This window comes from Pseudomonas sp. HMSC08G10 (genome assembly GCF_001808425.1).
GTDB classification, from domain to species: Bacteria; Pseudomonadota; Gammaproteobacteria; order Pseudomonadales; family Pseudomonadaceae; genus Aquipseudomonas; species Aquipseudomonas guariconensis.
The window spans coordinates 14,107-69,981 of the sequence record NZ_KV793331.1; the positions used below are offsets into that span (position 1 = coordinate 14,107).

53 protein-coding genes and 2 pseudogenes (1 of these 55 only partly in view) are annotated in these 55,875 nt (G+C 63.4%); 28 read left to right on the forward strand and 27 right to left on the reverse strand.

Annotated elements, in window-relative coordinates:
* The 5 genes and pseudogenes from HMPREF3173_RS25155 to HMPREF3173_RS20050 all read left to right on the forward strand — a co-directional run.
* The coding region (locus HMPREF3173_RS25155; RefSeq protein WP_256544540.1) for an efflux RND transporter permease subunit at window positions 1-231 on the forward strand (231 nt) is incomplete at its 5' end.
* Complete coding sequence (locus HMPREF3173_RS20035; protein ID WP_070576017.1) at window positions 228-1,682, forward strand: AdeC/AdeK/OprM family multidrug efflux complex outer membrane factor; 1,455 nt, start codon at window positions 228-230, stop codon at window positions 1,680-1,682. The genes HMPREF3173_RS25155 and HMPREF3173_RS20035, both read left to right, overlap by 4 nt.
* 260 nt (window positions 1,683-1,942) lie before the next feature.
* The gene (locus HMPREF3173_RS20040) at window positions 1,943-3,196 is read left to right on the forward strand and encodes an OprD family porin (RefSeq protein ID WP_070576019.1); all 1,254 of its coding nucleotides are present in this window, start codon (window positions 1,943-1,945) and stop codon (window positions 3,194-3,196) included.
* A 190-nt stretch (window positions 3,197-3,386) separates the two neighbouring features.
* Window positions 3,387-4,316, forward strand: coding sequence for a LysR family transcriptional regulator (locus HMPREF3173_RS20045; RefSeq protein ID WP_070576022.1), 930 nt, complete (start codon window positions 3,387-3,389; stop codon window positions 4,314-4,316).
* A gap of 151 nt (window positions 4,317-4,467) precedes the next feature.
* Window positions 4,468-4,991 (forward strand): annotated as a pseudogene (locus HMPREF3173_RS20050) (DUF962 domain-containing protein).
* A 43-nt stretch (window positions 4,992-5,034) separates the two neighbouring features.
* Here HMPREF3173_RS20050 and pcaC read toward each other — a convergent pair.
* The 9 genes from pcaC to pcaR form a co-directional block, all read right to left on the reverse strand.
* Window positions 5,035-5,427, reverse strand: coding sequence for a 4-carboxymuconolactone decarboxylase (pcaC, locus tag HMPREF3173_RS20055; RefSeq protein WP_043206417.1), 393 nt, complete (start codon window positions 5,425-5,427; stop codon window positions 5,035-5,037).
* Between the two features lie 10 nt (window positions 5,428-5,437).
* Window positions 5,438-6,229: a 3-oxoadipate enol-lactonase gene (pcaD, locus tag HMPREF3173_RS20060; protein ID WP_070576024.1), complete on the reverse strand. Its 792-nt coding sequence runs from the start codon at window positions 6,227-6,229 to the stop codon at window positions 5,438-5,440.
* A gap of 11 nt (window positions 6,230-6,240) precedes the next feature.
* Entirely contained in the window at window positions 6,241-7,593 is a 1,353-nt protein-coding gene (locus tag HMPREF3173_RS20065) for a 3-carboxy-cis,cis-muconate cycloisomerase (RefSeq protein WP_070576027.1), read from the reverse strand.
* A gap of 9 nt (window positions 7,594-7,602) precedes the next feature.
* Complete coding sequence (locus HMPREF3173_RS20070) at window positions 7,603-8,892, reverse strand: MFS family transporter (RefSeq protein WP_043206413.1); 1,290 nt, start codon at window positions 8,890-8,892, stop codon at window positions 7,603-7,605.
* Window positions 8,893-9,065: 173 nt separating this feature from the next.
* Window positions 9,066-10,271, reverse strand: coding sequence for a 3-oxoadipyl-CoA thiolase (pcaF, locus tag HMPREF3173_RS20075; RefSeq protein ID WP_177343704.1), 1,206 nt, complete (start codon window positions 10,269-10,271; stop codon window positions 9,066-9,068).
* Window positions 10,268-11,047: a CoA-transferase subunit beta gene (locus tag HMPREF3173_RS20080; protein WP_043206411.1), complete on the reverse strand. Its 780-nt coding sequence runs from the start codon at window positions 11,045-11,047 to the stop codon at window positions 10,268-10,270. Before HMPREF3173_RS20080 ends, pcaF begins: the two co-directional genes overlap by 4 nt.
* Window positions 11,044-11,904 (reverse strand): CoA transferase subunit A, encoded by an 861-nt coding sequence (locus HMPREF3173_RS20085; protein WP_070576033.1) that lies wholly within the window; start codon window positions 11,902-11,904, stop codon window positions 11,044-11,046. The genes HMPREF3173_RS20080 and HMPREF3173_RS20085 overlap by 4 nt, the downstream gene beginning before the upstream one ends.
* A 262-nt stretch (window positions 11,905-12,166) precedes the next feature.
* Window positions 12,167-13,513, reverse strand: coding sequence for a 4-hydroxybenzoate transporter PcaK (locus tag HMPREF3173_RS20090; RefSeq protein ID WP_070576036.1), 1,347 nt, complete (start codon window positions 13,511-13,513; stop codon window positions 12,167-12,169).
* Window positions 13,514-13,852: 339 nt separating this feature from the next.
* Window positions 13,853-14,728 carry a pca regulon transcriptional regulator PcaR gene (gene pcaR / locus HMPREF3173_RS20095; RefSeq protein ID WP_070576040.1) on the reverse strand — a complete coding sequence of 292 codons (876 nt, stop codon included), beginning with the start codon at window positions 14,726-14,728 and terminating at the stop codon, window positions 13,853-13,855.
* Between the two features lie 561 nt (window positions 14,729-15,289).
* Here pcaR and HMPREF3173_RS20100 point away from each other — a divergent pair.
* Complete coding sequence (locus HMPREF3173_RS20100) at window positions 15,290-15,490, forward strand: hypothetical protein (protein ID WP_070576414.1); 201 nt, start codon at window positions 15,290-15,292, stop codon at window positions 15,488-15,490.
* Window positions 15,491-15,809: 319 nt separating this feature from the next.
* On the forward strand, window positions 15,810-17,282 hold the full coding sequence (locus HMPREF3173_RS20105; RefSeq protein WP_043206408.1) for an inorganic phosphate transporter: 1,473 nt from the start codon (window positions 15,810-15,812) through the stop codon (window positions 17,280-17,282).
* 91 nt (window positions 17,283-17,373) lie between these two features.
* Here the strand turns inward: HMPREF3173_RS20105 and HMPREF3173_RS20110 are convergent, their stop codons facing one another.
* On the reverse strand, window positions 17,374-18,849 hold the full coding sequence (locus HMPREF3173_RS20110; protein ID WP_070576043.1) for a helicase HerA-like domain-containing protein: 1,476 nt from the start codon (window positions 18,847-18,849) through the stop codon (window positions 17,374-17,376).
* A gap of 166 nt (window positions 18,850-19,015) precedes the next feature.
* Between HMPREF3173_RS20110 and HMPREF3173_RS25375 the strand changes: the two are divergent.
* From HMPREF3173_RS25375 to HMPREF3173_RS20130, 5 genes and pseudogenes are all read left to right on the forward strand, one after another.
* Window positions 19,016-20,035: pseudogene (locus HMPREF3173_RS25375) on the forward strand (cache domain-containing protein); the annotation flags it as partial.
* A 90-nt stretch (window positions 20,036-20,125) separates the two neighbouring features.
* Window positions 20,126-20,890 carry a methyl-accepting chemotaxis protein gene (locus HMPREF3173_RS25380; RefSeq protein ID WP_371906703.1) on the forward strand — a complete coding sequence of 255 codons (765 nt, stop codon included), beginning with the start codon at window positions 20,126-20,128 and terminating at the stop codon, window positions 20,888-20,890.
* Between the two features lie 228 nt (window positions 20,891-21,118).
* Window positions 21,119-22,231 (forward strand): N-acetylglucosaminyl phosphatidylglycerol synthase, encoded by a 1,113-nt coding sequence (locus HMPREF3173_RS20120; RefSeq protein ID WP_371906704.1) that lies wholly within the window; start codon window positions 21,119-21,121, stop codon window positions 22,229-22,231.
* Entirely contained in the window at window positions 22,224-22,988 is a 765-nt protein-coding gene (locus HMPREF3173_RS20125) for an N-acetylglucosaminyl phosphatidylglycerol deacetylase (protein ID WP_070576051.1), read from the forward strand. The genes HMPREF3173_RS20120 and HMPREF3173_RS20125 overlap by 8 nt, the downstream gene beginning before the upstream one ends.
* Window positions 22,985-23,977: a glucosaminyl phosphatidylglycerol flippase gene (locus HMPREF3173_RS20130; protein WP_070576054.1), complete on the forward strand. Its 993-nt coding sequence runs from the start codon at window positions 22,985-22,987 to the stop codon at window positions 23,975-23,977. The genes HMPREF3173_RS20125 and HMPREF3173_RS20130 overlap by 4 nt, the downstream gene beginning before the upstream one ends.
* 145 nt (window positions 23,978-24,122) lie before the next feature.
* On the opposite strand, the gene purU is transcribed toward HMPREF3173_RS20130, so the two are convergent.
* The gene (gene purU, locus HMPREF3173_RS20135; RefSeq protein WP_043206402.1) at window positions 24,123-24,974 is read right to left on the reverse strand and encodes a formyltetrahydrofolate deformylase; all 852 of its coding nucleotides are present in this window, start codon (window positions 24,972-24,974) and stop codon (window positions 24,123-24,125) included.
* A 302-nt stretch (window positions 24,975-25,276) separates the two neighbouring features.
* Here purU and mvaT point away from each other — a divergent pair, with 302 nt between their 5' ends.
* Window positions 25,277-25,654, forward strand: a complete 378-nt coding sequence (gene mvaT / locus HMPREF3173_RS20140) for a histone-like nucleoid-structuring protein MvaT (RefSeq protein ID WP_043206401.1) — start codon at window positions 25,277-25,279, stop codon at window positions 25,652-25,654.
* A gap of 70 nt (window positions 25,655-25,724) precedes the next feature.
* On the opposite strand, the gene sbcB is transcribed toward mvaT, so the two are convergent.
* From sbcB to HMPREF3173_RS20155, 3 genes are all read right to left on the reverse strand, one after another.
* A complete protein-coding gene (gene sbcB / locus HMPREF3173_RS20145) occupies window positions 25,725-27,155 on the reverse strand; it encodes an exodeoxyribonuclease I (protein ID WP_070576057.1) in 1,431 nt (476 codons plus the stop codon).
* A 90-nt stretch (window positions 27,156-27,245) separates the two neighbouring features.
* Complete coding sequence (locus HMPREF3173_RS20150; protein ID WP_070576060.1) at window positions 27,246-27,605, reverse strand: PilZ domain-containing protein; 360 nt, start codon at window positions 27,603-27,605, stop codon at window positions 27,246-27,248.
* A gap of 121 nt (window positions 27,606-27,726) precedes the next feature.
* Window positions 27,727-28,110: a hypothetical protein gene (locus HMPREF3173_RS20155; protein WP_070576065.1), complete on the reverse strand. Its 384-nt coding sequence runs from the start codon at window positions 28,108-28,110 to the stop codon at window positions 27,727-27,729.
* 181 nt (window positions 28,111-28,291) lie between these two features.
* Here HMPREF3173_RS20155 and pyk point away from each other — a divergent pair, with 181 nt between their 5' ends.
* On the forward strand, window positions 28,292-29,743 hold the full coding sequence (pyk, locus tag HMPREF3173_RS20160) for a pyruvate kinase (RefSeq protein ID WP_043214932.1): 1,452 nt from the start codon (window positions 28,292-28,294) through the stop codon (window positions 29,741-29,743).
* A gap of 117 nt (window positions 29,744-29,860) precedes the next feature.
* Here pyk and HMPREF3173_RS20165 read toward each other — a convergent pair whose 3' ends face one another.
* Window positions 29,861-30,793, reverse strand: coding sequence for an iron-sulfur-binding ferredoxin reductase (locus tag HMPREF3173_RS20165; protein ID WP_070576068.1), 933 nt, complete (start codon window positions 30,791-30,793; stop codon window positions 29,861-29,863).
* Between the two features lie 255 nt (window positions 30,794-31,048).
* Here HMPREF3173_RS20165 and HMPREF3173_RS20170 point away from each other — a divergent pair, with 255 nt between their 5' ends.
* Window positions 31,049-32,572 carry a fumarate hydratase gene (locus HMPREF3173_RS20170; protein ID WP_043214937.1) on the forward strand — a complete coding sequence of 508 codons (1,524 nt, stop codon included), beginning with the start codon at window positions 31,049-31,051 and terminating at the stop codon, window positions 32,570-32,572.
* A 119-nt stretch (window positions 32,573-32,691) separates the two neighbouring features.
* Here HMPREF3173_RS20170 and HMPREF3173_RS20175 read toward each other — a convergent pair whose 3' ends face one another.
* Window positions 32,692-33,564: a carbon-nitrogen hydrolase family protein gene (locus HMPREF3173_RS20175; RefSeq protein ID WP_070576071.1), complete on the reverse strand. Its 873-nt coding sequence runs from the start codon at window positions 33,562-33,564 to the stop codon at window positions 32,692-32,694.
* Window positions 33,561-34,151: a GNAT family acetyltransferase gene (locus HMPREF3173_RS20180; protein WP_043214941.1), complete on the reverse strand. Its 591-nt coding sequence runs from the start codon at window positions 34,149-34,151 to the stop codon at window positions 33,561-33,563. The genes HMPREF3173_RS20175 and HMPREF3173_RS20180 overlap by 4 nt, the downstream gene beginning before the upstream one ends.
* Before the next feature lie 115 nt (window positions 34,152-34,266).
* On the opposite strand from HMPREF3173_RS20180, the gene HMPREF3173_RS20185 reads away from it, so the two are divergent.
* A complete protein-coding gene (locus HMPREF3173_RS20185; protein WP_070576075.1) occupies window positions 34,267-34,665 on the forward strand; it encodes a nuclear transport factor 2 family protein in 399 nt (132 codons plus the stop codon).
* Window positions 34,666-34,844: 179 nt separating this feature from the next.
* Here the strand turns inward: HMPREF3173_RS20185 and HMPREF3173_RS20190 are convergent, their stop codons facing one another.
* From HMPREF3173_RS20190 to HMPREF3173_RS20215, 6 genes are all read right to left on the reverse strand, one after another.
* Complete coding sequence (locus HMPREF3173_RS20190) at window positions 34,845-35,411, reverse strand: DJ-1/PfpI family protein (protein ID WP_070576079.1); 567 nt, start codon at window positions 35,409-35,411, stop codon at window positions 34,845-34,847.
* Window positions 35,412-35,490: 79 nt separating this feature from the next.
* On the reverse strand, window positions 35,491-36,648 hold the full coding sequence (locus HMPREF3173_RS20195) for a phospholipase D-like domain-containing protein (protein ID WP_070576082.1): 1,158 nt from the start codon (window positions 36,646-36,648) through the stop codon (window positions 35,491-35,493).
* A 1-nt stretch (window position 36,649) separates the two neighbouring features.
* Window positions 36,650-37,231, reverse strand: a complete 582-nt coding sequence (locus HMPREF3173_RS20200; RefSeq protein WP_070576085.1) for a YceI family protein — start codon at window positions 37,229-37,231, stop codon at window positions 36,650-36,652.
* 44 nt (window positions 37,232-37,275) lie between these two features.
* Window positions 37,276-37,572: an amidase gene (locus tag HMPREF3173_RS20205; RefSeq protein ID WP_070576089.1), complete on the reverse strand. Its 297-nt coding sequence runs from the start codon at window positions 37,570-37,572 to the stop codon at window positions 37,276-37,278.
* Window positions 37,569-38,657 (reverse strand): serine hydrolase domain-containing protein, encoded by a 1,089-nt coding sequence (locus HMPREF3173_RS20210; RefSeq protein ID WP_070576092.1) that lies wholly within the window; start codon window positions 38,655-38,657, stop codon window positions 37,569-37,571. Before HMPREF3173_RS20210 ends, HMPREF3173_RS20205 begins: the two co-directional genes overlap by 4 nt.
* A 42-nt stretch (window positions 38,658-38,699) precedes the next feature.
* Complete coding sequence (locus HMPREF3173_RS20215) at window positions 38,700-39,587, reverse strand: acyl-CoA dehydrogenase middle domain-containing protein (protein ID WP_070576095.1); 888 nt, start codon at window positions 39,585-39,587, stop codon at window positions 38,700-38,702.
* Between the two features lie 134 nt (window positions 39,588-39,721).
* Here HMPREF3173_RS20215 and olsB point away from each other — a divergent pair, with 134 nt between their 5' ends.
* Window positions 39,722-40,477 carry an L-ornithine N(alpha)-acyltransferase gene (gene olsB, locus HMPREF3173_RS20220; RefSeq protein WP_070576097.1) on the forward strand — a complete coding sequence of 252 codons (756 nt, stop codon included), beginning with the start codon at window positions 39,722-39,724 and terminating at the stop codon, window positions 40,475-40,477.
* Window positions 40,477-41,265, forward strand: a complete 789-nt coding sequence (locus HMPREF3173_RS20225) for a lysophospholipid acyltransferase family protein (protein ID WP_070576100.1) — start codon at window positions 40,477-40,479, stop codon at window positions 41,263-41,265. Before olsB ends, HMPREF3173_RS20225 begins: the two co-directional genes overlap by 1 nt.
* Before the next feature lie 109 nt (window positions 41,266-41,374).
* Here HMPREF3173_RS20225 and HMPREF3173_RS20230 read toward each other — a convergent pair whose 3' ends face one another.
* Window positions 41,375-41,947, reverse strand: a complete 573-nt coding sequence (locus HMPREF3173_RS20230) for an acyl carrier protein phosphodiesterase (RefSeq protein ID WP_043213585.1) — start codon at window positions 41,945-41,947, stop codon at window positions 41,375-41,377.
* 153 nt (window positions 41,948-42,100) lie between these two features.
* Between HMPREF3173_RS20230 and HMPREF3173_RS20235 the strand changes: the two genes are divergently transcribed.
* The 3 genes from HMPREF3173_RS20235 to HMPREF3173_RS20245 are packed head-to-tail and all read left to right on the forward strand — an operon-like array spanning window position 42,101 to window position 44,655.
* Window positions 42,101-42,403, forward strand: coding sequence for an ArsR/SmtB family transcription factor (locus HMPREF3173_RS20235; protein ID WP_043213583.1), 303 nt, complete (start codon window positions 42,101-42,103; stop codon window positions 42,401-42,403).
* A 13-nt stretch (window positions 42,404-42,416) separates the two neighbouring features.
* Window positions 42,417-43,586, forward strand: coding sequence for an MFS transporter (locus HMPREF3173_RS20240; protein WP_070576101.1), 1,170 nt, complete (start codon window positions 42,417-42,419; stop codon window positions 43,584-43,586).
* Window positions 43,587-43,605: 19 nt separating this feature from the next.
* The gene (locus HMPREF3173_RS20245) at window positions 43,606-44,655 is read left to right on the forward strand and encodes an alkene reductase (protein ID WP_070576104.1); all 1,050 of its coding nucleotides are present in this window, start codon (window positions 43,606-43,608) and stop codon (window positions 44,653-44,655) included.
* 63 nt (window positions 44,656-44,718) lie between these two features.
* Here the strand turns inward: HMPREF3173_RS20245 and HMPREF3173_RS20250 are convergent, their stop codons facing one another.
* From HMPREF3173_RS20250 to HMPREF3173_RS20260, 3 genes are all read right to left on the reverse strand, one after another.
* Complete coding sequence (locus tag HMPREF3173_RS20250) at window positions 44,719-45,543, reverse strand: ATPase (protein ID WP_070576108.1); 825 nt, start codon at window positions 45,541-45,543, stop codon at window positions 44,719-44,721.
* An 87-nt stretch (window positions 45,544-45,630) separates the two neighbouring features.
* The gene (locus HMPREF3173_RS20255; RefSeq protein WP_070576112.1) at window positions 45,631-46,626 is read right to left on the reverse strand and encodes an NAD-dependent epimerase/dehydratase family protein; all 996 of its coding nucleotides are present in this window, start codon (window positions 46,624-46,626) and stop codon (window positions 45,631-45,633) included.
* A gap of 49 nt (window positions 46,627-46,675) precedes the next feature.
* Window positions 46,676-47,566 (reverse strand): LysR family transcriptional regulator ArgP, encoded by an 891-nt coding sequence (locus tag HMPREF3173_RS20260; RefSeq protein WP_070576115.1) that lies wholly within the window; start codon window positions 47,564-47,566, stop codon window positions 46,676-46,678.
* Between the two features lie 125 nt (window positions 47,567-47,691).
* On the opposite strand from HMPREF3173_RS20260, the gene HMPREF3173_RS20265 reads away from it, so the two are divergent.
* From HMPREF3173_RS20265 to HMPREF3173_RS20295, 7 genes are all read left to right on the forward strand, one after another.
* Complete coding sequence (locus tag HMPREF3173_RS20265) at window positions 47,692-48,291, forward strand: LysE/ArgO family amino acid transporter (RefSeq protein ID WP_043213572.1); 600 nt, start codon at window positions 47,692-47,694, stop codon at window positions 48,289-48,291.
* A gap of 257 nt (window positions 48,292-48,548) precedes the next feature.
* Entirely contained in the window at window positions 48,549-49,145 is a 597-nt protein-coding gene (locus tag HMPREF3173_RS20270; protein ID WP_043213571.1) for a superoxide dismutase, read from the forward strand.
* 305 nt (window positions 49,146-49,450) lie between these two features.
* A complete protein-coding gene (locus tag HMPREF3173_RS20275; RefSeq protein WP_070576118.1) occupies window positions 49,451-51,502 on the forward strand; it encodes a putative bifunctional diguanylate cyclase/phosphodiesterase in 2,052 nt (683 codons plus the stop codon).
* 140 nt (window positions 51,503-51,642) lie between these two features.
* Entirely contained in the window at window positions 51,643-52,977 is a 1,335-nt protein-coding gene (locus tag HMPREF3173_RS20280; protein ID WP_070576122.1) for an imelysin family protein, read from the forward strand.
* Between the two features lie 193 nt (window positions 52,978-53,170).
* Window positions 53,171-54,598: a di-heme oxidoreductase family protein gene (locus HMPREF3173_RS20285; RefSeq protein WP_070576125.1), complete on the forward strand. Its 1,428-nt coding sequence runs from the start codon at window positions 53,171-53,173 to the stop codon at window positions 54,596-54,598.
* A gap of 18 nt (window positions 54,599-54,616) precedes the next feature.
* Window positions 54,617-55,681 (forward strand): imelysin family protein, encoded by a 1,065-nt coding sequence (locus HMPREF3173_RS20290; RefSeq protein ID WP_043213561.1) that lies wholly within the window; start codon window positions 54,617-54,619, stop codon window positions 55,679-55,681.
* Between the two features lie 2 nt (window positions 55,682-55,683).
* Window positions 55,684-55,875 carry the beginning of a DUF1513 domain-containing protein gene (locus tag HMPREF3173_RS20295; RefSeq protein WP_070576128.1) on the forward strand. Its footprint extends 906 nt past the window's final position, so only the first 192 of its 1,098 coding nucleotides appear in the window; it begins with the start codon at window positions 55,684-55,686; its stop codon lies beyond the right edge, outside the window.

Consider the following 55,875-nt stretch of genomic DNA (forward strand, 5'->3'; position numbering starts at 1 on the left):
ACCTCGCTGGCGTTCATCCTCGGCGTGGTACCGTTGACCATCGCCAGCGGCGCAGGCTCGGGCAGCCAGCACGCCATCGGCACCGGGGTGATCGGCGGTATGATCAGTGCGACCGTGCTGGCCATCTTCTGGGTACCGCTGTTCTTCGTTGCAGTGTCGTCGCTGTTCGGCAGCAAGAAGCCTGAATCCGACGCCACCCCTGAAACTACTCGTTATGAGGCTGGGCAATGACCAAGTCTTTGTTATCCCTGGCGGTAACCGCTTTCATCCTTGGCGGCTGCTCGCTGATCCCTGACTACCAGACCCCTGAATCGCCAGTGGCGGCGCAGTGGCCGCAAGGCCCTGCGTACTCGCCGACCCAGTCGGCCGACGTAGCCGCGGCCGAGCAGGGCTGGCGTCAGTTCTTCCATGATCCTGCGCTGCAGCAGCTGATCCAGACCGCGCTGGTCAACAACCGCGACCTGCGCGTCGCCGCCCTGAACATCGATGCCTACCGGGCCCAGTACCGCATTCAGCGGGCCGACCTGTTCCCGGCGGTATCGGCCAATGGCAGCGGCAGCCGCCAGCGGGTACCGGCGAACATGTCGCAAACAGGCGAAGCGGGCATCACCAGCCAGTACTCGGCCACCCTGGGTGTCAGCGCCTATGAGCTGGACTTGTTCGGCCGTGTGCGCAGCCTCACCGAGCAGGCCCTGGAGACCTACCTCTCCAGCGAGCAGGCCCGCCGCTCCACGCAGATCAGCCTGGTCGCCAGCGTGGCCAATGCCTACTACACCTGGCAGGCCGACCAAGCGCAGCTCAAGCTGACCGAAGAGACCCTCAAGACCTACGTCGAAAGCTACAACCTCACCCGCCGCAGCAATGAGGTGGGTGTGGCGTCAGCGCTCGATGTGAGCCAGGCCCGCACCGCCGTTGAAGGCGCGCGGGTCAAGCTGGCGCAGTACCAGCGCCTGGTCGCCCAGGACCTGAACAGCCTGACCGTGCTGCTGGGCACCGGCGTGCCGGCCGACCTGCCGGCACCGCTTCAGCTCGACGCCGATCAACTGGCCGAAGTCCCGGCCGGCCTGCCATCGGATCTGCTGCAACGTCGCCCGGACATCCAGGAAGCCGAGCACCTGCTCAAAGCCGCCAACGCCAATATCGGCGCGGCCCGCGCCGCGTTCTTCCCGAGCATCAGCCTGACCGCCAACGCCGGTACCCTGAGCCCGGACATGGGCGGGCTGTTCAAAGGCGGGTCCGGTACCTGGCTGTTCCAGCCGCAGATCAACCTGCCGATCTTCAACGCCGGCAGCCTGAAAGCGAGCCTGGACTACTCGAAGATCCAGAAGGACATCAACGTCGCCAAGTACGAAAAGACCATCCAGACCGCCTTCCAGGAAGTCTCCGATGGCCTGGCCGCACGCAAGACCTTCGAGGAGCAGCTGCAGGCCCAGCGCGACCTGGTGGCCGCCAACCAGGATTACTACCGCCTGGCCGAGCGCCGCTACCGCATCGGGATCGACAGCAACCTGACCTTCCTCGATGCCCAGCGCAACCTGTTCAGTTCGCAGCAGTCGCTGATCAACGACCGGCTCTCGCAGCTGGTCAGCGAGGTCAACCTGTACAAGGCCCTCGGTGGCGGCTGGTACGAGCAGACCGGGCAGGCCAACCAGCAGGCTTCGGTGGAAACACCAAAAGGCTGAGCGACCCGCTAGCAGCATCAAGCCCACCCTCGCGGTGGGCTTTTTTATGGGACAGCCCCACCGCGCCCCCGAATTAACCACGACGAACATTCCGTTCGATAATCGCCCCGTTCCGCATTGGGCGAATTGCCTCGCCCTCACCTTGCACCGCACCATCGCCCACGCAACGTTGCACACGCTCTCACAAAAGACGCCACACCCTGCGGCCCGCACCCGCAGCGCACCGGCTCGCCCGAATAAAAACAAGAGATCCGCAAACGATGAGCACTTTGCAACCCGCACGCCAACTGCTGCCCGGCCTGTTGGCCCTGTCCTGCGCCCTGCCCTCCCTGGCCGCTGAAAGCGGTTTCGTGGAAGGCGCCAAGGCCACCCTCAACCTGCGCAACTTCTACATCAACCGCAACTTCGTCGACCCGGCCAATCGCCAGAGCAAAGCCGAGGAATGGACCCAGAGCTTCATCCTCGATGCCCGCTCCGGCTTCACCCAGGGCACCGTCGGTTTCGGCGTGGACGTGCTCGGGCTGTATTCGATCAAGCTCGATGGCGGCAAAGGCACAGCCGGCACTCATCTGCTGCCCGTGCACGACGACGGCCGCCCCGCCGATGATTTCGGCCGCCTTGGCATCGCGCTCAAAGCCAAGGCGTCGCAGACCGAACTGAAGGTCGGTGAATGGATGCCCGTGCTACCGATCCTGCGCTCGGACGATGGCCGCTCACTGCCACAAACCTTCCGCGGCGGCCAGCTCACCTCCCAGGAGATCGCCGGGCTGACCCTGTATGCCGGCCAGTTCCGTGGCAACAGCCCGCGCAACGACGCCAGCATGGAAGACATGTCGCTCAATGGCCGCGCCGCCTTCACCTCCGACCGGTTCAACTTCGCCGGCGGCGAATACACCTTCAACGACAAGCGCACGCTGGTTGGCCTGTGGAATGCCCAGCTCAAGGACATCTACCGCCAACAGTACGTCAACCTGGTGCACAGCCAGCCTCTGGGCGACTGGACCCTGGGCGCCAACCTCGGTTATTTCGTCGGCGGCGAGGACGGTGCCGAGCGCGCTGGCAAATTGGACAACCGCACCGCCTCGGCCATGCTCTCGGCACGCTACCAGGGTCATACGTTCTACCTGGGCTTGCAGAAGGTCAGCGGTGACGACGCCTGGATGCGGGTCAACGGGACCAGCGGTGGCACCCTGGCCAACGACAGCTACAACTCAAGCTTCGACAACGCCAAGGAACGCTCCTGGCAGGTGCGTCACGACTTCAACTTCGTCGCCCTCGGCGTGCCCGGGCTAACCCTGATGAACCGCTACATCAAAGGCGACAATGTGCAGGCCGGCGGCGTCACCGACGGCAAGGAGTGGGCGCGGGAAACCGAGCTTGCCTACGTGATCCAGGCCGGTACCTTCAAGGACCTGTCGCTTAAATGGCGCAACTCCACCATGCGCCGGGATTTCAGCACCAACGCGTTCGACGAGAATCGACTGATCATCAGCTACCCGCTGAACCTGCTCTAGCCAGGCCACTTCGCGGGTAAACCCGCTCCAACAAAGATCACCGTCGACTTTGTGGGAGCGGGTTCACACCGCGCATCGTCTGATCACCGGCAAATAGCCAAAAAGAATAATAAAATCAAATAAAATTCTTTGACGCTATATGTAACAACCCGCTAAAACCGAGCCCTGATCCCCGCACCAGAGCCCGAACATGGACCTTCGCCAACTGCGCTACTTCATTGCCCTGACCGAATATCGCAGTTTCGTTCGCGCCGCCGAAGCCATGGGCATTACCCAGCCGGCCTTCAGCCGCGCCATCCAGGGCCTGGAGCAGACCTTGGGTTGCCCGCTTGTCGACCGCGCCAGCAAGGCGCTGCAGCCCACCCCTGAAGGGCAGGTGGTACTGCAACATGCCAGGCGACTCGTCCAGGGTGCCGCGCAGCTGAGCAACGATGTGCTCCAGATGACCAAGCTCGACGCCGGCGAGCTGCATTTCGGCAGCGGGCCGGCCCTGGCTGCGCGTCTGGTGCCCGAGGCTCTGCGCCATTTCATCCAGACCCACCCAGGGATCCTCACCCGCTTGCAAGTGAACAACGCAGAGCAACTGGGCCAGGCACTGCGCCGTGAACAAATCGAATTCTTCGTCGATGACATCCGCCCCTTCGAGGCCGACCCGTACTTTCATACCGAACCGCTGACGCCACGCCCTGGCCTGTTCTTCTGCCGCCCCGGGCACCCCTTGCTGGCCAAGGACAGCCTGTCGACCAACGACCTGTTCGCCTATCCACTGGCCAGCGCCCTGCTCGTTTCCGGTGTGCGCAAACGACTGGCCAACTTGAGCGGGCGCAGCGACTTCACGCCTCACCTGCAAACCGAACACTTGGCCGTGCTGCGCAGTGTCGTGCTGGCCAGCGACGCCATCGGCAACGCCAGCGAAGAGGCGATCGCCGAGGACCTGGCAGCCGGCCGCCTGGTTCGGCTGCACTGGCGCAACCTGCCGCCAGGGCTGGAGATACTGAGCGTGCGTTGTGGGGTAATCAGCCGCAGTGGCTACCGGCTGTCGCCTGCGGCGCGGGCCATGATCGAGACCCTGGTGAGGCTCGACACGCCCGCACAGCCCTCCGCCCGCAGCCTGGGGTAACGCCATTCGCTGCGGTGATAACAGGCCATGACCTGCACCAGGTTCCGGCCATGATGTCCGGGCGCTATGCTCAGACAAACCCTTTCGCAGGGAAACCTGCGAAAACGCCGGGACAGGCATCAGCCAATCAGGCCCCCAGGGAGAAACAACAATGAAAACCCTCGTCGACCACCTGAGCCAGTACGCCAGCTACCACCGTGACCCACGCAATATCGCCACCCATTTCGTCGGGATTCCGCTGATCGTGCTGGCAGTGACCATCCTGCTGTCACGCCCCGGCGGCTCAATGCTGGGGGTGTGGCTTTCCCCGGCGCTGCTGGTCGCCGCCGCCTCGGTGTGGTTCTACCTGCGTCTGGATGTGCGCTTCGGGCTGGTGATGGGCGCGTTACTGGGCGGGTGCCTGTGGGTTGGCCAGACACTTGCGGTACAGGCCACCGGGTTGTGGCTGAGCGCCGGGCTCGGCGCCTCGTGGTGGGCTGGGTCATCCAGTTCGTCGGCCATTATTACGAAGGCCGCAAGCCGGCGTTCGTGGACGATATCAGCGGGCTGATCATCGGGCCGCTGTTCGTGGTGGCGGAGCTGGCGTTCATGCTGGGGCTGTGTCCGGCGCTCAAGCGCGCCGTGGAAGCCAAGGCAGGTCCGGTGGCGCTGCGCCAGAAGAAAGCGGCAGCCTGACGTCACACACCTGCGAGGGGCCGCAATGCGACCCCGCCAGGTTTCACTGCCGCGACTCGACCCCCAGCTCATCCCACACCGACTCGGCCAGGTGGAAGGTGGCATTGGCCGCCGGGATTCCGCAATAGATAGCACTCTGCATGATCACTTCCTTGATCTGCTCTCGCGTCACGCCGTTATTGGCGGCCGCGCGCAGGTGCAGCTTGAGCTCCTCGTTGCGGTTCATGCCGATCAGCATGGCGATGGTGATCAGGCTGCGGGTATGCCGGGGCAAACCCGGGCGCGTCCAGATATCGCCCCAGGCATGCCGGGTGATCATCTCCTGGAACTCGCCATTGAAGTCGTTGAGCTTTTCCAGGCTGCGGTCCACATGGGCATCGCCAAGTACGGCGCGGCGCACCTGCATGCCTGCCTCGTAGCGTTGTTTCTCATCCATCGCCAATTCCTCAGCAGGTCAGCAGGAAATCGAGCACCCGGCGGGTGAACGGTGCGCCGATCTCGACATTGGACAGGTGCGCCGCAGCAAACTCCACATAGGCTGCCCCCGGGATCTGCGCCTGCATGAAGCGACCGTGTTCCGGGGTGGTCACCACATCCTCGGTACCCGCGACGATCAGGGTCGGCACCTTGACGCTGACCAGTTGCTCACGAAAATCCGCATCACGCACCGCGGCGCAATTGGCCGCGTACCCCTGGGGGGAAGTCTGCGCGAGCATCTGGCAGATACGTTGAGCCTGATCGGGTTGGGCCTGGGCAAATCCTGGGGTGAACCAGCGCGCGATAGAGGCATCGCGCAAATCGACCATCGCCTGCTGACCGCCCTTGAGCACCATGTCGATACGGGTGTTCCACACTTCGTCGTTGGCGATCTTGGCCGCAGTGTTGCACAGGGTCAGGCTGAGTAGGCGGTGGCCGGCATTGATGCCCAGCCACTGGCCGATCAGGCCGCCCATGGACAGGCCGACGAAGTGGGCCTGCGGGATATCCAGCGCATCGAGCAGCGCCAGCACATCGCGGCCTAGCTGTTCGATGCGGTAAGGGCCTTCGGTGACCTGCGAGCCGCCATGACCACGGGTGTCGTAGCGCAACACGCGAAAATGCTCGGCCCACGCTGGAATCTGGGTGTCCCACATGTGCAGGTCGGTACCCAGCGAGTTGGACAACACCAGCACCGGGGCGTGCTCTGGGCCGTCGAGTTGGTAGTTCAATACGCCATCGGCCAGTTGCAGTTGCGCCACAGCGGTCTCCTTCAGGCAGTGAAACGTTGATGTTCGGCCACGGCCCGCGCCACCCAGACGCGGGCCTGGCCCAGGTAGTGGGCAGGGTCGAGCAGACGGTCGAGTTCTTCGGCGCTCAGCTCGGCGCTGACTTGCGCGTCCTCGCCCAGCACCGCGCGCAGATGGCGCTGCTCGGCCACCGCACGTTGGCAACAGTCCTCTAGCAGATGGTGGGCGCGATCACGCCCCAGGCGCTGGGCCAGGACGATGCTCACCGCCTCGGCCAGCACCAGGCCCTGGGTCAAATCCAGATTGCGGCGCATGCGCGTAGCATCGACCTCCATGCCCTCGGCGATCACCTGAGCCTGGCGCAGGGCGCCGGACACCAGGCAGCAGATTTCCGGCAGGGTTTCCCATTCGGCGTGCCACAGGCCCAGGCTACGCTCGTGTTCCTGAGGCATGGCGGCGTACATCGTCGATACCAAGCCCGGCACCCGCGTGGCGGCGCCGATCAGCACCGCGGCGCCTACCGGGTTGCGTTTGTGCGGCATGGTCGAAGAGCCGCCCTTGCCCGGCGCGGAGGGCTCGAACACCTCCCCCGCCTCGGTCTGCATCAGCAAGCTCACATCGCGCCCGAATTTGCCCAACGTGCCGGCCACCAGCCCCAGTACCGAGGCGAACTCCACCAGCCTATCGCGCTGGGTATGCCAGGGTTGCTCGGGCAGGCTCAGGCCCAGGTCCGCAGCGAGCCCTTCAGCGACCGGCAGAGCCTTGCTGCCCAAGGCCGCAAGACTGCCGGAAGCACCGCCGAACTGCAGGCACAGCAGCCGTGGACGCAGTTCTGCAAGGCGCTGGCGATGGCGGGTCAACGCTCCCAGCACACCGGCCAGCTTCATGCCCAGGGTGACGGGTGTGGCGTGTTGCAACCAGGTGCGCCCTACCAAAGGGGTATCGGCATGCAGCAGGGCCTGGCGCGCCAGGGTCTCGGCCAGCTTGGCAAGATCGGCCTCGATCAGCGCCAGGGCATCGCGTAGTTGCAGCACCAGACCGGTATCCATGGCGTCCTGGCTGGTCGCGCCCAGATGAACGTAACGCTCGGCCTCCGGTACACCGCTGGCGATCACTTTGCCCAAGGCCTTCACCAAGGGGATTGCCGAGTTGCCCGCCGTGGCGATGGCCTCGGCTAGGGCGCGGATGTCATAGCGCTCGGCATGGCAGGCGGTCTCGATGGCCGCCACGGCACTGTGCGGTACCAGCCCGACGGCCGCTTCGGCGCGCGCCAGGGCAGCCTCGAAATCGAGCATGCCCTGCAGGCGACCGCGATCGCAGAAGATCTCGCGCATGGCGGGCGCTGTGAAGTAAGCGTCGAAGAGCTGGCGGGTCATGCAATGTCCTTAATGATCATGGTGCAAGTACGCAGCCTGTTTCGGCAGGCGCAGACTGAACAGGAAGGCCACCGCCATCATGGCGGTCACGTACCAATAGAAGGTGTTCTCCATTCCCAGGGTTTTCAAGCCCAGGGCCACGTATTCGGCTGAACCGCCGAATACCGCGTTGGCCACCGCATAAGCTAGGCCGACGCCCAGGGCACGCACTTGCGTGGGGAACATCTCGGCCTTCACCAAGCCGCTGATCGAGGTGTAGAAACTGACGATGCACAGCGCCAGCGTCACCAGGACGAAGGCCAGCAATGGGCTGGTCACGGTCTTGAGCGCCATCAGCAGTGGCACGGTGAACAGCGTCCCCAAGGCGCCGAACAACATCATCGAGTTACGCCGGCCAATGCGGTCGGACAACATGCCGAACAGCGGCTGCAGGATCATGAACAGGAACAGCGCCCCGGTCATCACGAAACTGGCGCTCTTGGCGTTCATCCCGGCGGTGTTGACCAGGAACTTCTGCATGTAGGTAGTGAAGGTGTAGAAGATCAGCGAACCGCCGGCGGTGTAGCCCAGCACGGTGATGAACGCCGCGGCGTGGTTACGGAACAGCCCGCTGATGGTGCCGGCCTCTTTGTCCTGGCGGGTTTCGGCGCTGCTGGTCTCTTTCAGCGAACGGCGCAGCATCAGCGAGATCAGCGCGGCGATGGCGCCCACCACGAACGGGATACGCCAGCCATAGGCACGCAGCTCATCCTCGGTCAGCAACTGCTGCAGGATCACCACCACCAGCACCGCCAGCAACTGCCCACCGATCAGCGTGACGTACTGGAACGAGGCAAAGAAGCCGCGCTGCCCGCGCAAGGCCACTTCGCTCATGTAGGTCGCGGTAGTGCCGTACTCACCGCCCACCGACAGGCCCTGGATCAGCCGCGCCAGCAACAGCAGGGCCGGCGCCCAGGTGCCGATGCTCGCATAGGTAGGCAGACAGGCGATGATCAGCGAGCCGCCGCACATCATCAGCACCGAAATCATCAGGGAATTCTTGCGCCCATGGCGGTCAGCCAGACGGCCGAAGATCCAACCTCCGATCGGACGCATCAGGAAGCCTGCAGCGAACACCCCAGCAGTATTGAGCAACTGCACAGTGGGATCGTCCGAAGGGAAGAACGCCGGCGCGAAGTAGATCGCGCAGAAGGCATAGACGTAGAAGTCGAACCATTCCACCAGGTTGCCCGAGGAGGCTCCGACGATGGCGAAGATGCGCTTACTGCGTTCTTCGCCTGTGTAATAGCTAGAGGTCATGACGTGCTTACTCCTGGAAGGCCACTGCCAAGTCTAGACACACCCAGTAACAGTCTCGTTCCGCAGCCCGGCCTGCAACTTACGTGGAGCGAGGTTCCGGCAGTCCCATGCGCGGGTAAATCGAAGCGGCGATTAGGCGCTCCGATTTACCCGCGCATGGCCCAAACACCCGATCAAACGCGCTCGATCGCCAACGCCAGCCCCTGCCCCACGCCCACGCACATGGTCGCCAGGCCCTTGCGCCCGCCGCGCTTCTCCAACTGATGCAGTGCGGTCAGCACCAGGCGTGCCCCGCTCATGCCCAGCGGATGACCCAAGGCAATGGCTCCGCCGTTGGGGTTGACCTGAGGGGCGTCATCGGCGACACCCAGCTCGCGCAGTACGGCCAGGCCCTGGCTGGCGAAGGCTTCGTTCAGCTCGATGACATCGAAATCCGCCACCGCAATGCCCAGCCGCTCCGTCAGCTTGCGCACCGCAGGCACCGGGCCGATTCCCATCACCCGAGGCGCCACACCGGCGCTGGCCATGCCCAGCACCCGTGCACGCGGGGTGAGGCCGTGCTTTTTCACCGCTTCAGCCGACGCCAGGATCAACGCGGCCGCGCCGTCGTTGACGCCCGAAGCGTTGCCGGCAGTGACCGTCTTGTCCGGGCCATTGACCGGTTTGAGCTTGGCCAGAGCCTCCAGGGTGGTCTCCGGGCGCAGATGCTCGTCCTGCTCGACCAGGGTCTCGCCCTTCTTGTGAACGATACGCACCGGCACGATTTCTTCGGCGAAGAACCCAGCCGCCTGGGCTGCCGCAGCCTTCTGCTGGCTGCGCAGGGCGAAGGCGTCCTGGTCGGCGCGCGAAACCTGATAGTCGTCGGCCACGTTGTCGGCCGTCTCGGGCATGGCATCCACGCCGTACTGGGCCTTCATCAGCGGGTTGATGAAGCGCCAGCCGATGGTGGTGTCCTCAAGCTTCATGTTGCGCGAGTAGCCGCTCTCGGCCTTGCCCATGACGAAAGGAGCACGGGACATGGACTCCACCCCGCCAGCGATGGCCAGCTCCATCTCGCCGCTGGCGATGGCGCGGAACGCGGTGCCGACAGCATCCATTCCCGAGGCACACAGGCGGTTGAGGGTCACGCCCGGAACGCTTTGTGGCAGGCCGGCCAGCAGCAGCGCCATGCGCGCCACGTTACGGTTATCCTCGCCGGCCTGGTTGGCACAGCCCAAGAACACTTCGTCGAGCTGCGTCCAGTCGACCTGCGGGTTGCGCTCGATCAATGCCTTGAGCGGCACCGCCGCCAGGTCATCGGCACGCACGCCGGCCAAGGCGCCGCCGAAGCGGCCGATGGGGGTGCGGATGGCGTCGCAGATGAATACGTCACGCATCAGGCTTCTCCTGCCGTCTGGCCATGGGCGGCGGCGGTACGGGCCTCAAGGTCGCGCAGCGCGCCCAGCTCGACCTCGGTGGGGGCATCGGTAGTCTGCACGCTGTCGGCAAAGCGGATCGGCCAACCGGTGGCGGCAATGATCTGCTCGCGGGTCACGCCTGGATGAATCGAGGTGACCACGAACTCATGGGTGCCGGCTTCCGGTTCCATGATGCACAGGTCGGTGATGATCCCGACCGGGCCCTCGCCCGGCAGGCCCAGGCGTTTGCGCGAATCGCCGCCCTCGCCGTGACCGACCGACGTGATGAAGTCCAGCTTCTCGACGAACGCACGTGGCGACTGCTTGAGGATGATCAGCACCTGCTTGGCGGAACCGGCGATCTCCGGTGCGCCGCCAGCACCCGGCAGGCGCGTCTTGGGCGCGTGGTAGTCACCGACAACGGTGGTGTTGATGTTGCCGAAGCGGTCGACCTGGGCTGCGCCAAGGAAGCCCACGTCAATGCGCCCACCTTGCAGCCAATAGCGGAAGATCTCGGCGGTTGGCACCACGGTATCGGCGGTTTCGGCCAGCTCGCCGTCGCCGATCGACAGCGGCAACACGCTGGGCTTGGCACCGATCGGGCCGGATTCGTAGATCAGCACCACGTCCGGGGAGGACGTCAGGCGTGCCAGGTTGGCGGCCTTGGACGGCAGGCCGATCCCCACGAAGCAGACCGCGCCGTTACGCAGGCGACGGGCTGCGGCGACAGTCATCATCTCGGAAGTGGAATAGTTCATTGCGCAGCCTCCGCGGTGCTGGCCAGCTTGGCCTTGAATTCATTGAAGTCAGCGGTGCCACGGATGTAGGTGTCGATCCAGGCAGTGAACGACTCACGGTTGCGCGCAATCGGGTCCCAGGCTTGGTAGAAGCGGTTATCGCGCTCGTAGTAACCATGGGCGTAGGACGGATGGGCGCCGCCGGGCACCAGACATACGGCGCTGAGCGCCCAAGTCGGCAGTACACAGGCGTTCATCGGGGCCTGCAGGTCATCGACGATTTCCTCGACCGTGACGATGCAGCGCTTGGCCGCCAGGGCCGCTTCCTTCTGCACGCCCAGGATGCCCCAGAGCAGTACGTTGCCCTTGCGGTCGGCTTTTTGTGCGTGGATCACGGTGACATCCGGGCGCACCGAAGGCACGGCGGCGAGGACTTCGCCGGTGAACGGGCAGGTCACACTCTTGATCAGCGGGTTGACCTTCGGCAGGTCGGAACCTGCGTAGGCGCGCAGCACGGCAAAGGGCAAGCCCGAAGCACCGGCGACGTAGGCATTGGCCAGGTCGGCGTGGCTGTGCTCTTCGATTTCGATGGCGTGAGGCCAGTGTTTTTCCACCGCATCGCGCAGGCGGTGCAGCGAGCCCACACCGGGGTTCCCGCCCCAGGAGAAGATCAACTTGCGCGCGCAACCGGCACCGATCAATTGGTCGTAGATCAGGTCCGGGGTCATGCGCACCAAGGTCAGGTCCTGCTTGTTCTGACGGATGATCTCATGGCCGGCGGCGGTCGGGATCAGGTGGGTGAAACCTTCGAGGGCGACGGTGTCGCCATCCTGGATGAATTGCTTCACGGCATCATGAAGCGAGAGGATTGCTGCCATTGGAGACTCCTGGTCAGGACGAGTCGGGTCAGGGAGCAGCGGGCCGATGCATCGCTGCGATGGGCTCAGATTAAGGAGGACGCCGGGGTGCTTACAATCCGATAATCGCACTTTTGTGCGATTATCGAACCATTTGTTGTTCTGCTATCCATTCGTCCCAGACCGCAGGGCACACCTGTGTGGAGCCGGGTTTAACCGCGAAACATCGGTGATGTGCACCCTCGCATTTGTGGGTAATTCCGCTCCTTCACTCCTTGAGCAGTCAGGTCGCGTCGGCGTGGCTCACCAGCCCCTTCACCACCACACCCACGGTGGCCAGCGCCGCCGGCACCAACAGCGCGGTCAGCACCTGCTCGAAGTTCCAGCCCAGCCCCAGCAACGTCGCGCCGCTCCAGGCACCGAGGATTGCGCCGAACCGGCCGATGCCGAGCATCCACGACACCCCGGTGGCACGCCCTTGAGTAGGGTAGAACCGCGCTGCCAACGAGGGCATGGCCGATTGCGCACCGTTGATGCACATGCCCGCCACCAGCACCAGGGTGGCCAGCAGAGTCATGTTGCCCAGGCTCTGCCCGACTGCGTAGGCGAATACACCCGCCAATAGATAGAACAGACCAATGACCTTGTGCGGGTTGAAGCGGTCCATCGCCCAGCCCACGCCAACCGCGCTGAGTACGCCACCGAACTGGAACAAGGCGCCAATGAACGCGGCCTGCTCCATGCTGGCACCACTGTCACGCATCAGGGTCGGCAGCCAGCTGGTCAGCAGGTAGACGATGACCAGCCCCATGAAGTAGGTCAGCCAGAGCAAAACGGTGCCCAGACCATAGGTGCCGGAGAAGATCACCGTGAACACGTTGCCGGCGGCTACCGCCTTCTGTTCCGGCACACTGAAGCTCGCCGCCTCAGCGACTTTGGCAGGTGCGATTGGAGCCAAGGCCTTGCGGACCTTGTCGATCCCGCGATTGCGCACCACCAGAAACCGCGCGGACTCCGGCAACCACACCAGCAGCACCACCGCCAACAGCAGCGGCAGCACGCCACCGAGCACCAGCAGGCTATGCCAGCCGTAGGCGGGGATCAGCTTGGCGGAAATGAAACCACCGCCTGCCATGCCCAGATTGAAGCCACAGAACATGCTGGTCACCAGCAACGACTTGAGCCGCTCGGGGGTGTACTCGGAGAGCAGCGTGGTGGCATTGGGCATACCAGCGCCCAGCCCCAGGCCAGTGAGAAAACGCAGCACCAGCAGTTGATCGACGTCGGTGGCATAGGCCGAGGCCAGGCTGAAGCCGCCGAACACCAGCACCGCCCCGACCAGCACGCCCTTGCGCCCGAAGCGGTCAGCCAAAGGCCCCGACCCCAGGGCACCGAACACCATGCCAATCAGCGCAGCGCTCATCACCGGGCCAAGGCTTGCGCGATCGATGCCCCACTCCTGGGACAGGGCCGGCGCGATGAAACCCATGGCCGCGGTATCCAGGCCATCGAGGAAGACGATCAGAAAACACAGGATCACCACCCGCCACTGATAGCGGGACAGTGGCTGGTCGTTGATGAAGGACTGGACGTCGAGGCAGTTTCCGACAGCGATTTGCGGTTTATTCATTGTTGTTGTCCGGAAAATGAGGCGCAGGCAGGCCACTGCACACGGAGGATGTGCAGGGAGCAGGATAAGCGAATGCGTCGGTGGATCAGCCGGAAAGCGGCGACGCTGCAGGCGGGTGCGGCCGCGACAGCGAAAGGACAATGCTCATGGGGTGCGTCTCGAATGTTGTTATTGTCCGGTCGGCGAACCGACCGTTGCGCAAGACATTAATCAGCGCATCCCAGGTGCGCAATTCATGGAAAACGAGACTGTGCGTTAATCGAACAGGAAACGCGTGGCGCCGTTCGGCCTGTGGATAAATGCAGACCGTGAATGGGCCGCGAAGCGGCCCTGGGCTTGCTATCCAAATAGCTGGTGGCAGAGGTCGCGGCTGGCCGCCAGCAGGATCGGCAGGAAGCGCTGCTCCAACTCGCTGCGCGTCACCCGGCCCACGTGAGTACTGACGTTGAGCGCGGCCAGTACCTGCCCCGAGGCGTCGTAGATCGGCACCGCGATCGAGCGCAGGCCCTGTTCCAGCTCCTGGTCCACCACGCACCAGCCTTGGGCGCGCACCTGCTGTATGCAGGCGAACAGTGAGTCCGGATCGTGCAGGGTTCGACTGGTGCGGGCTTTGAGGTCGGCGCGTTCGAGGTATTCCCAGAGACTGGCATCGTCCAGTGCTGCCAGCAGGATACGCCCCATCGAGGTGCAGTAGGCCGGCAAGCGGCCGCCCACCGAAAGGTCGACCGAGATCAACCGCTCCACCGTTGCCGAACGGGCGATATACAAAATGTCGTCACCTTCGAGCGTCGCCATGTTGGCCGCTTCGTGCAACTGATCGCTGATCCGGTCCAGGTAAGGCTGCGCGGAGACCGCAAGAGGTGTCGAGGACAGGTACGCATGGCCCAGGGTCAGGACCTTGGGCAACAACGAATAGGTGCGCCCATCGGTGGTCGCGTAACCCAGTTTGATCAGGGTATGCAGACAGCGGCGCACCGCCGCCCGGGGAATCTCGGTGCGATGGCTGATCTGTGCGATGGTCAGGTGGCGCTTGCGCTCCTGGAAGGCCTGGATAACCGCCAGCCCACGGGCCAGGGAAGTCATGAAATCCGGATCGCCGGTAAAGGCCTGGATACGCTTGGCGGGCGAGGCCACGATCGGTGGGGCCAGTGCAGGCGCTGCGGTACGTCCCGGCTCCGGATTGGCGGAAGCCTTGTCCTGGGTTTCTTCGCTCATGGTGAACCTCAAAAAAAACGGTCGCTTGTGCGATTATCGAACCAACGGCCGATAATCGCAATTGACCGCTGACACTTTTACTTATACCTTTCTCCTGCCACATGTGGCTTCTTTGGAGAGACTGGTCAGGTACCCACCGTAGAAGTCCCAGGCAACGGCCTCGTTTCCCACGAGGCCGTTTTTGTTTTTCTTGTTGTTCGCCCGAACTTTCATGGACGAGCACACCTCAAACTTTCACGGCCAGTCTGATTATCGCCATTGTGCCCACTACATAACTTTGAATGTTTGGCACGTGCCGCTAAAGAATGATGGCCATTGACTTATCGATTGCTATAATTGAATGCGCTGGCCGGATCGTTCATTCAGAACGATATTCGTCGACGTTCCCACGGAGACGCCGCCAGTCAGGTGCAGGGCTCAGGGCCTACCCCGTTAATCCAAGTGCCATGTACCTCATGGATCCTGTCGCTGCGACAGCATGTTCGCCTTGGCGACGTAGCCGTCTGCATAACTTTGCATGATGAAGGCCAAGGCAAAATTTCAACCTATTCGGGTATGACTGTGACGAAAGAAGAACTGCGCGTGGAACTCGAGCGCCAGGCTGAACGTTACAAGGAAGTATACGGTGGTGAAGTGACCACTTACGCCGCGCAATTGGAACCGGAGCGCAAACCTTGGCGCAAGCGCGCCACTGTCCAGGACCAGGTCTTTGCCCAAGAGCTGGAAAAAATGGAAAAGGAACTGCGCAGCGAGAACACCTGACCCGGTGTGCCTTGCGAAGCTGCGCACCACCGCGTTCAACGCGGTGGTGCGCAGCGGACCTTTTATCGATGCGCCATGATGAAATGGAATTACACAAATTTCATACGATTGTTTGAAATACCCACCTTATTCATGATTGCGGGTTTTACCTGCTTTTTTGTGTTTTTTTAGCGATTTTACTCGTGAAAAACCCCACCCATCTTGCATCGAATCGCCGCTTCCCTGGGATGCTTCCCGTCTCGTCGATCGGTTGCAGGGGCATCGATTGCCAAGGTTTTCTGGCATAATCGCGCCCCCCTATGACCGCCAGACAACCTTCATGATCGATTTATTCAGCGGACTGGATGCGTGGGTGCTGGTGAGCTTGCTGCTCGCTCTGACCTTCGTGCTCGCATTCGAGTTCATCAATGGCTTTCATGACACCGCCAACGCGGTAGCCACCGTCATCTATACCAAAGCCATGCCACCGCACCTGGCCGTGTTCTTCTCCGGTGTGTTCAACTTCCTCGGGGTTCTGCTCGGCGGCGTCGGGGTGGCCTATGCCATCGTCCACCTGCTGCCAGTCGAACTGCTGATCAATGTGAACACCGGACACGGGCTGGCCATGGTCTTCTCGCTGCTGGCCGCGGCCATCACCTGGAACCTCGGCACCTGGTACTTCGGCATCCCCGCATCCAGCTCTCATACCCTGATCGGCTCGATCCTGGGCGTGGGCCTGGCCAATGCCCTGCTCAACGACATCCCCCTCGGCGATGGCGTCAACTGGCAGAAAGCGATCGACATCGCCATGTCGCTGGTGATCTCGCCCATGGCCGGCTTCGCCGTCGCGGCCCTGGTATTGATCGGCCTCAAATGGTGGCGCCCGCTGTCGAAGATGCACAAGACACCGGAACAACGCCGCAAGCTGGACGACAAGAAGCATCCACCATTCTGGAATCGCTTGGTGCTGGTGATTTCCGCGATGGGCGTCAGCTTCGTGCACGGCTCCAACGACGGCCAGAAAGGCATCGGCCTGATCATGCTGGTCCTGATCGGTATCGTTCCTGCCAAGTTCGTCCTCGACCTGAACAGCACCACCTACCAGATCGAGCGTACCCGCGACGCCACCCTGCACATGAGCCAGTTCTACCAGCGCAACGCCGCCACCCTGGGCGAGTTCCTGGCACTGGGGAAGGCCAAGTCGACCGACCTGCCGGAGCAGTTCAGCTGCAATCCGCAGCAGACCGAACCGACCATCGCCGCCCTGCAATCGTCGCTGCACGGTGTCACCGACTACCGCGACCTGAGCGCGGAGAAGCGCGTCGAAGTCCGTCGCTACCTGCTCTGCCTGGATGACACCGCCAAGAAGGTCGGCAAGCTCCCAGGACTGGAAAGCCGTGAAAAAGCCGACCTCGAGAAGCTGCGCAAAGACCTGACCGCCACCACCGAATACGCACCGTTCTGGGTGATCGTAGCTGTCGCCCTGGCCCTGGGCCTGGGCACCATGGTCGGCTGGAAGCGCGTGGTGCTGACCGTCGGCGAGAAGATCGGCAAGCAAGGCATGACCTACGCCCAGGGCATGTCTGCGCAGATCACCGCGGCCTGCGCCATCGGCTTGGCCAACGTTTTCAGCCTGCCGGTCTCGACCACCCACGTGTTGTCGTCGGGTGTCGCCGGCACCATGGTCGCCAACAAGAGCGGCCTGCAAGGCGGCACCGTGAAGACCATCCTGCTGGCCTGGGTCCTGACCCTGCCGGCTTCGATGGGCCTGGCCGCCGGCCTGTTCTGGCTGGCCTCCAAGGCGATCGGCTGATCGATACCGCTGTCATGAAAAAGGCGCCTTCGGGCGCCTTTTTCATGGGTTCACGATGCCTGGCACCTGTGAGTGCTGGCGCCACTGGCCACTACCGCCGTTTGCCGCCCAGCAGCGAGCCCATCAGGCCACGCACCAATTGGCGCCCCAACTGATTGGCCGCCTGGCGCACTGCCGACTTGATCGCCTGCCCTGCAGCACTCTGCAAAAACTCTCCAGCCTTGTCGGCGAAGCTCTCCTCATCGGCCTTGGGCTGCGGCACGGGCTCCACCGGCTCGCCCTTGCGAGCGGTCAACATCTCATAAGCCGATTCACGGTCAACTGGTTTGTCATAACGTCCCGCCAGTGGCGAGGCTGCAACCAGCGCTTTGCGCTCGGTCTCGGTCAACGGCCCGATACGCGACTGCGGTGGCGCTACCAGTACCCGCTGGACCATTTCCGGCGTGCCTTTTTCCTGCAGGGTCCCTACCAATGCCTCACCGATACCCAGTTCGGTCAACACGGCGAGTGCATCGAATGCCGGGTTAGGACGGAATCCGTCGGCCACGGCCCTGAGCGACTTCTGCTCCTTGGCGGTGAACGCACGCAGCCCATGCTGGATACGCAGCCCCAACTGCGCCAGCACCGCATCGGGCAAGTCCCCTGGCGACTGGGTCACGAAATAAACCCCTACGCCTTTGGAGCGGATCAGTCGAACCACTTGCTCGAGGCGATCCTGCAGGGCCTTGGGGGTGCCGTTGAACAGCAGATGCGCCTCGTCGAAGAACAACGCCAACACCGGTTTGTCGGCATCACCGCGCTCGGGCAACTGTTCGAACAGCTCGGCCAACAACCATAAAAGGAAGGTGGCGTAGACCTTCGGCGCCTCATGCACCAACCGGCTGGCATCGAGCAAGTGGATAGGCCCTCGCCCATCGCGGTCCGGGCGCAGCAGATCCTCCAGTTGCAGGGCCGGCTCTCCGAACAGGGCCTCGGCCCCCTGTTGCTCCAGAGTCGCCAGGCGACGTAGCAGGGCCTGGGTGGAGCCCGTGGTCATCAATGCGCTGTCCTCACCCAGCAATTGCGGGTTGTCCTTCAGGTGCCCGAGCAGCGCCTTGAGGTCCTTGAGGTCCAGGAGCAATAGCCCTTCGCGGTCGGCCACCTTGAAGGCTGCGTATAGTGCTGCCTGCTGGCTGTCGGTCAGTTCCAGCAAGTTGCCCAACAACAGAGGCCCCATTTCACTGAGTGTCGTTCGCAAGGGATGACCCGACTCCCCTGCAATATCCCACAAGGTCACGGGATAGGCCTGAGGGCGGTGGCCCAACCACGGCATTGCGGCGATACGCTCGGCCACTTTGCCCTGGGGGGCTCCGGCTGCCCCCAGGCCGCACAGGTCGCCCTTCACATCGGCGGCGAACACCGCAACTCCCGCATCGCTGAAGACCTCGGCCAGGCGTTGCAGGGTCACGGTCTTGCCCGTCCCTGTGGCACCGGCAACCAGCCCATGACGGTTGGCCAGGCGCATGGCTTGGCTCACTGGCTGGCCGTCAGGCCCCGCCCCCACAACTATTTGCGAAGTATCCGACATCTTCTTTCATCCTCTATTCAAGCTTTGCCGCATAACGGCCGATACCCCGTGGTGCTACTCATTCTGAAAGACAGGAACATCCCGAAAAGGACCTCCGGTGATTGTTGCACTGTTTTCAAGCTGCCTTCGTGCGAACGACCCGATAAAAACCTTAGCGGACCACGCCATGAACAAAAGCCTACGTTTCAGCCACAAGATTCTCTTGGCGGCGTCTTTGATCGTGATACTCGCCTTCAGCCTGTTCACCCTCTACAACGATTATCTCCAGCGTAATGCCATTCGCGCCGATCTGGAGAGTTATCTGGCTGAAATGGGCGAATCCACCTCGACCAACATTCGCAACCTGTTCGATGGCCGAATCAAGTTAGTGGAAAACCTATCGCAGAACATCGCACAGAATCCGGCCAATGCCGAAACCTTCATGAGTCAGCAAGCGCTACTGTCGAGTTTCCTCACCGTCTACCTGGGCAAGGTGGACGGCGGCTTCAGCGTGCGTCCCGATTCCAAGATGCCCGACGGCTACGACCCTCGCGTGCGTCCCTGGTACAAGGACGGCATGAACGCCAGTGGCGCCATGCTGACCGAACCCTACATCGACTTGACCACCAACAAGATGGTCATCGGTATCCTCAGCAAGGTCTCGAGCACTGTCGGTGTGGTCGGTGGTGACCTGGCCCTCGACGGCCTTGTGGACATCATCAATTCGCTGGACTTCGGCGGCATGGGCTACGCCTTCCTGGTCAACGACCAAGGCAAGATCCTGGTACACCCGAACAAAGACTTGGTGATGAAGTCGCTGTCGGACCTGTTCCCACAGCAAACACTCAAGCTGTCCGGCGAGCTGACCGAAGTCGAGTCCGACGGCCAGGCTCGCTTGCTGACCTTCACCCCGATCAAGGGGCTGCCTTCGGCCAACTGGTACATCGGCCTGTCGGTAGATAAAGACAAAGCCTTCTCCATGCTCAGCACCTTCCGTACCTCGGCGGTGATCGCGACGATCGTGGCGGTGGTCATCATCATTGCCCTGCTGGGTTTGCTGATCCGCGTGCTGATGCAGCCCTTGCACACCATGACCCGTGCCATGGAAGACATCGCCGAGGGTGAAGGCGACCTGACCAAGCGCCTGCAGATCCATCAACACGATGAGTTCGGCATCCTCGGCACGGCGTTCAACCGCTTCGTCGAGCGTATCCACGCCTCGATCCGCGAAGTATCCTCGGCCACCGAACAAGTCAACGAAGTGGCCTTGCGGGTGATCAGTGCCTCCAACTCGTCGATGGCAAACTCCGACGAGCAGGCCAACCGCACCAACAGCGTCGCCGCCGCCATCAACGAGCTCGGCGCCGCGGCCCAGGAAATCGCCGGCAACGCGGCCCAGGCCTCCCAGCACGCTACCTCGGCGCGCCTGCTGGCCGAAGAAGGCCAGCAGGTGGTGGAGCGCAACATCGAGGCGATGAATCGCCTGTCCGACCTGATCGTCACCTCCAGCGCCCACATCGAGACGCTCAACAACAAGACCGTCAACATCGGCCAGATTCTCGAGGTGATCACCAGCATTTCCCAACAGACCAACCTGCTGGCGCTCAACGCGGCGATCGAGGCCGCCCGTGCAGGCGAGGCTGGCCGCGGTTTCGCCGTGGTCGCCGACGAAGTACGCAACCTCGCCCACCGCACCCAGGAATCGGCACAGCAAGTGCAGAACATGATCGAGGAGCTGCAGGTCGGTGCCCGTGAGTCGGTCGAAACCATGGGGCAGAGCCAGCGCCACAGCCAGGACAGCGTGGAGATCGCCAACCAGGCCGGCGAGCGCCTGGACAGCGTGACCGTGCGTATCGGCGAAATCGACGGCATGAACCAGTCGGTGGCTACAGCCACCGAGGAGCAAACCGCCGTGGTCGACTCGATCAACATGGACATTAACGAAATCAACATGCTCAACCAGGAAGGCGTCGAGAACCTGCAGGCTACCCTGCGCGCCTGCACGGACCTGGAACAGCAAGCCACCCGCCTCAAGCATCTGGTCGGCAGTTTCCGGATCTAGAGCTTCAAGCCGCAAGCTTCGAGCTTCAAGCCGCAAGAACAGCAGGCGGGGCGCCGCTGACTCTTGCAGCTTGAAGCTTGCAGCTCGCAACCTGCAGCTTGACGCTTACCGCTGCCTCCCTCCGATCGAACAAACTATCCTTCAGTAAGGTCAACCTTTAGGCGCGTCATCGCCTGCTCATCGCAGCCCGATGACAGACCCGAAGACGATCCCGGAGGGATGCTGATCGTGCACATCGCTGACATCACCATGTTCTACGCCCCGGCCAGTGGCGGCGTACGTACCTATCTTGATGCCAAACATCGCCGACTCGACGCCAGGCCCGGCGTGCGTCACAGCCTTTTGATTCCCGGCGCCAGCGCCACCGATGCCGATGGCATCTACCAAGTGCCGGCGCCGCCCCTACCCTTTGGCAACGGCTACCGCTTTCCCGTTCGCCTGGCCCCTTGGTGCAACGTGTTGCGGCGCCTGCAGCCTGACCTGATCGAAGTCGGCGACCCCTACCTCACGGCCTGGGCCGCCCTGGAAGCGCGGCGCAAGCTCGACGTACCGGTAATCGGCTTCTACCACTCCGACTTGCCGCTGCTGGTGAGCAACCGCATGGGCAACTGGTTCACCCCCAACGTCGAGGCCTATGTCAGCAAACTGTACGGCAACTTCGACCGCGTGCTGGCGCCCAGCCAGGTGATGGCTGACAAGCTGTGTCGGCTAGGCGTCAAGGATGTGCATGTGCAACACCTGGGCGTCGACCTGTGCACCTTCAACCCCGAACACCGCGATCCGGGCCTTCGGGCCGAACTGGGGATCCCCGACACCACACGCCTGCTGGTGTTCGCCGGGCGCGGCTCGCGGGAGAAAAACCTGCCAGTGCTGCTCGACTGCATGAGGCGATTGGGCCGCCACTATCATTTATTGTTGGTCGGCTCGAACATGCCCGCCAATGTGCCGGACAATGTCAGTGTCATCGACCATTTCTGCCCACCTCAAGAGGTCGCCCGGCTGTTCGCCAGTGCGGACCTGCTGGTACATGCAGGCGATCAGGAAACCTTCGGCCTGGTTATCCTCGAGGCCATGGCCAGTGCCCTGCCCGTGGTCGCGGTACGTGCCGGCGCCTTCAGTGAAATCGTCGATGAACGCTGCGGACGCCTGTGCACACCCAACGACGCCCAGGCCATGGCTAACGCTGTGCGCGAGACCTTCGAGGCCGGTGTCCGTCGGCTGGGAGCCCAGGCCCGTCGTCATGTCGAACTGCACTACGCCTGGGACCATGTGGTCGATGGCCTGCTGGAGCACTACCAGGCCGTGCTCGGTCACCAGCCGCAGGTACGCGCCCATGGTTGAGACAGACGCCGCAACGCGTAGCCTGATGCTGGTGCTGCACGATGTCGCGCCCGAAACCTGGCCGGACTACCAGCCGTTCGTCCAGGCCGTGGAACGCTTGGGCAACGTGCCCATGACTTGGCTGGTGGTGCCGGACTTCCATCATCGCAATCCCCTGTCCCGCTCGCCGACCTTCTGCCGGTTGCTCGAGCGACGCTTGGCGCAGGGCGACGAGCTGGCCCTGCACGGCTATTTCCATGCTGACGATGGGCCCCCGCCGCGCAGCGCCCGCGAGTTCTTCATGCGTCGAATCTACACCCATGAAGGCGAATTCTATGGGCTAGATGAGGCCGAGGCCCTGCTGCGCCTGGAAGCCGGCTTGGAAGTGTTCGACCGCCACGGCTGGCCGGTGGCCGGTTTCGTCGCCCCGGCCTGGTTGATGAGCGAAGGCACACGCCAGGCCCTGCGTCGGTTGCCGCTGCGCTACACCAGCACGCCCCAGCACCTCTATCGCCTCCCGGAGTTCACCGCCATCCAGGCCCCTGGCCTAGTGTGGAGCGCCCGGAGTGCTTGGCGACGGGGGCTTTCGCGGATGATCTGCGACTGGCAAGGGCGACGCTGGCGCAATGCAGCCACGCTGCGCCTTGGCCTGCATCCCGTGGATATGCGTCATCCGGCCTCTCGCGACTACTGGTTGCAGACATTGCAAACGTTGCTAGCGCAGGGACGTCAACCCCTGACCAAATCCGCCTGGCTGGCGCGTCAGGTCCAGGCATGAACCGCCTGGGCTGGCTGGGCATGGCACTGCTGCTGGCGTTGCTGGTACCCACCTTGCTCGGTGGCAGCGATTTGCTGGCGCGCCTACGCGCCTTCGCCCCGAGCCTGATGGCTGTGCTGCTGGGCATGATCCTGCTGTGCTGGGTGATCAATGCCGTGCGCCTGCGGCTGCTGCTCGGCCAGCAAGGGGCACGCCTCGGCCGGGTACGCAGCCTGGGTGTGGTCATGGCCACCGAATTCGCCATCTGTACCACCCCTGGCGGCAGCGGCGGACCATTGACCCTCATGGCCCTGCTGGCGCGCGAGCGTATCGGCCCGGCGCGCAGCGGCGCGGTGTTCGCCATGGATCAGTTGAACGATCTGGTGTTCTTCTTCTGCGCGATGCTGGCGATTGCAGGCTATGCCCTGTTCCACAGCCTGGGACATACCCAGCAGAGCATGCTGTTGGGCAGTGCCCTGTTGCTGTGTTCGGCGCTGCTGGGGATTCTCGCGTTGCTGCGCTACCGGCGTACGGTGATGCGCCTGAACGGCCGGTTGCTACGTCGCTTGGGCATGTCGGCGCGGCGCAGACGGCGATGGGCGCGCAAACTGTTGCGTTTCGTCCATGCACTGACGGACACCTGGCGCCTGCCCAAGCGGATCCTGATTCTGGTTTTCAGTTTGACCTGTGTGCACTGGAGCCTGCGCTACAGCGTGCTGTACCTGGTTCTGCGAGGGCTGGGCGTGGAGCTTTCATGGATTCCAAGCTTTCTGGTACAGATCCTGTCGCTCAGCGCCGGGCAGTTCAGCCTGCTGCCAGGCGGCGCCGGGGCCGCCGAATTGACCTCGGCGAGCCTGCTGACGCCCCTGGTGGGCAGCTCTACGGCGGCGGCGGCGATCCTGATCTGGCGCGCGGTCACCTACTACTTCTACCTGATCGCCGGGGGCCCGGTATTCGTTTGCCTGTTGGCGCGTCCGTTGCTGGAGCGCTGGCGTCGTCAGGCGAGTTGAGCTGGCGCCAGAGCGCGGCGGCACCCGGGAAGTGGGTGCCAGCCTCTTCGCTCAAGCGCTCGAGATCGAAGCGAGCGAGGCACCCCTCGCCCAGAGTGGGCGGCGGCGGTGCCGCAGCCTTGTCGCGGGGATCGGCCATCGGCGCTTAGTCGAACACCACGGTTTTGTTGCCATGCACTAGGACACGGTCTTCCAGGTGGTAGCGCAGGCCGCGGGCCAGCACCATCTTCTCCACGTCACGACCGAAACGCACCATGTCTTCGATGCTGTCGGCGTGGGTGACACGCACCACGTCCTGCTCGATGATCGGACCGGCGTCCAGCTCTTCGGTGACGTAGTGGCAGGTCGCACCGATCAGTTTCACGCCACGCAGAGCCGCCTGGTGGTACGGCTTGGCGCCGACGAACGATGGCAGGAAGCTGTGGTGGATGTTGATGACTTTTTCGGCGTATTCCTGGCACAGCTGCGGCGGCAGGATCTGCATGTAGCGCGCCAGCACCACGACATCGGCCCCATGCTCCTGGACCAGCCGCGAGACCTCGGCAAACGCCGGTTGCTTGTCCTTGGGATCGACCGGGACATGGAAGAACGGGATACCGTGCCACTCGACCATGCTGCGCAGGTCGTTGTGGTTGGAGATCACGCAGGGAATTTCGCAATCGAGCTCGTCGGTGTGCCAGCGATGCAGCAGATCGGCCAGGCAGTGGGATTCGCGGCTGGCCATCAGCACCACGCGTTTCTTCTGGGCCGAGTCGGTGATCCGCCAGGTCATGGAGAACTCTTCGGCGATCGGCGCGAACGCCTCGCGAAACGCTTCGATGCCAAATGGCAGGGATTCGGCGCGGATCTCATGGCGCATGAAGAACCAACCGCTCTGCTCATCGGAGTGGTGGCTGGCTTCGTTGATCCAGCCGTTGTACAGGGCCAGGAAATTACTGACTTTTGCCACGATGCCGACACGGTCGGGGCAGGCAATCACCAGTCGATAGGTGCGCATGAAGGAGACTCCGGAAACTTCGCAAAGGCGCACATTCTAGCGGCCCGCCAGGAAAAACGCAGTAATGATTGCCCGCTACAGCACACACGCTCGGCCAGCGCGGGGCAAAGCTGCCAATTGAGCCGACCACGTAGGAAATGATGAATTTGTCGGGCGATATGTAAAATTTTCTTAACCAAATGCCTGCATTACCCCACGACAATTAACAGTTTATTGCCTTTTTAATTGTTTACTTGAGAGTATCGCCTGTCTATTATTGGCCCGAACTGTTTCTCTTTGAACATTGCACTAAGGACCACTCCATGTCCCTGATCAACGAATACCGCGCTACCGAAGAAGCCATCAAGGAACTTCAGGCCCGTCTGGCCAACCTGTCGCAAGATGACAAACTGAAGAAAGAACTCGAGTTCGAAGGCAAACTGCGCGCACTGATGGGCGAATATTCCAAGTCCCTGCGTGACGTGATTGCCCTGCTGGATCCAGAATCCAAACTGAGCAAAGCTCCGCGCGGTGCGGTCAAGACCACTGGCACCAAGCGTGCTCGCAAGGTCAAGCAGTACAAAAACCCGCACAATGGCGAAGTGATCGAAACCAAAGGCGGCAACCACAAGACCCTGAAAGAATGGAAAGCCAAATGGGGTGGCGATGTGGTTGAAGGCTGGGCAACACTGCTGGACTGACAGCTGGCTGCCTCTCACACGCCCAATAAAAACGCCGGCACATTGCCGGCGTTTTTATTGGGCGTGCACCTTAGCGTTGATATTGCGCCTTCAACTGCTGAACATGTGCCTGCCACGCCTCCAATACTCCCCTTCCGGCAGCATCTGCCGTTGCCAGGGCGCTCTGGCAAGCCTGCTCGAAGTCACCCAGCGTGTTCGGCGCTCCCAGTCGCGGGTCGCTCAAGCGCTGCTGACAGAACGAGAACCAACGCTGCCGCTCCTCGGCACTCAAGGTATCGGGGAAGTTTCTTGCCCGATAACGGAATAACAGCTCTGACATCCTCGAGTCATCGAACATCCAGTGCCCCTGTCCCAATTGCACAGGGTCAAGGGCGCGCACTTGATCACAGAGGCGACGATCTCGGTCTCCCAGAAAACCATCATACAACTGTTGCTCAGGGTCCTCGCTAGGCGCGAACTCATCGCCGCTGTAAATGCCTTCGAGCTTGTCCTGCCAAATATGCTGTTGCTCGGCCAATTGTTCCCCACGGCGTTGCAACTGCGACATATCCAGACCCAGCCGCTGCTGATCGACAGGGCGCAATACCGCCAACGGGGCCACGACCGGGCAACGATTGATGTGCACCAACTTCAGCGGAACGGGTAATTGTCCATCAGGCAATTCGTCACGCCGGGTATACAAACATTGTCGTAATGTTTCTGTGGTCTCTTGCAATAACGGCAAGGTATCCAAGTGCAGGTCGCACACAATCAGTGCATTCCGATTACGTGGATGCCAGGCCAATGGCAATACCACCCCCAGATAATTACGCTCTGCAGAGAAGCGGCCAGATACATGTACCAGCGGCTGCAAAAGACGGATCTGCTCCATCACCTTGTGCTTGCTGCGCAATTGGAACAACCAGTCATATAACTTGGGTTGCTTCTGGCGAATCAGGCGAGCCAAGGCGATTGTTGCCCGTACGTCGGAAAGCGCTTCGTGGGCGTGGCCATGGTCGATGCCGTTGGCCTTGCTCAGCAGTTCAAGGCGCAGACTGGTGCGACCGTCCTGCTGCGGCCAAACGATGCCTTCCGGGCGCAAGGCATAGGCGGTGCGCACCACGTCGATCAGGTCCCAGCGGCTGTTGCCGCCCTGCCATTCTCGGGCGTAGGGGTCGAAGAAGTTTCGGTAGAGGCTGTAGCGGGTGACCTCGTCATCGAAGCGCAGGGTGTTGTAGCCCGCGCCACAAGTGCCAGGACGGGCCAGTTGCGCATGGACCTGGGTCATGAATTCGGCTTCGCATAGACCCTCACGGGCCAGTTGCGCGGGCGTGATGCCGGTGACCAGGCAGGCGGCCGGGTGCGGCAGGATATCGTCGCTGGGACGACAATAGAGGCTGATGGGCGCTTCGATCTCGTTGAGTTCAAAGTCCGTTCGCACGCCTGCGACCTGCAGCGGGCGGTCGCAGCGTGGATTGATGCCGGTGGTTTCGTAGTCGTGCCAGAAGATGCTGGAGCTCACGGGGTCTTCCTGTAACAAGGTCGACCAGAGTCTAGCGACCTGACAGGCCGGTCCGCACCCACGAATTCGCTGCAGCGCGTTGCCGAAGACTCAGGCGGAGGCGTTGATGGGGCGGAAGCTGAAGTAGTTGCGCAGAGCCCGGACGAAGTCATCGTACTCGCGCGGGGGCTGCAACAGCATGAAACCGGCGTCGTAGTGGCCGGGGGTCTGATCCTCACGGCACCACAGGCAACTGGCGGTAAGATTGATGCATTGCACCCCGCCACCAACCACCGGCAGGCGCAGTTGCAACTCGAAATCCGGCCCCACCAGTACCGGCAGATGGCTGATCAACATCAGGCCGTCTTCCGAAGCATTGCCCAAGTAGCCGATCTGCTGGTCGGTGAACCGGTTGTAGACCTTGAGGACACAAGGCAACTGGTGGCGTTCTATATGGCGTTGAATAAACATGGCGTGGCGCGATCCGTACCTGATGCCAGGAAGACAAGGTACTGGCGGTGAGCGTTACATCTGGTTAACAGATTAGCTCAGCGCGACTCGGCATTTCCATGAAATCAAGAACACCTTGGTGTTAACGCCAAGGTGTACCGGTCGCAGGCGTCGCCACCGCCGACTCGCCACGCAGGTGCCCAAGCTGTTCGAGGGTCTGCAGGCGCGCCTTGGCGCGGTAGGCATACTCGTTCTGTGGATAACGCTGCATCAGGTACTGATAGGTCTGGGCCGCGTCCATGTAGAGCTTCTGACGCTCAAGGCACTGGCCACGCAGCATCGAAACTTCCGGATGGATGAACGGCCGTGCCCGGCTGGTGCGGTCCACCTCCGAGAGCTCCAGCATCACACGCTGGCAGTCGCCCCGGTCATAGGCTCGGTAGGCATTGTTAAGGTGATGGTCCATCGACCAGCGGGTGCAGCCGACGACACTGGCCGCGACGGCTAAAACGATCAGGGCTCGCATGGGGGATCTCCTTTGATGGACAGTGTATCGGCCTGGCGCGGCAAATCTTCACATGCATCTGCAAGCATACCCCGACCGTTCAAACGCCACCCTGCCAACTGGTGAGGTAGTGCAACGGAACAATGACTACAGCGATATTCAGGAGTAGCCTTTCGCTGCGCTTCACTATAGGAGTCTGTGCATGACCATCCGCCGTACCAAAATCGTCGCCACCCTGGGCCCCGCCAGCAATTCACCGGAAGTGATCGAACAACTGATCCTCGCCGGCCTGGACGTGGCGCGCCTGAACTTCTCCCACGGCACTCCAGACGAGCACAAGGCCCGCGCCCGCCTGATCCGCGACATCGCCGCCAAGAATGGCCGCCACGTCGCGCTGCTGGGCGATCTGCAGGGTCCGAAGATCCGCATCGCCAAATTCAGCAACAAGCGCATCGAATTGAAGATCGGTGACAAATTCACCTTCTCCACCGCCCATCCGCTGACCGAAGGCAACCAGGAAATCGTCGGTATCGACTACCCCGACCTGGTCAAGGACTGCGGTGTCGGCGACGAGCTGCTGCTCGACGACGGCCGCGTGGTCATGCGGGTCGAAACCGCGACCGCCGACGCCCTGCACTGCGTGGTGATCATCGGCGGTCCGCTGTCCGACCATAAAGGCATCAACCGCAAAGGTGGCGGCCTGACCGCGCCGGCCTTGACCGAAAAGGACAAGGCCGACATCAAGCTGGCTGCAGAGATGGACCTGGACTACCTGGCCGTTTCCTTCCCGCGTGATGCCAGCGACATGGAATATGCCCGCAAGCTGCGCGACGAAGCCGGTGGCACCGCCTGGCTGGTGGCCAAGATCGAACGCGCCGAGGCCGTCGCCGACGACGAGACCCTGGACAACCTGATCGCAGCCTCCGACGCGGTAATGGTCGCCCGTGGTGACCTGGGCGTGGAAATCGGCGACGCCGAGCTGATCGCCATCCAGAAGAAGATCATCCAGCATGCCCGCCGCAACAACAAAGCGGTGATCGTCGCGACCCAGATGATGGAGTCGATGATCCAGAACCCGATGCCGACCCGCGCCGAAGTGTCCGACGTGGCCAACGCCGTGCTGGATAACACCGACGCGGTCATGCTCTCCGCCGAAAGCGCCGCCGGTGCCTACCCGATCGAAGCGGTCAAGGCCATGGCCCGCGTCTGCCAAGGTGCCGAGAAGCACCCGACCAGCCAGAAATCCAGCCACCGCCTGCACACAACGTTCGAACGTTGCGACGAGAGCATCGCCCTGGCCGCGATGTACACCGCCAACCACTTCCCGGGCGTCAAGGCGATCATCGCCCTCACCGAGAGCGGCTATACCCCGCTGATCATGTCGCGCCTGCGTTCGCACGTGCCGATCTACGCCATGTCGCCGCACCGTGCCACCCAGGCGCGTGCATCGCTGTTCCGCGGCGTCTACCCGATCGCCTTCGACCCAGCCTCGCTGCCAGCCGAAAAGGTCAGCCAGGCGGCCGTCGACGAACTGCTCAAGCGCGGCTTGGTGCAACAGGGTGACTGGGTGATCCTGACCAAGGGCGACAGCTACCACACCATCGGTGGCACCAACGGCATGAAGATCCTGCACGTGGGTGATCCGCTGGTCTGATGTTGTCGGACCCTGGGGCCGCTTCGCGGCTCATCGCAGGCTTAACCAGCGCCCACCGCTTTACCTGTGGGGGCGGCCTTGCATCGCGAAAGGAGGGCAACGCCCTCCTCTGTTCACTCAGGCATGTTCGGTGAACACATCGGCAAACACCTGGTTCCTCGGCACACCGGCAATGAACAGCCGCCGCGCGAACTGCTCCACACTGCCCGGCGCTCCGCACGTAAGCGCCACCGTCTGTCGCGACGAAGGGCACAGCCCCGCCAACGCTTCCTCCAACGCCTCTGCGGTCACGCAGCACACACTCACCTGTGGATAACGGCTCGCCAGCTCATTCAAGGGGCCAGCCAGATAATGTCCTTGGCGATCCCGCGCCACGTGCATCACCTTGATCTCCCCCTGATGCCCCTGTCGTAGCGCCTCGCGCAAAATCCCCCACAACGGCCCAAGCCCTGTCCCTGCCGCCAGCAGCCATAGCGGCCGATCCTGCCACCCGGCATCGTAGTGCAGGGCACCGCCCCTGAGCTCACCCAGGCGCAGTCCGTCGCCGACGACCAAATGCCTGGCTTTATCGCAAAAGGCACCCGGCAGGCGGCAGTCCAGATGAAACTCCAGAAACCTGTCCTCGCCTGGCAGGCTGGCCAGCGAATAAGGCCGTGCAACGCCCTGCTGCCACAGCACCAGATGTTGGCCTGCCTGATAGCGCAGAGGCCGCTCGGGTTGCAGACGCAAACGCAATACGTCACCGAACCAGTCCAGCTCGCAGACCCGCGCAGGCAAGCCGTCGGTCAGCGGGTCGAAGACGGCGACCTGCAGATCGCCGTTCACCCGGCACTGGCAGGCCAGGCGCCAGCCCTGCTCGCGCTGCTCACTGCTCAAGGCCTCGGGCATGGCATCCTCGGGCTGGCCTTCCAGGCAATGCACCAGGCAGGCGTGGCAATTGCCGGCGCGGCAGCTGTAGGGCACGGCATAGCCGGCCTCGTTGAGGGCGTCGAGCAGGTTGCTGGCGGCCGGCACGCTCCAGCGGTGCTCGCCGACGCGAAGTTCGGGCATGATCGAAACATCTCCACACATCACTGCGCCCACTCTAGGGCTTGCCCGGCAATTGAGCAAAAAGGATGCCCACAGCATGCCGACCTTGGTCCAGACCACGCGCAGGTGTGCCGGGCATCGATGCGCGCTATACTGCCGCGCCCTTTTGCGTCGGCCACTGCCTGCCGGCGCGCCTTGCAAGGTGTTTCGACGCGCTGGTCGGCTGTGTCGGAAGAGCCTTTTTGAATGTTCCCGTCTTTAAGAGGAGCGCGCTGCATGACCGTGATCAAGCAAGACGACCTGATTCAGAGCGTTGCCGACGCCCTGCAATTCATCTCGTACTACCACCCCGTCGATTTCATCCAGGCGATGCACGAGGCTTATCTGCGTGAAGAGTCGCCCGCTGCGCGCGACTCCATCGCCCAGATCCTGATCAACTCGCGCATGTGCGCCACCGGCCACCGCCCGATTTGCCAGGACACCGGTATCGTCACCGTGTTCGTGCGCGTGGGCATGGACGTGCGCTGGGATGGCGCCACCATGAGCGTCGACGACATGATCAACGAGGGTGTGCGTCGCGCCTACAACCTGCCTGAAAACGTCCTGCGCGCCTCGATCCTGGCTGACCCCGCCGGTGCCCGCAAGAACACCAAGGACAACACCCCGGCCGTCATCCACTACTCCATCGTGCCCGGCGACAAGGTCGAGGTCGACGTCGCAGCCAAGGGCGGTGGCTCGGAGAACAAGTCGAAGATGGCCATGCTCAACCCATCCGACTCGATCGTCGACTGGGTCCTGAAGACTGTCCCGACCATGGGCGCCGGCTGGTGCCCGCCTGGCATGCTGGGTATCGGCATCGGCGGCACTGCAGAGAAAGCTGCGGTCATGGCCAAGGAAGTGTTGATGGAGTCCATCGACATCCATGAGCTCAAGGCCCGTGGCCCGCAGAACCGCATCGAAGAACTGCGCCTGGAGCTGTTCGAGAAGGTCAACCAGCTGGGTATCGGTGCCCAGGGCCTGGGCGGTCTGACCACCGTGCTCGACGTCAAGATCATGGACTACCCGACCCACGCCGCCTCGCTGCCGGTCTGCATGATCCCGAACTGCGCCGCCACCCGCCACGCCCATTTTGTGCTGGACGGCTCCGGCCCGGCCGAGCTGGAAGCGCCGTCGCTGGACGCCTACCCGGAAATCGTCTGGGAAGCCGGCCCGAGCGCCCGCCGCGTCAACCTCGACGCGATCACCCCGGAAGAAGTCGCCAGCTGGAAGCCGGGCGAGACCCTGCTGCTCAACGGCAAGATGCTCACCGGTCGTGACGCCGCGCACAAGCGCATGGTCGAGATGCTCAACCGCGGCGAAGAGCTGCCGGTCGACCTCAAAGGCCGCTTCATCTATTACGTCGGCCCGGTCGATCCGGTCGGTGACGAAGTGGTAGGCCCTGCCGGCCCGACCACCGCCACCCGCATGGACAAGTTCACCCGCCAGATCCTCGAGCAGACCGGCCTGCTGGGCATGATCGGCAAGTCCGAGCGTGGCCCGACCGCCATCGAGGCGATCAAGGACAACAAAGCGGTGTACCTGATGGCCGTTGGCGGCGCCGCCTACCTGGTGGCCCAGGCGATCCGCAAGTCCCAGGTCCTGGCCTTCGCCGAGCTGGGCATGGAAGCGATCTACGAGTTCGAGGTCAAGGACATGCCGGTCACCGTCGCGGTGGACAGCAACGGTGAGTCGGTGCACATCACCGGTCCCGCCCTGTGGCAGAGCAAGATCGCGCAGAGCCTTGCGGTTGAAGTGAAGTAAGCCTGATGTAGCAGCGGCGCCTTCTTCGCGGCTGAACCCACTCCACAGGGCATCCACTGAATCCAACAACAGTGGAGCGCTGGTAGGAGCCGGTTCACCGCGAAGGGGCCGCAACTGTTTTATCCGATTCTGTCGAACTGCTCCGGCCAGTCCCGCCGGATGAACACCTGTCCTTCGCGTCGAACCCGGCGTACCCCCTCCAGATCGACTTCTCCCAGCAGCCAGCGGCTGCCCTTAGGGCAAAGCTCAGTGCTCTCGGCAATCACCCCATTACTCGGCATGCCGTAATCCGGCGGCACGAACAGCCCTGCCCGTCCGATATTCTCGTCAAGTGCCGGCGACCAGGGTGCCATGCCCACCGTCGGGCTTTGCAGCACCGCGATCTGGTTCTCCAGTGCTCGGGCCTGGGCTCCGATGCGCACCCGGTGATAACCAGCCTCGGTGTCGGTGCAGCTCGGGGCCAGGATCAAGTCGGCGCCCCGTTCGGCCAAGTGCCGGGCAAGCAGGGGAAACTCGTTGTCGTAACAGATCAGGATGCCCAATTGCCCCAGCGCCGTGTCGAACACGTTGAGCCCTTCCCCGGCAGCGATGTCCCATTGCTCCCGCTCGAAGCGGGTCATGATCAGTTTGTCCTGATAACCCAGCACACCGTCCGGTCCGAACAGCCAGGCGCGGTTGCGGTAGCGCCCGTCCGTGTCGAGCACCGGCAGGCTGCCCGGCTGCAGATAGATCCCCCAGCGCCGGGCGATTCCCTCGCACAAGGCAAGCCAGGGCTCGATCAGCGGCTGGATCCCAACGATCGACCCCTTCAGGTCGCTCCGTTGCTCAGGGGGCAACTGCCCGCTGAGGACCAACCCCGCATACTCAGGCAACAGCAACAACTGCGCGCCGCCCTCGACAGCCTCGGCGCACAAGCCCTGGAGGTGCTCGGCATAGGCCGCCCAGGTCTCGTGCAGCTCAATGGCGTACTGGCAAGCGGCCAGACGGATCACAAGGGCAGTTCCTTGAGCCAGAAGGACATGATCTTCGCCGATGCCTGCTCCTCGTCGAGGTCGCGCCAGGCATAGGTGGTGCGCAGCGACGGCTCATGCAGGAAGCCACGATTGCGCCAGAAACCGTGCAAGGGCTTGTAGTCAGCAGGACGCCGAGGATGCCCAGCCGGCCGCTCGACCGAGCAGAACGCGCAGTAGTCGAACTCGGCGAGCTTGTGAGCATATGACTCGCGCTCGATGAAAAAGCGCACGCCCAGGCCCTGGCCCCGGTAGGCCGGCAATAGCACCGACTCGCCGAAGTAGTAGACGCTCGCGGGGTCGCGCCCCTGGGCCAGGAACGGCTGCTGGAACTCAGGCGTCTCGTCGACCAGAGGCAGGCCCGTGGAGGCCCCCACCACCTGCCCTTGGTCGATGGCCAGCACCGCCAGGCTGCGCCCGGAGCGGGCGTAGGTGGACAAGTAGTCGGCCTCGTACTGCGGCGTACCATCGTAAAGGTAGGGAAACTCGCGAAACACCGAAAGGCGCAGGCGAGCGAGGTCATCGATGTAAGGCGCAATCGCGGCGCCGTGCAACAGGCGGATTTCCATGCTTAGCGGTCGTTTTGTCGATGTGGATGACGCGCTCGGCTAAGCCGGGCTTGAGGGGAAACCCTATCATCCGGCCCAAGCCATCCCCTTTCCCGTACACGACAGGAACATTGCCATGACCGCTACCGAACTTGTGAACGCTTACTACGCCGCCTTCAACGCAGGCGACATGCCCACCTTCCTCGGACTGCTCAGCGAAGATGTGATTCATGACGTCAACCAGGGTGAGCGGCAGATGGGCAAAGCGGCGTTCGCGGCGTTCATGGACAAGATGAACCGCTGCTACCGGGAGCGTCTGGTGGACATCGTGGTCATGCAGAATGCCGATGGGAGCCGTGCGGCGGCGGAGTTCACCGTCCATGGGGAATACCTGGCCGACGACGAAGGGCTGCCGCCGGCCAACGGGCAGACGTATGTGCTGCCGGCGGGGGCGTTCTTCTATATCCATTGTGGGAAGATTGCTCGGGTGACCAATTACTACAACTTGAATGATTGGGTTGAGCAGGTAGGTTGAGTTTTTTGAGGAGCGTGTGAATATCCAATGTTGGTGGGGGGCGCTGATGGCGCTTCTCGCCCTTACGGCGATCTACTTTTGCTCTTGGGCAAAAGTGACCCGCCGTACGGGCGCAACGGTGAGTCAGCGTCAACAACTCAAATGAATGAACCCACCAACACTGACCTAGCCCAAAAAAACTACCCAAGCACCCGCAGAAACGCCGCCAACCAGGCAGGATGCGCCGGCCAGGCAGGCGCCGTCACCAGATTCCCATCCACATGCGCCTGGTCCAGAGCGATATCCACAAACCGCCCCCCCGCCAACCGTACCTCAGGTGCACACGCCGGATACGCACTGCACTCACGCCCCTCCAGCACACCTGCCGCCGCCAGCAACTGCGCCCCGTGACATACCGCCGCGATCGGCTTACCCGCCTGGTCGAAGGCCTTGACCAGCGCCAGCACCCGCTCATCCAGGCGCAGGTACTCAGGCGCCCGGCCACCGGGGATCACCAACGCGTCGTACCCCTCGGCCCGAACCTGCACGAAATCGAAGTTCAAGGCAAAGTTGTGCCCAGGCTTCTCGCTGTAGGTCTGGTCGCCCTCGAAGTCATGGATCGCCGTGCGCACCGTCTGCCCGGCCAGCTTCTCCGGACACACCGCATGCACCGTATGCCCGACCATCTTCAGTGCCTGGAACGGCACCATCACTTCGTAGTCCTCGACGAAGTCACCCACCAGCATGAGAATTTTCTTGGCCGTCATCGCATCCACCCCTTCCGTTGCATGGGAACAATCCCTGCACGATAGTCCGCTTCAGCGTGTACGGGTACTCACCACAGGTCTAGTCGCGACGATTGAGCAGATTGACCACCAGCCGGTCGAGCCACCCCCACAGCCGCTGCTGCAGCCGACGCCAGAAGGGCCGGGCATGCCAGCGTGCCAGGTCGACTTCCTGGCTGAGGGCGAAGTCTCGCTCGAAGCTGGCGGCCACCGCCGCCGTCAGGGGCGGGTCGAGGGCTTCTACATTGGCCTCGAGGTTGAAGTGCAGGTTCCAATGATCGAAGTTGCATGACCCCACACTGACCCACTCGTCCACCAGCACCATCTTCAGGTGCAGGAAGCACGGTTGATACTCGAAGATCCGAACGCCGGCGCGCAGTAGACGGGGGTAATAGCGGTGCCCGGCGTAACGGACCGCCGGGTGGTCGGTGCGCGGACCGGTGAGCAGTAGGCGCACGTCGATGCCCTTCTGCGCCGCTCGTCGCAGGGAGCGACGCACACTGAAGGTCGGGAGGAAGTACGGTGTGGCCAGCCAGATGCGCCGTTGGCCGCTGTTGAGGGCACGCACCAGCGAGTGCAAGATGTCCTGATGCTGACGGGCGTCGGCGTAGGCCACCCGGCCCATGCCCTGGCCTTGGGCGGGCACCCGCGGCAGGCGGGGCAGGCCAAAGCCCTCGGCTGGCCGCCAGGCGGTGCGCCGATTGTTGGCGTGCCACTGGCGATCGAACAACAGTTGCCAGTCGGTGACGATGGGGCCTTCCATTCGCACCATCACTTCATGCCATTCGCTGGTGTCGACGCCTGGGGTCCAGAATTCATCGGTAACGCCCGTCCCGCCCACCACTGCCCAGCATTCATCGACCAGCAACAGCTTGCGGTGGTCCCGGTACAGGTTGCGAACCCCACGTCGCCAACGCAGGCGGTTGTAGTAGCGCACCTGTACGCCCGCCGCCTCCAGGCGTTGGCGCAACGCTGAGGGGAAGGCCAGCGAGCCATAGTCGTCGAACAAGCAGCGAACCCGCACGCCACGGCTGGCGGCCTGTTCCAAGGCCTCGACCACCGCATCTGCACAGCGACCGGCTTCGACCAGATAGAGCTCCAGATCGACCTGGAATTCGGCGCGCACGATCGCCAAGAGCATGCGCGGAAAGAATTCGGGGCCGTCGATCAGCAGTTCGAACTCGTTGCCATCCCGCCAGGGGAAGACCGGCCCCGGCATGTCAGCGGGCGGAGAAGATCAGCACCGCACTCACCGGCACCGATGGGCTGATGGACGCAACACCGGAAAGCTTGCGCAGGGTCGCCAGCCCCGGCAACAGATCGAACTCCTCGGCACGCAGGATCAACGGCTCCAGGGTTACCACCTGGAAACGACGTTCATCCAGACGGGTGGCCAGCAGCAAGGTGTCGTAGCGGTGCGATTGCCCATGCAGGGTCACAGTCACCGGTAGACGCAGTTCGACCTGGGCGCCATTGGCCAGGTCGTTGATGGGGCGCAGGTCGATCTTCGTCTGCACGAGGGCCTCTGGAAACTTGGCGACCTGGAACAGCTCGTTGCGCATGCGCTCGTCACGTAGCGGTATGCCACCGCTGACCGAATCCATTTCGATGCTGACCTGGGCATTGCCTTTGCCGTCGACCTTGCCATGGAACACCAGGAAGCGATGCACCTCGGAGGTGTCACCATTCTTGCTGGTGACAAAAGACAAACGTGAGGACTCGCCATCCAGGTGCCAGCTGGCATGGGCGGGCAGGCACAAGGCCATGAGCAGAGCAGGCAGTAGACGGGGCAGTTTGAACATTTGAAATCTCGTGTAACAAGGCCGTCAACCTTACCCGCCCGCCTTCACGGCAGCAAGCGGCAGCCCTCCCGCGCGCCCAACCAGGCTGCCTGATTGCGCCGTCCCAAGCCTTCTGCGAGCACCCGACGTCGCGCGTGGTCCTCTTCCAACCTGCCCAAGGGCAGGTACTGCTTTACATAACCCCGGCAGTAGACCTCATCGAAGCCCATGACGAAGCGGCACGAGCAGTACTCCTTGGCCGAGTAGGCCGACAGGATGCTTGGAAAATCCGCCAACGCCTGACGCTCGTGCCACGCCCACACCAGCAACGCCACCATCAACAACAGCAGGACGCGCTTCATCGGCCCTCCCCCGCAACGGCCGCCAACACCCGCTTGAGCAGTTCGTTGTGCTGGTAGGTGCCATCGCGGTCATCGGCGTAACGCACGATCACCAATTTCTGCGAAGGCACCACATAAAGTGCCTGGCCCCAATGACCCAGTGCGGCATAGACGTCTTGGGCAGCGTCCGGCCATGGCGCCGGCTGGCCCGGCAACGGCTGGTTGAGCCACCAGTGCCCGCCAGGATTGGCCTCGTCCGGGATCGCCTCGGCCCGCTCGAACAGCTGCCGATTGAACGCCACCCAGTCCCTGGGCAACAGTTGCCGCCCTTGCCAGCGCCCATCACGCAGCATCAACAGGCCGATGCGGGCCAGGTCTCGCGCACTCAGGTAAAGGTAGGACGAGCCCACGTAGGTGTCGGCGCCATCGCGCTCCCAGACCGCGTGGCGAATGCCCAAGGGCTCGAACAGCGCCTGCCATGGGTAGTCATCACGGCTGTCGGGGGGCAGCATGCCACGCAAGGCCGCCGCCAGCAGGTTGCTGTCGCCACTGGAGTAGCGAAAGCGCTCGCCCGGTGCCACCTCGGCCGGCTGCGCTGCGGTGAAGGCAGCCATGTCTTTACGGCCACGGGTATACAGCATGGCCACGACCGAGGACTTGAGCGGTGCGTATTCGTAGTCCTCCTGCCAGGCCAGGCCGCTGGCCCAATGCAGCAGGTCGACGATGCGCAGTTCGGGATGCACCTTGAGCGGCGGATAGTAGTGCCATGCCGGCGCATCGAGGGTAAAGCGCCCTTCGCCGTAAGCCACCCCCAGCACGGTGGCCAGCACACTCTTGCTGATCGACCAGGTCAGGTGCGTCGTGTCGGCACGGGTGGGCGCGACGTAGCGCTCATACAGGATACGCCCGTCACGGATGACCAGCAGCGCATCGCTGCGCACACCCGTGCGCCCGGTCTCGTCGCGGTCGGGAAAGGCATAGGCCTCGACCGCCTGCCAGTCGATGGCCGCAGGTTCGCGCTGCCACTGCGGATCCGGCCACGACTCGGCCCACGCCGAAACGCTCACCCCTGCCAGAATGCCCAGCAATTTCCCCAACCTGCCCATGGCCGCCCCTCACCTGGCTGAACGGGCGAGCCTGCCAGGGTTTCATGACAATCCGACAGCGACCCAGGCCTTGTGCAGGCGTTTCTCCCGCGCCGCCGTGGCCAGCGCCAGCACGCCCTGGTCGCGCTGCCACAACTGCATCCAGTGAGGCGGCCCGCCCGCCAGGGCTTTGTCGATCGCCTCGCGCAGCGCATGAAACTGGGCGAACAGACCGCCCAGCAGCAAGTGGCAGGCGGCGCTGTCGGCGCACTGTCGGCTGCCCTCGGCGCACCCACCCAGTAGGCCCAGTAAACGCAGCCGCAGGTCCTGGGGCCAGGTGCTTTCCTGACCGACGCCATACAGCCAGGCCACCAGTGCGGCGAGCACGTAGAGGTCTTCCAACGAGCGGAAGGGTTTGACGTAGGCATCCCAGCCATCACCGGCAAGCCGTTCGCAGGCGGCCTGGTGCAACTGCAGACGCGCATGGCCGACTTCGGGCATCAACGGCAAGGTGGGCAAGGCCTCCAGCGTCACCCCTGCCTCACCCGGATAGACCACCGCCAGTTGCAGCCGGGGCTTCTCTCCATCGGCCTCGCTACGCGCTGCCACCAGCAGCCATTCGGCGTCCAGCCCGGCGGTGACGAAATCCTTGCTGCCGGTCAGGCGCAGGTTCTCCAGGCGGGTCTGCATGTCCGCCGGGCGCACGCTGCGCCGCTCAGTGGCGCACAAGGCACCCAGGCTGGCTGGGGCACTGGGCCAGAGCACACGCAGGGCCGCTTGGTAGCCGACTAGAAAAGCCAGCCCCGGCGTCGCCATCGCCCGTCCACCGAGCACCGCCAGCTCGAAGGGCGAGACTTGCCCGAGACGCTCGAGCAGGGCGGCGTAGCCTTCACCCAGGCTTTGGGCTTCGGGCTGGCGGTAGGGGTCGTTGACTCGTTGCAACCAGGGCATCGCAGGCTCCTCGTCAGGGGTTGTCACGCAAGCATCACCAAAGCTTCACGGGGGTGACACCGCGCGTACCTAGGCTGACTTTGCACAACAAAGTCGACCGGCCGCAACCCTTGGCTGGCTCATGGAGACTCGCAATGACTCGGACCGCACGCTCTGGCGACACCAGCACTGAACGCCGTCTGCAAGCCGAACGCCTGGTCGGCGCCACGGCGCTTCAGGAAGCACAGGCCCTGCGCTTCAAAGTGTTCAGCGCCGAATTCCAGGCCAAGCTCAAGGGCGCGGAACTGGGCTTGGACATGGACGACTACGACATCCATTGTCGCCACATCGGCGTGCGTGACCTGGCCACCGGCCAACTGGTCGCCACTACCCGTCTGCTCGACCACCAGGCCGCCAGCAGCCTGGGACGCTTCTACAGCGAAGAAGAGTTCAGCCTGCACGGCCTGCTGCAACTGCAGGGGCCGATCCTGGAGCTGGGCCGTACCTGCGTCGACCCGGCCTATCGCAATGGCGGCACCATCGCCGTGCTCTGGGGCGAGCTCGCAGAAGTGCTCAACGAAGGCCGCTACAACTACTTGATGGGGTGCGCCAGCATTCCCATGCAGGACGGCGGCGTGCAGGCCCACGCCATCATGCAGCGCCTGCGCGAGCGCTACCTGTGCACCGAGCACCTGCGGGCCGAGCCGAAGAAACCCTTGCCGACCCTGGCCCTGCCGAACAACGTCATCGCCGAGATGCCGCCCTTGCTCAAGGCTTACATGCGCCTGGGCGCGAAGATCTGCGGGGAGCCGTGCTGGGACGAGGATTTCCAAGTCGCCGATGTGTTCATCCTGCTCAAGCGCGACGACCTCTGCCCGCGCTACGCCCGCCACTTCAAGGCGGCGGTCTGATGCCTGGATTGCGGGCAATCGCCCGCCTGTCGCGTCTGCTGCTGGTGCTGGCACTGGGCATCGTCATGGCCAGCGCGATCACCCTGGGAGAACGCCTGGGCTTGAAGCCCTCCTGCGCACGGCGCCAGCGCTGGACATGCCTGTTCATGCGGTATCTGGTCGCCGTCCTGCCCTTCGAGGTCCGAGTGATTGGCCCTTTACCGTTACAGCCGATGCTGTGGGTCAGCAACCATGTGTCCTGGACCGACATCCCCCTGCTTGGCATGCTGACGCCGCTGTCGTTCCTGTCCAAGGCCGAAGTGCGCCACTGGCCGCTGGCCGGTTGGCTGGCGGAAAAAGCCGGCACCCTGTTCATCCGCCGTGGCGGTGGTGACGGCCAGCGTCTGTCTCAGCAGATCGGTGAGCAGTTGGGCCAGCAACGGCCGCTGCTGATCTTTCCGGAAGGCACCACCACCGACGGCCGCGTCCTGCGCACCTTCCATGGCCGACTGCTGGCCGGCGCCATCGACCAAGGCACACCGGTGCAGCCGGTGGCGATCCAGTACCTGCGCAACGGTCAAGCGGACCCGATCGCACCGTTCATTGGCAATGACGACCTGGTGTCTCACCTGATGCGTTTGTTCCGCCAGCCGCGCGCAGAAGTGATCATCCAGCTGCTGGAGCCGATCCCCAGCCTAGGCAAGGAGCGGGCGGTGCTGGCGTTCCAGGCGCAGCAGGCGGTTCAGCTGGCCTTGTATGGCGCCGACGAGTGGGAAGCGGTGCCGCGACGCCAAGCGAAGGCGGCCTGAGTCGTGTGGCGGTCCAATCGGCCCTTTCGCGGGTAAACCCGCTCCGATAGGGGTGGCGGTGATCCTTGAGGATTTACCCGCGAAAAGGCCCGTACGGTCGTATGAAGGTTCACCGACTCGCCAGCGCAAAAGCCTGCAACTGCGGATAGAACTCGCGAAAATCCGCCAACAACGGCTCGTACAACACCTCCAACTCCCCCATCACCCCGTCCATACCTTCCGGCCGTGACAATCGCCGGGCGATACCGCGAAACACCTGCTCCAGCGTGTCGAAATCGCCATAGGCGCCCAGCCAGTCGTCCGCGGCCATGAACGGGGCGATATGTGCCAGCCGCCCAGGCAGTGCCGGCTCGGCGAGCAGTACGCGGTAGAAGTCTCCGGTAAAGGCGCTCAGCGGCTGTTCGGCGTAATCGTCCCAGTGCCGCGCCAGGCAGTGGTCGAAGAACACATCCAGGACGATCCCGGCAAATCGCCGCCGCTCACGGGGGAAGCGCGCCAGCGCCGCCAGTACCAGCGGGTGGCTGTCGGTGTAGCTGTCGATGTGACGGTGCAGGCGAATCGACGCTTCGAGGGCCGGGGGGAAGCGCCCTTGCAGCGAGCCTTTGACGAAATCGCCATACAGGCTGCCGAGCAGTTGTTGCGGCTCACGACCGCCTAGGTGCAGGTGTGCGAGGTAGTTCATGGCGCCCAGTCTAGCACTCACGCGCCCCATATCGTTATAACGCGATATAGCGATTCGCGCTCAGCTCAGAACCTCTTCATATTTGTATATCGCGAAATACCGATTTATATTTCGCCTCATCGCGATATAACGCTACACACCACGAGTCCCACCATGCCTCTTGATCTCGACGAAATAATAAAAGCCCTCTCCCACCCGGTACGGCGAGAAATCCTCACCTGGCTCAAGGACCCGGCTGCGCAGTTCCCCGACCAGCAGCACAGCACCGAATACGGCGTCTGTGCGGGGCAAATCGACCAACGCTGCGGCCTGTCGCAGTCGACCGTCTCCGCCCACCTGGCCACCTTGCAGCGCGCGGGCCTCATCAGCAGCCAGAAGATCGGCCAGTGGCACTTCTTCAAACGCAACGAGGACACCATCCAGGCGTTCCTCCAGCAGATGAGCCAAGAGCTCTGACAAGGACCTTGCAATGCCTCTTTCCCTGATGATCCTGGCGCTCAGCGCCTTCGCCATCGGCACCACCGAGTTCGTCATCATGGGCCTGCTGCCCGATGTGGCGCAGGACCTGGGCGTGACCATCCCCGGTGCCGGCTGGCTGGTGACCGGCTACGCCCTGGGCGTGGCCATCGGCGCACCGTTCATGGCATTGGCCACCGCGCGTCTGCCACGCAAGGCCGCGCTGGTGACGCTGATGGGCGTGTTCATCGTCGGCAACCTGCTGTGTGCGGTCGCCGCGGACTATGACTTGTTGATGTTCGCCCGCGTGGTGACCGCCCTGTGCCATGGCGCCTTCTTCGGCATCGGCTCGGTGGTGGCGGCAAGCCTGGTACCGGCCAACCGCCGCGCCTCGGCCGTGGCCCTGATGTTCACCGGTCTGACCCTGGCCAACGTGCTGGGCGTGCCCCTAGGTACTGCGCTGGGCCAGGCCGCTGGCTGGCGCTCGACCTTCTGGGCGGTGACCGCCATCGGCGTGATCGCCCTGATCGGCCTGGTGCGCTACCTGCCGCTGCAACGCCAGGAAGAGAACGTCGACATGCGCGCCGAGCTGGGCGCCCTCAAGGGGGCTGGCATCTGGCTGTCGCTGAGCATGACCGTGCTGTTCTCAGCCTCGATGTTCGCCCTGTTCACCTACGTCGCGCCCCTGCTCGGCGACGTCACCGGCGTATCGCCCCGTGGCGTCACCTGGACCCTGCTGTTGATCGGCCTGGGCCTGACCGTGGGCAACATCCTTGGCGGCAAGCTCGCCGACCGCCGCCTGGGGGCGACCCTGGTGGGCGTGTTCGCCGCCATGGCAGTGGTGTCCACGGCTTTGAGCTGGACCAGCACGGCCCTGGTACCTGCCGAGATCACCCTGTTCCTCTGGGCCACCGCTGCCTTTGCCGCCGTGCCTGCCCTGCAGGTCAACGTGGTGACCTACGGCCAGGCCGCACCCAACTTGGTTTCGACCCTGAACATCGGCGCCTTCAACCTGGGCAATGCCCTGGGTGCCTGGGTCGGCGGCAGCGTCATCGCCCACGGCTTCGGCCTGACCCGCGTGCCACTGGCCGCGGCGGCCCTGGCGGTCCTGGCGCTGATCGTCACCTTGATTACCTTCCACCAGCGCGGCGGCAACGCCGAACTGGCCACCGCTTCCAACTGACCCTCGCGAGGCTACGCCAATGACCACGCTCTTCGATCCGATCACACTGGGCGACCTGCAACTGCCCAACCGCATCATCATGGCCCCGCTGACCCGTTGCCGCGCCGACGAAGGCCGGGTGCCCAACGCGCTGATGGCCGAATACTACGTGCAGCGCGCCAGCGCCGGGCTGATCCTCAGCGAGGCCACCTCGGTGACCCCCATGGGCGTCGGCTACCCCGACACTCCCGGTATCTGGTCGGACGAACAGGTGCGCGGCTGGACCAACGTCACCAAAGCCGTGCACGGGGCTGGCGGACGCATCTTCCTGCAGCTGTGGCACGTCGGGCGCATCTCCCACACCCACTACCTCAACGGCGAGCTGCCGGTGGCCCCGAGCGCGATCCAGCCCAAGGGCCACGTCAGCCTGATCCGCCCGATCACCGAGTACCCGACGCCGCGAGCCCTTGAGACCGAAGAAATCGCCGACATCGTCGAGGCCTACCGCACCGGTGCCGAAAATGCCAAGGCGGCCGGCTTCGATGGCGTGGAGATCCACGGAGCCAACGGCTACCTGCTCGACCAGTTCCTGCAGAGCAGCACCAACCAGCGCACCGACCGTTACGGCGGCTCCCTGGAAAACCGTGCTCGTCTGCTGCTGGAGGTGACCGACGCGGCGATCGAGGTGTGGGGCGCCAATCGTGTAGGCGTGCACTTGGCACCACGGGCCGACGCCCATGACATGGGCGATGCCGACCGTGCCGAGACCTTCAGCTATGTCGCTCGGGAATTGGGCAAGCGCGGCATCGCATTCATCTGCTCGCGGGAGAAGGAAGCCGACGACAGCATCGGCCCGCTGATCAAGGAAGCGTTCGGTGGCCCGTACATCGTCAACGAGCGCTTCGACAAAGCCAGCGCCAACGCGGCGCTGGCCAGCGGCAAAGCCGACGCGGTGGCCTTTGGCATCCCATTCATCGCCAACCCCGACCTGCCCGCCCGTCTGGCCGCCGATGCGCCGCTGAACGAGCCGCGCCCGGAGACCTTCTACGCCAAAGGGCCGGTGGGCTACATCGACTATCCGCGGATGTGATCGAAAATCCGCTCCTACAAGCCTTGTGGGAGCGGGTTCACCCGCGAAGACAGCTCAGTAGATTCAGGGCCGGGCGTTGATCTGCTGTTGCAGGTTCTGGATCTGGCTCTGCAAGGTATTGAGGTTGCGGGTCACCTGGCTGCGGAAGGCATCGAACTCCTGCACCGAAGCCCCACCGGCGCTGGGCGCCGGGCGGTTGTCGATCTGACTCTTGAGCACCAGCACATCCTGCTCCAGGCTCTCGATCGCCGCACTGGGGTTACCCTGCTTCTTCAGGCTCGCCACTTCGCTGCTCAGGCTCTTGATCTGGCCTTCGAGTTTGCCGCCATCGAGCTGGCCGGACTTGAGCGCAGCCAACTCGCCATTGACCGCCTTGAGCTGCGCCTGCAACTGGCTCTGCAATTCTGTCACCGCTTTTTGCTGTGCACGAGTATCGGCCAGGACCTGCTCCAGACGCTTGCCCAGATCCCCCGCCTGGCCCGCCACACCCTGCTGCTGCTTGCTCTGCTCGGCCAGGCTGGCCTTCAGCTGGCGGATCTGCAGCTTCAAGGCCTCGCTACCGGTGTTGACACTGGACTCGCTGGCCTCGACTTTGCCGCTGATCGCCTGAAGTCGCCCCGCGGCTTCTTCGCTGATCCGGGCGAAGCTCTCCTGGGTCGCTACCAACTGCTGCTCCATCAGCGAGATTTGTTGGAAGCTCCACCATCCCAGGCCCGCCAGGGCGATGACCGAGGCCCCCAGCAGCGCCCACAGCGGGCCCGTGCTGGCCGGACGCGCGGCCTTGCGCCGGCTCCGTGCCACGTGCGCCGGGAGCAGTTCATCATCATCCGGAGTACCGGCACGCAGGGTCGGCACATCGTCGAAATCGTCGAGAGGGTCGTTACGCATGGAGGCTTTCAACCACAGTAATAGCAAAGAGGCATGAGTATAAACCGCCAGAGCGGCGCACTGATGACCATTATCCTCTGCCGGGGTTCATTGTTGGCCGGGCACGTTCTTCCACCAGGCGCAGAATTCATCCAGCGCGGTCCACAGGCTGACCTTGGGCCGGTAGTCCAGATGTTGCCGCGCGCGGCTGATATCCAAAGTGAAATCCCTGCTCATCATCTGCGCCCCGAGGCGCGACAGGGTCGGTTGCGGACGGCCTGGCCACAGCAGGCAGGCGGCCTCGTTCAACGCGCCCAGGCTGTAGGCCAGGCCGTAGCCACGGTAGCGGGTAACCTGGGGCAGCTGCATCTGGCGCATCACGTAATTGATCACATCCCACAGCGGCAACGGTTGGCCGTTGCTGATGTTGTAGGCCTGGCCAAGCGCCTGCTCATCGGCGAACAGAGCGCTGAGCAGGGCTTCGTTAAGGTTGTGCACACTGGTGAAATCGACCTTGTTCAGGCCATTGCCGATGATGGCCAGGCGGCGCTTGCGCTGCAGCTGCATGAGCCTTGGGAAGAAACCGGCATCGCCCGCACCGGTGACCCGCTGCGGTCGCAGGGCCAGCACTTCCAGGCCGAACTCCTGGGCGCCGAAGACCTTCTGTTCGGCCAGGCGCTTGGTGGCCGCATGAGGGTCATGAAATCGCCGAGGTAATGGCTCCTCGCGGATATCAAGACGCGAGCAGCCATTGAAGTACAGCGACGGCGACGACAGGTACACCAGGCGCCGCACATGCTCCTTCAAGCAGCCTTCCACCACGTTCTCGGTGACCACCACGTTGCCCTGGTGAAAATCCTGATAGCGACCCCAGTGGCCGGTGGCGCCAGCGCAATGGACCACCGCGTCGACACCCTGACAGAGCCGCCGGGCCAGCTCGGCATCGCCTAGGTCGCCAGAAATGAACTGGGCGCCGCGCTTGACCAGATGCTCCACGCCCTCGGCGCGCCGGCCATTGACCCGCACCTCCAGGCCCTGCTCCAAGGCAAAGCGCGCAAAGCGCCCGCCGATGAAGCCGCTCGCACCGGTGACCAGAATTCGCATGTAACACTCCGCCTTGCCAAATTACAGATGCAGCTGACGCCGTCCGCGCCTACAAGGGCACCAGCCAGCTCGACGCCGTATGGCGCAGGTGCTCGGTCAGCTGAGCGAGCAACTGCCCGCCATTGCGCCAATGATGCCAGTACAACGGCACGTCGATGGGGGTATCGGTGCAGATTTCCACTAATTGGCCGCTGGCCAGTTGTTCGCGGGCCTGCAATTCCGGCACCAATCCCCACCCCACACCGGCCTCGGTCATACGCAGAAACCCTTCGGACGAAGGGCACAGGTGATACAGGAAACTGCCCTCGATGCCCAACGAAGCCAGGTAGCGGTGTTGCAGGAAATCATCCGGGCCGTACACCACTGCCGGGATCCGCGCCAGGCGCCGGGCCTCGAACCCCTGGGCAAAGTGCCTGGCCATGAACGCGGGGCTGGCCAATGCCCGGTAACGCATGGCCCCCAGCAACACGCTGCGCGCGCCGGCCACCGGCCGCTCGCTGCCACACAGGCACGCCGCCACTTCGCCGGCACGCATGCGCTTGAGGCCGACCTCCTGGTCTTCGACCACCAGATCGAGCAACACCTGCTGCCCCGCGCAGAAATCCCCCACCGCACCCGCCCACCAGGTCGCCAGGCTGTCGGCGTTGAGGGCGATACGCAGGCGCTCGGGCAGGCCTTCCTCGTCCAGCGCCGGGACCTGGCGCTGCAGGTCACGCTCAAGCAGACGCACCTGCTGCACATGGTTGAGCAACTGTCGCCCCACCTCGGTGGGGCTCGGTGGCGTAGCCCGCACCAGCACCGGCTGGCCGACCCGCGCCTCGAGCAGCTTGATGCGCTGGGAAATGGCCGATTGCGACAGGCCCAGAACTTGAGCAGCACGTTCGAAACCGCCTTGTTCGATGACGGCAGCGAGGGCGGCGAGCAGCTTGTAGTCGAACATCGATTTCTCTAATGCCAGATCAGCTTTATTTGTTTTTCTTATACAGGGCATTTCCTCACAATGGCCAGCATCTTCTTGGGTAATCAACGCCGGCGCTTGTTCGGCGTCAGTGGAGTGTTCCTGTTATGTGGCAAAGCTATCTGAACGGCATGCTGGTGGCATTCGGCCTGATCATGGCCATCGGCGCACAGAACGCCTTCGTCCTGGCCCAGAGCCTGCGCCGCGAGCATCACCTGCCGGTGGCCGCGCTGTGCATCATCTGCGATGCCATCCTGGTGGCCGCCGGGGTGTTCGGCCTGGCCACGGTCCTGGCTCACAACCCGACCTTGCTGGCGGTCGCACGCTGGGGCGGTGCGGTGTTCCTCATTTGGTACGGGGCCAAGGCACTGCGTAGCGCGTGCTCCAAACAGAGCCTGCAACACCAGCAAGGCCAAGGCATGCGCTCGCGTCGCGCGGTGTTGCTCAGCGCCCTGGCAGTGACCCTGCTCAACCCTCATGTCTACCTCGACACCGTGCTGCTGATCGGCTCGCTGGGCGCCCAACAGACCGTACCTGGGGCCTATGTGGCCGGCGCCGCCAGTGCCTCGCTGGTGTGGTTCTCGACCCTTGCGCTGGGCGCGGCCTGGCTTGCGCCATGGCTCGCCCGTCCAGCCACCTGGCGCCTGCTGGACCTGATGGTGGCCGTGATGATGTTCGCCGTCGCCGCGCAGTTGATCTTTTCTTGAGGGGTGAGTTCTAAGCTGCAAGCTGCAAGCCAAAGGCAGACACGGCGCCCTCTTCCAGCTTGAAGCTTGAAGCTTGACGCTTGCGTGAAGCTCGCAGCGCCCACTATTCCCTATGTTTGTTGCGTGGTTATGCGCAAGGGCCGGTGCTATGATCCAGCCCTTGCGTCGCAAAGCGTGTCAAACGCGCTGACGCACCTCGGGCCGCCCGTGATCGGCCTTGCGCAAACCGCGAACAGACCTGAATCAGGAGATCCACCATGGCTTTTGAATTGCCGCCGCTGCCGTACGCCCACGATGCCCTGCAGCCGCACATCTCCAAGGAAACCCTGGAGTATCACCACGACAAGCACCACAACACCTATGTCGTGAACCTGAACAACCTGGTCCCAGGCACCGAATTCGAGGGCAAGTCCCTGGAAGACATCGTCAAGACCTCCTCGGGTGGCATCTTCAACAACGCCGCTCAAGTCTGGAACCACACCTTCTACTGGAACTGCCTGTCGCCAAACGGCGGCGGCCAGCCAACCGGCGCCCTGGCCGATGCCATCACCAAGGCTTTCGGCTCCTTCGACAAGTTCAAGGAAGAGTTCACCAAGACTTCCGTCGGCACCTTCGGTTCCGGCTGGGGCTGGCTGGTGAAGAAGGCCGACGGTTCCCTGGCCCTGGCCAGCACCATCGGCGCCGGCAACCCGCTGACCAGCGGCGACACCCCGCTGCTGACCTGCGACGTCTGGGAACACGCCTACTACATCGACTACCGCAACCTGCGTCCTAAGTACGTCGAGGCGTTCTGGAACCTGGTCAACTGGGCCTTCGTGGCCGAGCAGTTCGAAGGCAAAACCTTCAAGGCCTGATGCCTGGGGTAACCTTCGATCCAAGAAATCCGACGCTCATGCGTCGGATTTTTTTTGTGCAGGTTTCGCCAATGAGGCCCTCGCACACACACACGCCTCGCCGGCGCTTGCCCACACCCGATAGCGCGCTAACATGAATCTTCTGGAAAGTTGATACCGCGCACTCAAGTCGCCAGTCCCCACAACCGATATATTGCCAATGGCAGGATGAACGACGGCCGTCACCTGTCGCGACAATCGGTCGATAGTGTATTGCCAAGGGTAATGGCAAAATAATGGCACGCGCATGGATTAAGGAAACCCCATTGAAGCTGGAATTTCGGGACAGCTTGTCGGTCAAGTTGCTCAGGGTCGTGCTGCTCTCGGCGCTGGCTGTCGGCGTTGTCCTCAGCTGCGCGCAGATCGTCTATGACGCCTACAAGACCCGCCAGGCCGTCAACAACGATGCCCAACGTATCCTCGACATGTTCCGCGACCCGTCTACCCAGGCGGTCTACAGCCTTGACCGGGAGATGGGCATGCAGGTCATGGAAGGCCTGTTCCAGGACGCTTCAGTGCGCGCGGCCTCCATCGGCCACCCCAACGAAACCATGCTCGCGGAAAAATCCCGTCCGCTTCAGGACACGCCCGCGCGCTGGCTGACCGACCTGATCCTCGGCCAGCAAAGCACTTTCACCACCCAACTGGTCGGCCGTGGGCCGTACAGCGAGTATTACGGCGACCTGAGCATCACCCTGGACACCGCCACCTATGGCGAAGGCTTTCTGATCAATGCGGTGATCATCTTCATCTCCGGCGTGCTGCGCGCGCTGGCCATGGGCCTGGTGCTGTACCTGGTCTATCACTGGCTGCTGACCAAGCCGTTGTCCAAGCTCATCGAGCACCTCACCCAGATCAATCCCGACCGCCCCAGCCAGCATGAGATCCCACTGCTCAAGGGTCACGAGAAGAACGAGCTGGGGCTGTGGGTCAACACCGCCAACCAGTTGCTGGCCTCCATCGAACGCAACACCCACCTGCGCCACGAAGCCGAGAACAGCCTGCAACGCATGGCCCAGTACGACTTCCTCACCGGTCTGCCCAACCGCCAGCAGTTCCAGCAGCAGTTGGACAAGATCCTCGTCGATGGTGGCCGCCTGCAGCGCCGGGTCGCGGTGCTGTGCGTGGGGCTGGACGATTTCAAGGGCATCAACGAGCAATTCAGCTATCAAGTCGGCGATCAATTGTTGCTGGCCTTGGCCGACCGCCTGCGTGCCCACAGCGGCCGCCTCGGCGCCCTGGCGCGGCTCGGTGGGGACCAGTTCGCCCTGGTCCAGGCCGACATCGAACAACCCTACGAGGCCGCCGAGCTCGCCCAGAGCATCCTCGACGACCTGGAAATGCCCTTCCCCCTGGATCACCAGAACATCCGGCTGCGCGCTACCATCGGCATCACCTTGTTCCCCGAAGATGGCGACAGCACCGAGAAACTGCTGCAAAAAGCCGAGCAGACCATGACCTTGGCCAAGGCCCGCTCCCGTAATCGCTACCAGTTCTATATCGCCAGCGTCGACAGCGAGATGCGTCGGCGCCGCGAATTGGAAAAAGACCTGCGCGAAGCCCTGCCGCGCAACCAGTTGTACCTGGTGTACCAACCCCAGATCAGCTACCGCGATCACCGCGTGGTCGGCGTCGAAGCCCTGCTGCGCTGGCAGCACCCGGAGCTTGGCATGGTTCCGCCCGACCAGTTCATCCCTCTGGCCGAACAGAACGGCAGTATCATCGGCATCGGAGAATGGGTGCTTGACCAGGCCTGCCGACAGTTGCGCGAATGGCACGATCTGGGCTTCAGCGACCTGCGCATGGCCGTCAACCTGTCAACCGTGCAGCTGCACCACAGCGAGCTGCCACGGGTGGTGAACAACCTGTTGCAGATCTACCGCCTGCCCCCGCGCAGTCTGGAGCTGGAGGTGACCGAAACCGGCCTGATGGAAGACATCAGCACCGCCGCCCAGCACTTGCTGAGCCTGCGCCGCTCCGGGGCGCTGATCGCCATCGATGACTTCGGGACTGGTTACTCCTCGCTCAGCTACCTGAAGTCGTTGCCACTGGACAAGATCAAGATCGACAAGAGCTTTGTCCAGGACCTGCTGGACGACGATGACGACGCCACCATCGTCCGGGCTGTCATCCAGCTGGGCAAGAGCCTGGGCATGCAGGTGATCGCCGAAGGCGTGGAAACCGCCGAGCAGGAAGCCTACATCATCGCCCAGGGTTGCCATGAGGGTCAGGGCTATCACTACAGCAAGCCGCTGTCGGCTCGCGAACTGACAGCCTTCCTCAAACACGCGCAGCGCAACCAGGTCACCGCGTTCTGACCCCAACGACCGCTTGATCGCGAAAGCGATCCTTGCGCATGAATTGCGCACCTGCCCCTTTACACAAAATGCAAATCTTTCGCATTATGTTGCGGTTTCGCAGGCCACACTGTCCAACCTCACGACGCAGGATACCTACAATGATTCGAATGCCTCTGGCCTCCGCCAGTCTGCTGGCCATCGCCATCGCCCTCGCCGGTTGCGGTGAGAGCAAGGATGACAAGGCTGCCGCGCCGCAAGCCCAGGCACCGGCTGCCGCAAGCGCCACCGCAGCGCCCGGGGCTGTCGACGAAGCGGCCGGCAAGGCCGTGGTCAAGCACTATGCCGAGATGGTCCACGCCGTCTACAGCGACTCGCTGAGCACCGCCAAGACCCTGCAGACCGCCATCGACGCCTTCCTGGCCAAGCCCAACGACCAGACCCTGGAGGCTGCCAAGCAAGCCTGGGCAGCGGCTCGTGTGCCATACCTGCAGAGCGAAGTGTTCCGCTTCGGCAACACCATCATCGACGACTGGGAAGGCCAGGTGAACGCATGGCCCCTGGACGAAGGCCTGATCGACTACGTCGACAAGAGCTACGAGCACGCCCTGGGCAACCCGGCGGCCAGCGCCAACATCATTGCCAACACCGAAGTCCAGGTCGGCGAAGAAAAGGTCGACGTCAAGGACATCACCCCTGAGAAACTGGCCAGCCTGAACGAGCTGGGCGGTTCCGAGGCCAACGTCGCCACCGGCTATCACGCCATCGAATTCCTGCTGTGGGGCCAGGACCTCAACGGCACCGGCCCAGGCGCCGGCAACCGCCCGGCTTCGGACTACCTGGAAGGCCAAGGCGCCACTGGCGGTCACAACGAGCGCCGTCGCGCCTACCTGAAGGCAGTGACCCAACTGCTGGTCCAGGACCTGGAAGAAATGGTCGCCAACTGGGCGCCGAACGTCAGCGACAATTACCGCGCCAAGCTGGAGGCCGAGCCTGTGGCCGATGGCCTGCGCAAGATGCTGTTCGGCATGGGCAGCCTGTCGCTGGGCGAACTGGCCGGTGAGCGCATGAAGGTCTCCCTGGAGGCCAACTCGCCAGAAGACGAACAGGACTGCTTCAGCGACAACACCCACTACTCGCACTTCTACGACGCCAAGGGCATCCGCAACGTCTACCTGGGCGAGTACACCCGCGCCGACGGCTCCAAGCTGACCGGTCCGAGCCTGTCGGAGTTGGTCGCCAAGGTCGATCCGGCCACCGACGCCACCCTCAAGGCGGACCTGGAAGCCACCGAGGCGAAGATCCAGGTCATGGTCGACCACGCCCTCAAAGGTGAGCACTACGACCAACTGATCGCGGCCGACAACGCGGCTGGCAACCAGATCGTGCGTGACGCCATCGCATCCCTGGTCAAGCAGACCGGCTCGATCGAGCAAGCCGCCGGCAAGCTGGGCATCGCCAACCTGAACCCGGACACCGCCGATCACGAATTCTGATCCGGATCCAGTGGTTCGACAGAGGCGGCCTTCGGGCCGCCTTTTTCATGGCCGGAAAATCTACTGCCGCAGACGCGGGCCAACGACAACCTGACACCGATTTCATCAAGGCAATTGCAAATTGCTCTTATTCAAACTCCATCACCCTGCTAAGCTTGCACGCCGGTTTTTTAGCACTCACCCAGGATCCTCGATGCCCGCGTCGCTGCTCCGACTCTCTCCCTTGCTGCTGGTCGCCGCCCTGGCCGCCTGTGATGACGCCCCGCGTTTCACCCAGGCCGAGCCCGGCGAAGCCCTTTCCGCCGGCAAGGCCACCGTGCAGCGCAGCGACCGCAACGCCTTTTCCCTGCCCTCGGCCAATCTCTCGCCAGAGCGGCGCCTGGACTTCAGTGTCGGCAACAGTTTCTTCCGCAACCCTTGGGTGATCGCCCCCTCCACCACCACCGCTCGTGATGGCTTAGGCCCGCTGTTCAATACCAACGCCTGTCAGAACTGCCATGTGCGCGATGGGCGTGGCCATCCACCGGAGCCCGATGCCAGCAACGCGGTCTCGATGCTGGTGCGCCTGTCGATTCCCGATCAGGCGCAATACGCCAAGGAAATCGAACGCCTGGGCGTGGTGCCGGAGCCGGTGTATGGCACGCAACTGCAAGACATGGCCGTCCCCGGCGTGGCACCGGAGGGCAAGGTACGGGTGGATTACACCAGCGAGACCGTCACCTTCGAGGACGGCCATGTGGTGGAGCTGCGTCGTCCGGCGCTGCAGATCACCCAGCTCGGCTACGGGCCGATGCACCCCGATACCCGTTTCTCCGCCCGGGTGGCCCCGCCGATGATCGGCCTGGGCCTGTTGGAGGCGATCCCGGAGGCCGCAATCCTTGCCAATGCCGATCCGGACGATCGCAACGGCGATGGCATCCGTGGACGCCCCAACCAGGTCTGGGACCAGACGACGAATAAGACCGCGCTCGGCCGCTTCGGCTGGAAAGCCGGGCAGCCCAACGTGAACCAGCAGAACGTCCATGCCTTTGCCGGCGACATGGGCCTGACCAGCACCTTGCAGCCGGTCGATGACTGCACGCCCACCCAGGTCGATTGCCTGGCCGCCCCCAACGGCGACGGCACAGGCGGCGAGAAAGAAGTCAGCGACAATATCCTGCGCCTGGTCACCTTCTACACCCGTAACCTGGGCGTACCGGCGCGCCGCGACGTCGGCGCGCCCCAGGTATTGGCCGGCAAGAACCTGTTCTTCCAGGCCGGCTGCCAAGGCTGTCATACCCCGCAGTTCACCACCGGCCCCGACACCCACGAACCCGAACTGGCCAACCAGGTGATCCGGCCGTACAGCGACCTGCTGCTGCACGACATGGGCCCAGGCCTGGCCGACAATCGCAGCGAATTCAAAGCCTCCGGGCAGGATTGGCGTACCCCTCCATTGTGGGGTATCGGCCTGACCGAAACGGTCAGCGGCCACACCCAGTTCCTGCATGACGGCCGCGCCCGCAATCTGCTGGAGGCCGTGCTCTGGCACGGCGGCGAAGCCGAAGCGGCGCGCAAGCATGTACTGACCTTCAATGCCGAGCAACGCGCTGCGCTGCTGGCCTTTTTGAACTCACTTTAACGCGCAAGGAGCCGGGCAATGTTCCGACCCAAACTGTTGTTCACCAGCCTCGCCGCACTCGCCCTCGGTGCCTGCTCGCCCCAGGATCCGCAGGCTGTGACCTCCGCCGCCATCGCCAAGCAGGTGATCCTGCCGACCTACAGCCGTTGGGTCGAAGCCGACCGCCAGCTGGCCGCCAGCGCCCTGGCTTATTGCGAAGGCAAGGAGTCCCTTGAGACAGCACGCGCCGATTTCCTCAACGCCCAAAAGGCCTGGGCCGAGCTGCAACCGCTGCTGGTCGGCCCGCTGGCCGAAGGTAACCGCGCCTGGCAAGTGCAATTCTGGCCCGACAAGAAAAACCTGGTCGGCCGTCAGGTCGAGCAACTGGTCGCCGGCGACAAGCCGATCGACGCCGAGACACTGGGCAAGTCCAGCGTCGTGGTGCGCGGCCTGTCCGCCTACGAATACATCCTGTTCGACAGCAAGCCGGACGTCGCCACGCCTGAGCAGAAGGCCCGCTATTGCCCATTGCTGGTGGCCATCGGCGAGCACCAGAAGGCCCTGGCCGAGGAGATCCTCAAAGGCTGGAACAGCACCGATGGCATGCTCTCGCAGATGACCAAGTTCCCCAACCAGCGCTACGCCGATTCCCACGAGGCGATCGCCGACCTGCTGCGTGCCCAGGTCACCGCCCTGGACACCCTGAAGAAGAAGCTCGGCGCTCCGATGGGCCGCCAGAGCAAGGGCATCGCCCAGCCGCTGCAGGCCGAAGCCTGGCGCAGCCAGTCCTCGCTCAAGAGCCTGGAAGCCAGCCTCAAGGCCGCCCAGGCGGTTTGGGTCGGCGTCGACAACCAGGGCCTGCGCGCCTTGCTGGGCAAGGACCAGGCCGCCCTGGCGCAGAAGATCGACGACGCCTACGCCGCCTCGCTCAAGCTGCTGGAGGCCAACGACAAGCCGTTGGGCGAACTGTTGGCCGACGACGCTGGCAAACAGACCCTCGATCAGATCTACGACAGCCTCAACGCCGTCCACCGCCTGCACGAAGGCGACCTGGCCAAGGCACTCAACATCCAGCTGGGCTTCAATGCCAACGACGGTGACTGATCATGCTGCGACGCCAGGCCCTCAAACTCGGTAGCGTCGTGCTCAGCGCCCTCACCCTGGGCGGTTGGAGCCTGTTTCGCAACAGCGCCAGCGAACCCCTGCTGCTCTCGGCGCGCGACGATGGCGACGGCAGGCACTATGCCGTCGGTTACCGTCTGGACGGCACCCAGGTGTTCGCCACCCAGGTGGCCCAG

What these genes read in the sequence shown, in the direction of transcription:
- olsB (WP_070576097.1), top strand. Translation starts at nt 39,722, where the DNA reads ATGACTCGGACCGCACGCTCTGGCGACACCAGCACTGAACGCCGTCTG.
- HMPREF3173_RS20195 (WP_070576082.1), bottom strand. Translation starts at nt 36,648, where the DNA reads ATGCCGGGGCCGGTCTTCCCCTGGCGGGATGGCAACGAGTTCGAACTG.
- HMPREF3173_RS20290 (WP_043213561.1), top strand. Translation starts at nt 54,617, where the DNA reads ATGTTCCGACCCAAACTGTTGTTCACCAGCCTCGCCGCACTCGCCCTC.
- HMPREF3173_RS20250 (WP_070576108.1), bottom strand. Translation starts at nt 45,543, where the DNA reads ATGCGTAACGACCCTCTCGACGATTTCGACGATGTGCCGACCCTGCGT.
- HMPREF3173_RS20280 (WP_070576122.1), top strand. Translation starts at nt 51,643, where the DNA reads ATGATTCGAATGCCTCTGGCCTCCGCCAGTCTGCTGGCCATCGCCATC.
- HMPREF3173_RS20285 (WP_070576125.1), top strand. Translation starts at nt 53,171, where the DNA reads ATGCCCGCGTCGCTGCTCCGACTCTCTCCCTTGCTGCTGGTCGCCGCC.
- HMPREF3173_RS20255 (WP_070576112.1), bottom strand. Translation starts at nt 46,626, where the DNA reads ATGCGAATTCTGGTCACCGGTGCGAGCGGCTTCATCGGCGGGCGCTTT.
- HMPREF3173_RS20170 (WP_043214937.1), top strand. Translation starts at nt 31,049, where the DNA reads ATGACCGTGATCAAGCAAGACGACCTGATTCAGAGCGTTGCCGACGCC.
- HMPREF3173_RS20155 (WP_070576065.1), bottom strand. Translation starts at nt 28,110, where the DNA reads ATGCGAGCCCTGATCGTTTTAGCCGTCGCGGCCAGTGTCGTCGGCTGC.
- HMPREF3173_RS20080 (WP_043206411.1), bottom strand. Translation starts at nt 11,047, where the DNA reads ATGAACTATTCCACTTCCGAGATGATGACTGTCGCCGCAGCCCGTCGC.
- HMPREF3173_RS20070 (WP_043206413.1), bottom strand. Translation starts at nt 8,892, where the DNA reads ATGACCTCTAGCTATTACACAGGCGAAGAACGCAGTAAGCGCATCTTC.
- HMPREF3173_RS25380 (WP_371906703.1), top strand. Translation starts at nt 20,126, where the DNA reads ATGGCAAACTCCGACGAGCAGGCCAACCGCACCAACAGCGTCGCCGCC.
- HMPREF3173_RS20265 (WP_043213572.1), top strand. Translation starts at nt 47,692, where the DNA reads ATGTGGCAAAGCTATCTGAACGGCATGCTGGTGGCATTCGGCCTGATC.
- HMPREF3173_RS20200 (WP_070576085.1), bottom strand. Translation starts at nt 37,231, where the DNA reads ATGTTCAAACTGCCCCGTCTACTGCCTGCTCTGCTCATGGCCTTGTGC.
- pcaR (WP_070576040.1), bottom strand. Translation starts at nt 14,728, where the DNA reads ATGAGCGAAGAAACCCAGGACAAGGCTTCCGCCAATCCGGAGCCGGGA.
- HMPREF3173_RS20185 (WP_070576075.1), top strand. Translation starts at nt 34,267, where the DNA reads ATGACCGCTACCGAACTTGTGAACGCTTACTACGCCGCCTTCAACGCA.
- HMPREF3173_RS20205 (WP_070576089.1), bottom strand. Translation starts at nt 37,572, where the DNA reads ATGAAGCGCGTCCTGCTGTTGTTGATGGTGGCGTTGCTGGTGTGGGCG.
- HMPREF3173_RS20235 (WP_043213583.1), top strand. Translation starts at nt 42,101, where the DNA reads ATGCCTCTTGATCTCGACGAAATAATAAAAGCCCTCTCCCACCCGGTA.
- pyk (WP_043214932.1), top strand. Translation starts at nt 28,292, where the DNA reads ATGACCATCCGCCGTACCAAAATCGTCGCCACCCTGGGCCCCGCCAGC.
- HMPREF3173_RS20215 (WP_070576095.1), bottom strand. Translation starts at nt 39,587, where the DNA reads ATGCCCTGGTTGCAACGAGTCAACGACCCCTACCGCCAGCCCGAAGCC.
- HMPREF3173_RS20230 (WP_043213585.1), bottom strand. Translation starts at nt 41,947, where the DNA reads ATGAACTACCTCGCACACCTGCACCTAGGCGGTCGTGAGCCGCAACAA.
- HMPREF3173_RS20040 (WP_070576019.1), top strand. Translation starts at nt 1,943, where the DNA reads ATGAGCACTTTGCAACCCGCACGCCAACTGCTGCCCGGCCTGTTGGCC.
- HMPREF3173_RS20225 (WP_070576100.1), top strand. Translation starts at nt 40,477, where the DNA reads ATGCCTGGATTGCGGGCAATCGCCCGCCTGTCGCGTCTGCTGCTGGTG.
- HMPREF3173_RS20260 (WP_070576115.1), bottom strand. Translation starts at nt 47,566, where the DNA reads ATGTTCGACTACAAGCTGCTCGCCGCCCTCGCTGCCGTCATCGAACAA.
- HMPREF3173_RS20110 (WP_070576043.1), bottom strand. Translation starts at nt 18,849, where the DNA reads ATGTCGGATACTTCGCAAATAGTTGTGGGGGCGGGGCCTGACGGCCAG.
- HMPREF3173_RS20150 (WP_070576060.1), bottom strand. Translation starts at nt 27,605, where the DNA reads ATGTTTATTCAACGCCATATAGAACGCCACCAGTTGCCTTGTGTCCTC.
- HMPREF3173_RS20130 (WP_070576054.1), top strand. Translation starts at nt 22,985, where the DNA reads ATGAACCGCCTGGGCTGGCTGGGCATGGCACTGCTGCTGGCGTTGCTG.
- mvaT (WP_043206401.1), top strand. Translation starts at nt 25,277, where the DNA reads ATGTCCCTGATCAACGAATACCGCGCTACCGAAGAAGCCATCAAGGAA.
- HMPREF3173_RS20085 (WP_070576033.1), bottom strand. Translation starts at nt 11,904, where the DNA reads ATGGCAGCAATCCTCTCGCTTCATGATGCCGTGAAGCAATTCATCCAG.
- HMPREF3173_RS20105 (WP_043206408.1), top strand. Translation starts at nt 15,810, where the DNA reads ATGATCGATTTATTCAGCGGACTGGATGCGTGGGTGCTGGTGAGCTTG.
- HMPREF3173_RS20165 (WP_070576068.1), bottom strand. Translation starts at nt 30,793, where the DNA reads ATGCCCGAACTTCGCGTCGGCGAGCACCGCTGGAGCGTGCCGGCCGCC.
- HMPREF3173_RS20125 (WP_070576051.1), top strand. Translation starts at nt 22,224, where the DNA reads ATGGTTGAGACAGACGCCGCAACGCGTAGCCTGATGCTGGTGCTGCAC.
- HMPREF3173_RS20045 (WP_070576022.1), top strand. Translation starts at nt 3,387, where the DNA reads ATGGACCTTCGCCAACTGCGCTACTTCATTGCCCTGACCGAATATCGC.
- HMPREF3173_RS20240 (WP_070576101.1), top strand. Translation starts at nt 42,417, where the DNA reads ATGCCTCTTTCCCTGATGATCCTGGCGCTCAGCGCCTTCGCCATCGGC.
- pcaC (WP_043206417.1), bottom strand. Translation starts at nt 5,427, where the DNA reads ATGGATGAGAAACAACGCTACGAGGCAGGCATGCAGGTGCGCCGCGCC.
- HMPREF3173_RS20270 (WP_043213571.1), top strand. Translation starts at nt 48,549, where the DNA reads ATGGCTTTTGAATTGCCGCCGCTGCCGTACGCCCACGATGCCCTGCAG.
- HMPREF3173_RS20180 (WP_043214941.1), bottom strand. Translation starts at nt 34,151, where the DNA reads ATGGAAATCCGCCTGTTGCACGGCGCCGCGATTGCGCCTTACATCGAT.
- HMPREF3173_RS20210 (WP_070576092.1), bottom strand. Translation starts at nt 38,657, where the DNA reads ATGGGCAGGTTGGGGAAATTGCTGGGCATTCTGGCAGGGGTGAGCGTT.
- HMPREF3173_RS20090 (WP_070576036.1), bottom strand. Translation starts at nt 13,513, where the DNA reads ATGAATAAACCGCAAATCGCTGTCGGAAACTGCCTCGACGTCCAGTCC.
- HMPREF3173_RS20035 (WP_070576017.1), top strand. Translation starts at nt 228, where the DNA reads ATGACCAAGTCTTTGTTATCCCTGGCGGTAACCGCTTTCATCCTTGGC.
- HMPREF3173_RS20190 (WP_070576079.1), bottom strand. Translation starts at nt 35,411, where the DNA reads ATGACGGCCAAGAAAATTCTCATGCTGGTGGGTGACTTCGTCGAGGAC.
- HMPREF3173_RS20065 (WP_070576027.1), bottom strand. Translation starts at nt 7,593, where the DNA reads ATGACCCGCCAGCTCTTCGACGCTTACTTCACAGCGCCCGCCATGCGC.
- HMPREF3173_RS20245 (WP_070576104.1), top strand. Translation starts at nt 43,606, where the DNA reads ATGACCACGCTCTTCGATCCGATCACACTGGGCGACCTGCAACTGCCC.
- purU (WP_043206402.1), bottom strand. Translation starts at nt 24,974, where the DNA reads ATGCGCACCTATCGACTGGTGATTGCCTGCCCCGACCGTGTCGGCATC.